The 57,671-nt window shown below is 54.4% G+C and carries 51 protein-coding genes (2 of these 51 only partly in view); 24 read left to right on the plus strand and 27 right to left on the minus strand.

From position 1 onward, the window contains the following. Window positions 1-801: the 5' portion of a hypothetical protein gene (locus ACW9KT_RS01585; RefSeq protein ID WP_457077617.1), read on the minus strand. It extends 153 nt beyond the left edge of the window; only the first 801 of its 954 coding nucleotides appear in the window; the start codon lies at window positions 799-801; the stop codon falls past the left edge of the window. Between the two features lie 184 nt (window positions 802-985). Between ACW9KT_RS01585 and ACW9KT_RS01590 the strand changes: the two genes are divergently transcribed. Together ACW9KT_RS01590 and ACW9KT_RS01595 are read left to right on the plus strand one after the other, a co-directional pair. Further along, window positions 986-3,208 (plus strand): S9 family peptidase, encoded by a 2,223-nt coding sequence (locus ACW9KT_RS01590; RefSeq protein ID WP_457077618.1) that lies wholly within the window; start codon window positions 986-988, stop codon window positions 3,206-3,208. Between the two features lie 138 nt (window positions 3,209-3,346). Further along, window positions 3,347-4,840: an energy transducer TonB gene (locus ACW9KT_RS01595; protein ID WP_457077619.1), complete on the plus strand. Its 1,494-nt coding sequence runs from the start codon at window positions 3,347-3,349 to the stop codon at window positions 4,838-4,840. A gap of 27 nt (window positions 4,841-4,867) precedes the next feature. Here the strand turns inward: ACW9KT_RS01595 and ACW9KT_RS01600 are convergent, their stop codons facing one another. Together ACW9KT_RS01600 and ACW9KT_RS01605 are read right to left on the minus strand one after the other, a co-directional pair. Further along, on the minus strand, window positions 4,868-5,827 hold the full coding sequence (locus ACW9KT_RS01600; RefSeq protein ID WP_457077620.1) for a glycosyltransferase family 2 protein: 960 nt from the start codon (window positions 5,825-5,827) through the stop codon (window positions 4,868-4,870). Window positions 5,828-5,884: 57 nt separating this feature from the next. After that, on the minus strand, window positions 5,885-8,188 hold the full coding sequence (locus ACW9KT_RS01605) for a hypothetical protein (RefSeq protein ID WP_457077621.1): 2,304 nt from the start codon (window positions 8,186-8,188) through the stop codon (window positions 5,885-5,887). A 93-nt stretch (window positions 8,189-8,281) separates the two neighbouring features. On the opposite strand from ACW9KT_RS01605, the gene ACW9KT_RS01610 reads away from it, so the two are divergent. The 5 genes from ACW9KT_RS01610 to ACW9KT_RS01630 all read left to right on the plus strand — a co-directional run bounded on the left by ACW9KT_RS01610 (window position 8,282) and on the right by ACW9KT_RS01630 (window position 13,224). Further along, entirely contained in the window at window positions 8,282-8,920 is a 639-nt protein-coding gene (locus ACW9KT_RS01610; RefSeq protein WP_457077622.1) for a hypothetical protein, read from the plus strand. 56 nt (window positions 8,921-8,976) lie between these two features. Next, window positions 8,977-9,510: a hypothetical protein gene (locus tag ACW9KT_RS01615; protein ID WP_457077623.1), complete on the plus strand. Its 534-nt coding sequence runs from the start codon at window positions 8,977-8,979 to the stop codon at window positions 9,508-9,510. 96 nt (window positions 9,511-9,606) lie between these two features. Continuing rightward, complete coding sequence (locus ACW9KT_RS01620; protein WP_457077624.1) at window positions 9,607-10,179, plus strand: hypothetical protein; 573 nt, start codon at window positions 9,607-9,609, stop codon at window positions 10,177-10,179. 5 nt (window positions 10,180-10,184) lie between these two features. Beyond that, complete coding sequence (locus ACW9KT_RS01625; RefSeq protein ID WP_457077625.1) at window positions 10,185-11,516, plus strand: hypothetical protein; 1,332 nt, start codon at window positions 10,185-10,187, stop codon at window positions 11,514-11,516. A 217-nt stretch (window positions 11,517-11,733) separates the two neighbouring features. Then, window positions 11,734-13,224, plus strand: a complete 1,491-nt coding sequence (locus tag ACW9KT_RS01630) for a hypothetical protein (protein ID WP_457077627.1) — start codon at window positions 11,734-11,736, stop codon at window positions 13,222-13,224. Here the strand turns inward: ACW9KT_RS01630 and ACW9KT_RS01635 are convergent. After that, the gene (locus ACW9KT_RS01635) at window positions 13,221-14,111 is read right to left on the minus strand and encodes a glycosyltransferase family 2 protein (RefSeq protein WP_457077628.1); all 891 of its coding nucleotides are present in this window, start codon (window positions 14,109-14,111) and stop codon (window positions 13,221-13,223) included. The genes ACW9KT_RS01630 and ACW9KT_RS01635 overlap by 4 nt on opposite strands. 9 nt (window positions 14,112-14,120) lie before the next feature. On the opposite strand from ACW9KT_RS01635, the gene ACW9KT_RS01640 reads away from it, so the two are divergent. From ACW9KT_RS01640 to ACW9KT_RS01670, 7 genes are all read left to right on the plus strand, one after another. After that, window positions 14,121-14,891, plus strand: a complete 771-nt coding sequence (locus ACW9KT_RS01640; protein WP_457077629.1) for an FkbM family methyltransferase — start codon at window positions 14,121-14,123, stop codon at window positions 14,889-14,891. An 87-nt stretch (window positions 14,892-14,978) separates the two neighbouring features. After that, entirely contained in the window at window positions 14,979-15,509 is a 531-nt protein-coding gene (locus tag ACW9KT_RS01645; RefSeq protein WP_457077630.1) for a 3-hydroxyanthranilate 3,4-dioxygenase, read from the plus strand. A gap of 48 nt (window positions 15,510-15,557) precedes the next feature. Beyond that, entirely contained in the window at window positions 15,558-16,850 is a 1,293-nt protein-coding gene (kynU, locus tag ACW9KT_RS01650; protein ID WP_457077631.1) for a kynureninase, read from the plus strand. Window positions 16,851-16,930: 80 nt separating this feature from the next. Further along, window positions 16,931-17,599: a hypothetical protein gene (locus ACW9KT_RS01655; protein WP_457077633.1), complete on the plus strand. Its 669-nt coding sequence runs from the start codon at window positions 16,931-16,933 to the stop codon at window positions 17,597-17,599. A 42-nt stretch (window positions 17,600-17,641) separates the two neighbouring features. Next, complete coding sequence (locus ACW9KT_RS01660; protein WP_457077634.1) at window positions 17,642-18,241, plus strand: alpha-ketoglutarate-dependent dioxygenase AlkB family protein; 600 nt, start codon at window positions 17,642-17,644, stop codon at window positions 18,239-18,241. Between the two features lie 133 nt (window positions 18,242-18,374). Continuing rightward, a complete protein-coding gene (locus ACW9KT_RS01665; protein WP_457077635.1) occupies window positions 18,375-19,781 on the plus strand; it encodes an FAD-dependent oxidoreductase in 1,407 nt (468 codons plus the stop codon). A 367-nt stretch (window positions 19,782-20,148) separates the two neighbouring features. Next, window positions 20,149-20,586, plus strand: coding sequence for a LytR/AlgR family response regulator transcription factor (locus tag ACW9KT_RS01670; protein WP_457077636.1), 438 nt, complete (start codon window positions 20,149-20,151; stop codon window positions 20,584-20,586). 98 nt (window positions 20,587-20,684) lie between these two features. On the opposite strand, the gene ACW9KT_RS01675 is transcribed toward ACW9KT_RS01670, so the two are convergent. From ACW9KT_RS01675 to rpoN, 4 genes are all read right to left on the minus strand, one after another. After that, window positions 20,685-24,176 (minus strand): PAS domain S-box protein, encoded by a 3,492-nt coding sequence (locus ACW9KT_RS01675; protein WP_457077637.1) that lies wholly within the window; start codon window positions 24,174-24,176, stop codon window positions 20,685-20,687. Between the two features lie 91 nt (window positions 24,177-24,267). Beyond that, entirely contained in the window at window positions 24,268-24,891 is a 624-nt protein-coding gene (locus ACW9KT_RS01680) for a hypothetical protein (protein WP_457077639.1), read from the minus strand. A 61-nt stretch (window positions 24,892-24,952) separates the two neighbouring features. Continuing rightward, the gene (locus ACW9KT_RS01685) at window positions 24,953-25,438 is read right to left on the minus strand and encodes a copper resistance protein NlpE (RefSeq protein ID WP_457077640.1); all 486 of its coding nucleotides are present in this window, start codon (window positions 25,436-25,438) and stop codon (window positions 24,953-24,955) included. A 46-nt stretch (window positions 25,439-25,484) separates the two neighbouring features. After that, window positions 25,485-27,050 (minus strand): RNA polymerase factor sigma-54, encoded by a 1,566-nt coding sequence (gene rpoN, locus ACW9KT_RS01690; protein WP_457077641.1) that lies wholly within the window; start codon window positions 27,048-27,050, stop codon window positions 25,485-25,487. A 193-nt stretch (window positions 27,051-27,243) separates the two neighbouring features. On the opposite strand from rpoN, the gene asnS reads away from it, so the two are divergent. Then, window positions 27,244-28,638 (plus strand): asparagine--tRNA ligase, encoded by a 1,395-nt coding sequence (gene asnS, locus ACW9KT_RS01695; protein ID WP_457077643.1) that lies wholly within the window; start codon window positions 27,244-27,246, stop codon window positions 28,636-28,638. A gap of 89 nt (window positions 28,639-28,727) precedes the next feature. Here asnS and ACW9KT_RS01700 read toward each other — a convergent pair whose 3' ends face one another. The 5 genes from ACW9KT_RS01700 to ACW9KT_RS01720 form a co-directional block, all read right to left on the minus strand. Next, a complete protein-coding gene (locus ACW9KT_RS01700; protein ID WP_457077644.1) occupies window positions 28,728-29,447 on the minus strand; it encodes a DUF92 domain-containing protein in 720 nt (239 codons plus the stop codon). A gap of 123 nt (window positions 29,448-29,570) precedes the next feature. Beyond that, entirely contained in the window at window positions 29,571-29,816 is a 246-nt protein-coding gene (locus tag ACW9KT_RS01705; RefSeq protein ID WP_457077646.1) for a hypothetical protein, read from the minus strand. Window positions 29,817-29,889: 73 nt separating this feature from the next. Then, entirely contained in the window at window positions 29,890-30,375 is a 486-nt protein-coding gene (locus ACW9KT_RS01710; protein WP_457077647.1) for a hypothetical protein, read from the minus strand. A gap of 58 nt (window positions 30,376-30,433) precedes the next feature. Next, window positions 30,434-31,606, minus strand: a complete 1,173-nt coding sequence (locus ACW9KT_RS01715; RefSeq protein ID WP_457077648.1) for an alginate O-acetyltransferase AlgX-related protein — start codon at window positions 31,604-31,606, stop codon at window positions 30,434-30,436. Window positions 31,607-31,610: 4 nt separating this feature from the next. Further along, complete coding sequence (locus ACW9KT_RS01720; RefSeq protein WP_457077649.1) at window positions 31,611-33,029, minus strand: MBOAT family O-acyltransferase; 1,419 nt, start codon at window positions 33,027-33,029, stop codon at window positions 31,611-31,613. A 318-nt stretch (window positions 33,030-33,347) separates the two neighbouring features. Here ACW9KT_RS01720 and uvrA point away from each other — a divergent pair, with 318 nt between their 5' ends. Beyond that, the gene (gene uvrA, locus ACW9KT_RS01725) at window positions 33,348-36,284 is read left to right on the plus strand and encodes an excinuclease ABC subunit UvrA (protein WP_457077650.1); all 2,937 of its coding nucleotides are present in this window, start codon (window positions 33,348-33,350) and stop codon (window positions 36,282-36,284) included. Window positions 36,285-36,382: 98 nt separating this feature from the next. Here the strand turns inward: uvrA and ACW9KT_RS01730 are convergent, their stop codons facing one another. Further along, window positions 36,383-36,916, minus strand: a complete 534-nt coding sequence (locus ACW9KT_RS01730; protein ID WP_457077652.1) for a hypothetical protein — start codon at window positions 36,914-36,916, stop codon at window positions 36,383-36,385. A 388-nt stretch (window positions 36,917-37,304) separates the two neighbouring features. Here ACW9KT_RS01730 and ACW9KT_RS01735 point away from each other — a divergent pair, with 388 nt between their 5' ends. From ACW9KT_RS01735 to ACW9KT_RS01750, 4 genes are read left to right on the plus strand one after another with little or no spacing between them, the layout of a single operon-like run. Then, complete coding sequence (locus ACW9KT_RS01735) at window positions 37,305-37,832, plus strand: RNA polymerase sigma factor (RefSeq protein ID WP_457077654.1); 528 nt, start codon at window positions 37,305-37,307, stop codon at window positions 37,830-37,832. Next, a complete protein-coding gene (locus tag ACW9KT_RS01740) occupies window positions 37,829-38,524 on the plus strand; it encodes a hypothetical protein (protein ID WP_457077655.1) in 696 nt (231 codons plus the stop codon). The genes ACW9KT_RS01735 and ACW9KT_RS01740 overlap by 4 nt, the downstream gene beginning before the upstream one ends. Then, window positions 38,521-39,456: a hypothetical protein gene (locus ACW9KT_RS01745; RefSeq protein WP_457077657.1), complete on the plus strand. Its 936-nt coding sequence runs from the start codon at window positions 38,521-38,523 to the stop codon at window positions 39,454-39,456. The genes ACW9KT_RS01740 and ACW9KT_RS01745 overlap by 4 nt, the downstream gene beginning before the upstream one ends. 27 nt (window positions 39,457-39,483) lie before the next feature. Beyond that, window positions 39,484-40,875 carry a hypothetical protein gene (locus ACW9KT_RS01750; protein WP_457077658.1) on the plus strand — a complete coding sequence of 464 codons (1,392 nt, stop codon included), beginning with the start codon at window positions 39,484-39,486 and terminating at the stop codon, window positions 40,873-40,875. 120 nt (window positions 40,876-40,995) lie between these two features. Here ACW9KT_RS01750 and ACW9KT_RS01755 read toward each other — a convergent pair whose 3' ends face one another. The 7 genes from ACW9KT_RS01755 to queA all read right to left on the minus strand — a co-directional run bounded on the left by ACW9KT_RS01755 (window position 40,996) and on the right by queA (window position 46,524). Then, window positions 40,996-41,712 carry a DUF4142 domain-containing protein gene (locus ACW9KT_RS01755; protein ID WP_457077659.1) on the minus strand — a complete coding sequence of 239 codons (717 nt, stop codon included), beginning with the start codon at window positions 41,710-41,712 and terminating at the stop codon, window positions 40,996-40,998. A gap of 145 nt (window positions 41,713-41,857) precedes the next feature. Then, window positions 41,858-42,106, minus strand: coding sequence for a hypothetical protein (locus ACW9KT_RS01760; protein WP_457077660.1), 249 nt, complete (start codon window positions 42,104-42,106; stop codon window positions 41,858-41,860). 29 nt (window positions 42,107-42,135) lie between these two features. Beyond that, window positions 42,136-42,717 carry a DUF4142 domain-containing protein gene (locus ACW9KT_RS01765; protein ID WP_457077661.1) on the minus strand — a complete coding sequence of 194 codons (582 nt, stop codon included), beginning with the start codon at window positions 42,715-42,717 and terminating at the stop codon, window positions 42,136-42,138. Between the two features lie 224 nt (window positions 42,718-42,941). Then, a complete protein-coding gene (locus tag ACW9KT_RS01770) occupies window positions 42,942-43,601 on the minus strand; it encodes a hypothetical protein (protein WP_457077662.1) in 660 nt (219 codons plus the stop codon). A 225-nt stretch (window positions 43,602-43,826) separates the two neighbouring features. Next, complete coding sequence (locus ACW9KT_RS01775) at window positions 43,827-44,606, minus strand: enoyl-CoA hydratase-related protein (protein WP_457077663.1); 780 nt, start codon at window positions 44,604-44,606, stop codon at window positions 43,827-43,829. A 49-nt stretch (window positions 44,607-44,655) separates the two neighbouring features. Continuing rightward, window positions 44,656-45,336 carry a 2-C-methyl-D-erythritol 4-phosphate cytidylyltransferase gene (locus ACW9KT_RS01780; RefSeq protein WP_457077665.1) on the minus strand — a complete coding sequence of 227 codons (681 nt, stop codon included), beginning with the start codon at window positions 45,334-45,336 and terminating at the stop codon, window positions 44,656-44,658. 138 nt (window positions 45,337-45,474) lie between these two features. Next, window positions 45,475-46,524, minus strand: a complete 1,050-nt coding sequence (gene queA, locus ACW9KT_RS01785; RefSeq protein ID WP_457077666.1) for a tRNA preQ1(34) S-adenosylmethionine ribosyltransferase-isomerase QueA — start codon at window positions 46,522-46,524, stop codon at window positions 45,475-45,477. Window positions 46,525-46,775: 251 nt separating this feature from the next. Between queA and ACW9KT_RS01790 the strand changes: the two genes are divergently transcribed. The 3 genes from ACW9KT_RS01790 to ACW9KT_RS01800 all read left to right on the plus strand — a co-directional run bounded on the left by ACW9KT_RS01790 (window position 46,776) and on the right by ACW9KT_RS01800 (window position 50,420). Beyond that, window positions 46,776-48,041, plus strand: a complete 1,266-nt coding sequence (locus tag ACW9KT_RS01790; RefSeq protein WP_457077668.1) for an ABC transporter permease — start codon at window positions 46,776-46,778, stop codon at window positions 48,039-48,041. A 204-nt stretch (window positions 48,042-48,245) separates the two neighbouring features. Beyond that, window positions 48,246-49,109 (plus strand): LOG family protein, encoded by an 864-nt coding sequence (locus tag ACW9KT_RS01795; protein WP_457077670.1) that lies wholly within the window; start codon window positions 48,246-48,248, stop codon window positions 49,107-49,109. 135 nt (window positions 49,110-49,244) lie between these two features. Then, window positions 49,245-50,420 (plus strand): lycopene cyclase family protein, encoded by a 1,176-nt coding sequence (locus tag ACW9KT_RS01800; protein ID WP_457077671.1) that lies wholly within the window; start codon window positions 49,245-49,247, stop codon window positions 50,418-50,420. A 250-nt stretch (window positions 50,421-50,670) separates the two neighbouring features. Here the strand turns inward: ACW9KT_RS01800 and ACW9KT_RS01805 are convergent, their stop codons facing one another. The 4 genes from ACW9KT_RS01805 to ACW9KT_RS01820 form a co-directional block, all read right to left on the minus strand. Then, window positions 50,671-51,669 carry an acyltransferase family protein gene (locus tag ACW9KT_RS01805; protein ID WP_457077672.1) on the minus strand — a complete coding sequence of 333 codons (999 nt, stop codon included), beginning with the start codon at window positions 51,667-51,669 and terminating at the stop codon, window positions 50,671-50,673. 368 nt (window positions 51,670-52,037) lie between these two features. After that, window positions 52,038-52,760: an ABC transporter ATP-binding protein gene (locus ACW9KT_RS01810; RefSeq protein ID WP_457078562.1), complete on the minus strand. Its 723-nt coding sequence runs from the start codon at window positions 52,758-52,760 to the stop codon at window positions 52,038-52,040. A 105-nt stretch (window positions 52,761-52,865) separates the two neighbouring features. Then, a complete protein-coding gene (locus tag ACW9KT_RS01815; RefSeq protein WP_019948259.1) occupies window positions 52,866-53,087 on the minus strand; it encodes a DUF2795 domain-containing protein in 222 nt (73 codons plus the stop codon). Window positions 53,088-53,227: 140 nt separating this feature from the next. After that, a complete protein-coding gene (locus ACW9KT_RS01820) occupies window positions 53,228-54,532 on the minus strand; it encodes a DUF349 domain-containing protein (RefSeq protein WP_457077673.1) in 1,305 nt (434 codons plus the stop codon). A gap of 390 nt (window positions 54,533-54,922) precedes the next feature. Here ACW9KT_RS01820 and ettA point away from each other — a divergent pair, with 390 nt between their 5' ends. Beyond that, window positions 54,923-56,584: an energy-dependent translational throttle protein EttA gene (gene ettA, locus ACW9KT_RS01825; RefSeq protein ID WP_457077675.1), complete on the plus strand. Its 1,662-nt coding sequence runs from the start codon at window positions 54,923-54,925 to the stop codon at window positions 56,582-56,584. 204 nt (window positions 56,585-56,788) lie between these two features. Here the strand turns inward: ettA and ACW9KT_RS01830 are convergent, their stop codons facing one another. After that, the gene (locus ACW9KT_RS01830; protein ID WP_457077676.1) at window positions 56,789-57,271 is read right to left on the minus strand and encodes a hypothetical protein; all 483 of its coding nucleotides are present in this window, start codon (window positions 57,269-57,271) and stop codon (window positions 56,789-56,791) included. A gap of 11 nt (window positions 57,272-57,282) precedes the next feature. Further along, window positions 57,283-57,671, minus strand: partial view of a hypothetical protein gene (locus tag ACW9KT_RS01835; protein WP_457077677.1) — the 3' end only. The gene runs 718 nt beyond the window's last position; 389 of the gene's 1,107 nt are visible here — the last part of the coding sequence; its start codon lies beyond the right edge, outside the window; its stop codon occupies window positions 57,283-57,285.

A 57,671-nucleotide genomic window follows, 5' to 3' on the forward strand; every position in this document is an offset into this window, starting at 1 on the left:
GGGCGTGCTATTAAAGGCTGTGATCAAGGCCTGCTCGGTGGTAGCGCCCGTGAAGCTAGTTGGTGGAAGCGTCGTCAGCTTCAAAAGGGTATTGTTGCGGGTGGGCCAGGCTTGTACGCCCAGTATCTTATTAATGGTGAATAGGTTGTCATTGGGAATAGCCAGAATGGGCGTGTTGCCAGCTCCCGGTAGGTAGAGCAAATCAATGCGGCTCTGAACAATAGGATTGGTGCGGGTGGCCGTATTCGGAAATAGCAAGCCGGCATCTAAGTCCATAAAACTAAGCGTGCGGGCGTTGAGTGGCGCCTGAAGACGCGCAATGTATTCGTGATAGGGCGCCAGTACGGAGTCGGCTTTGCGGGTAGTGAGCTGAAAGCGCCGGCTGGCGGTGCGGCCCTCCGCGTCGGTCACCTCGAAGCGCCAGGTTTCACGGCCCGAGGTAGTGCGGGCTCCGAATGTGAATTGATAAGCAAACTTATTCGTCGTAATCAGCGAGTCTAGATACACCAAACTATCGCGGGGCGCTTTGCTGGCATCGTAGGGGCTCGGGTAGATGAATGGCAGGGACAGAGGCTCATACTTTACCGTGATAACTAAACGCTGAAGCAAAGGGGCGTCCGTCGAGCCGCGGTTGTCGGCGAAGATGCGGGTAGCCAGCGTGTCGCCGGGTGCCGGTACGAGCAGGTTGCTGCTAACGAAGCGGGAGGTACCGATAAAGTCGATCCGCGGGCCGGAGCCAGGGTCGGGAGTGCAGGCGGCTAGTAACGCTACCAGCAGCATAAGGAACAAAGACAGGCGCATAGACAGCAAAGGTCGGGGATGGAAAGCGAATGGTAACGCCCTTGTAGCAAGGGCTAGTACGCAACTGTTGCCTGCTGCCCGCGCCTTTGATCCAAATTGCCCCCCAGGGTCCAAATTATACCACGACTTTGATTTATTGAATACCTTTAACGCACATAACTCCGCCGTCTTTTTATTTCACTCTATGAAGTTTCGCTCTTTCGGGCTGGCCTTGTTGCTCACCACGGCTAGTCCTGCCTTAGTACCCCAAATTGCTCCCCAGGCTGTTGCTCAGCAAAAAAAAGCCATTACCCTCGAAGATATTTGGTCGAAGCCCACCTTCCGGGCCAGCTCAGTGCCTGGCTTCAATTGGATGCGCGACGGCCGCTATTATTCGGCCCTCAATGAAGGCAACCTCGTTCAGTCGGACGTAACCACCGGCCAACCCGTAAATACATTAGTTTCTGCCCAAGAATTGCGCCTAGCCGGCAGCAACGAGCCACTGCCTGTAGACGGCTACAGTTTTAATGCCGACGAGCAGAAAATCCTGTTCTCAACTGCCGAAGAGCCCATTTATCGCCGTAGCTCTAAGGCAAACTATTTTGTGTTCGACCGCGCGACCAAGAAACTAGCCCCGCTCAGCGCTGGCGGCAAGCAGAGTTACGCCACCTTCTCGCCCGACGGCAAGCGCGTGGCTTTTGCCCGCGACAATAACCTGTTTGTGGTGGATTTGGCCACGATGCAGGAAAAAGCCGTGACTACCGACGGCGTGGTCAATAAAATCATCAACGGCTCGGCCGACTGGGTGTACGAGGAAGAGTTTTCCTTCGCCCAAGGCTTTTTCTGGTCGCCGGATAGCCGCCAACTGGCTTTTTACACCTTCGATGAAAGTCAGGTGCCCGAGTACAACATGCAGGAGTGGGGCGAGCTTTATCCCAAAGACTACCGCTACAAATACCCGAAGGCTGGCGAGAAAAACTCGGTAGTAAGCGTGTCGGTGCATGATGTAGCTGCTGGCCGCACCACCAAGATGGACGTGGGTCCCGAAGCCGATCAATACATTCCGCGCCTGCTGTGGACCAAGACGCCCAACCTGCTCAGCATTCAGCGCATGAACCGCCTGCAAAATAAGCTGGAGCTGCTGCACGCCAACGCCGCCACCGGTAAAACCCAGGTAGTACTCACTGATACCGACCCCGCTTATGTGGACGTAGCCGACGACCTACGCTATTTGAACGACGGCAAGCAATTTATTTTCAGCAGCGAGAAGGACGGCTACCGCCACCTTTATCTATATGACATGAAGGGCAAACTGGTGCGTCAGCTCACGAAAGGTAATTGGGAAGTAATGGCAGTCGAGGGCCTCGACGAAAAGAACGGGCAGGTGTATTTCACCAGCACCGAGGCCTCGCCCTTGCAGCGCCACCTCTACCGCGTGAGCTTAAAGGGCAAAGGCAAAAGCCGCCTGGGCGAAGCCGGCGCCGGCGCCGACATCGTGAACCTGAGCCCGGATACGCGCTACTACCTCAACTATCACTCCGCCGCCGGCGAGCCTACTACCGTGAGCCTACGTAACGGCCAGGATGGCAAGCTAGTGAAAGTACTAGAGGACAACGCCAAACTACGCCAAACCCTAAGCCAGTACAACTTGGGCAAGCTGGAGTTTTTCAACTTCAAGACCACTGAAGGCACCACACTCAATGGCTGGATGATTAAGCCCGCCGACTTCGACCCCAGCAAAAAATACCCCGTGCTCATGCACGTGTACGGCGGCCCCGGCTCCCAAACAGTGCTCGACAACTCGGGTGGGGGCGTGGCTTTCACCAACTATCTCTGGCACCAAATGCTGGCCCAGAACGGCTACATCGTGGTATCAGTTGATGGCCGTGGTACAGGTGCCCGGGGGGCAAAATTCAAGAAAAGTACCTACGCTAACCTGGGCAAGCTCGAAACTATCGACCAAGGCGAGGGCGCCAAATACCTCGGTACGCTGCCCTACGTGGATAAAGGCCGCATCGGTATCTGGGGCTGGAGCTTTGGCGGCTACATGGCAGCCCTTGCCATGACCAAGGAAGCTGATCTGTTTAAGGCAGGTATTTCCGTAGCGCCTGTCACCAACTGGCGCTATTACGACACCGTGTACACCGAGCGTTTCCTGAAAACACCCCAGGAAAACCCCGGCGGCTACGACGACAACTCGCCCGTGCAGTTTGCTGAGCAGCTGAAAGGCAAGTACTTACTCGTGCATGGCACCGGCGACGACAATGTCCACTTCCAGAACTCCGTGGCCTGGACCGACGCGCTAGTGAAAGCCGATAAAGACTACCAAACGCTGTATTACCCCAATCGCAACCACGGTATTTCGGGTGGCAACACGCGCCTGCACCTCTACCGTCAGATGACGGACTTTGTGCTGAAAAACCTCTAGCCAATTGGCTGGGGGCTTTTTTGATTGTTTATCCTGCTTAGCCGACTGCCGCCTCTGTCCTTAATTCAGAGTAGGGGGCGAGAGTTAAGTTTCTGCTCTTCGGTTTCTTTTGTGTTCGCTCATAAGCTGATCTTCCCAATGGCCCGATTAAAATCACTGCTTTGCCTTACCGGATTGTTGCTGACGGTGGCTGGCTGTCAGCGCGATAAACCAGCCGTAACCGAAGCTGCCGAACCCGAGCTGGAGCAGGAAGACTATGTGGTTGATACTATTCCTGCCGCTACGCCGCCCGTGGCCGGGGCGCGCACCTGGCATCAGCTAGCCCGGCGGACTAATCCTAACGCTCCGCTGCTGGCTCGGCGGAGCATGCGAGGTCCAACTAAATTGCCCCCCGGCGTGCCTCCGCCGCCCGAAGCCGAGCTGCATGATCTGACGCTTAAGGCCAGCGAGTATTTCCGCATCGACCCCACCCAGGCCAGCGAAGTGCACGGCCGGGAAGGCACTATTGTGCGCATTCCGGCGGGCTCCTTAGTAACAGAAACGCAGGCGCCCGCCCGGGGCCCGGTGTGGGTGGAGCTAAAGGAATGTTACTCTACCGCCGACCTGCTACTTTCTAATCTGTCCACAGTTTCTAGTGAGAATGAAGTGCTCGAAACCGCTGGCATCGTGCTGGTGCAGGCGTCCGCCCAAGGTCAGCGCCTGCGCGTAGCCGACGGGCAATCCATTCAGATTGACATGCCCACCGAGCATCGCCAAAAGAAAATGCGCCTTTCCGTGGGCCAAGGCGACCGGCGCAATCGGCTACGCTGGGTAGCTATCAGCCCCTCCGAGACTGCACCCGCGTCGGAGCAAATCTATACCGAGCCTGAGCGCATGCCCACCTATGGCAAAGGCCCCGCCGACATTAACGCGCTGATTCGCTACCCAAAACAAGCCATTGTCAACCAAACGCAGGGTTTGGTCTTCGCGTCTTTTGTGGTTGATGAGGCTGGCCGAGTGCTTTCGCCCAAGATTGTGCGGGGCATCGGCAACGGCTGCGACGAGGAGCTGTTGCGGGTGCTGCGCCAAACGTCGGGCCGTTGGAAACCAGGTGTGCAGGCTGGCAAAGCCGTAAAAGTGAAAATGGTCCTGCCCGTGCGCTTTGCCTTCCACGCGGGGCTAGCCTCAGCCCTCGATAGCGCCAGCAACACCTCGGAAGCCTCCGCCGACACCGCAAGAGAACTCACCGACGCCGAAATGCCCCCCACCACGCCCGCGTTCGAAACAGAAGCCACCGACCGCTATTTGTTTACCAGCACCCAACTCGGCTGGCTTAATTGCGAGCGGGTCTGGCACGCCGCCAACTCGTCGGCCGACCTGACCGCTACTACAGACGCCGACCCCAATACAAGTGTTTACCTGTTATTTCGGGAAGCAAAGGCACTGGTTGCTGGTCAGGCGGAAGAGAATGGCTACACGTTTCGGGGCGTGCCCGCCAATAAGCGCGCTGTCCTAATTGGAATTCGCTACCACAATGGGACGCCTTATCTGGCGCTGCGCGAAACCACTACCGGCCATCACGCCACCGAGCCCTTGACCTTCCGCGAAACATCTTTGGAAGAGTTGGAGCGGGTGTTGGAGAAGTTGAAGTAAGTAGGCTTTGTGAAGGCTTAACTCCCCTCAGGTAGCACGGGGCTCCGCAGGTGCTTCTTGGGTGCTCGGAATGTTCGTGTCAGAAATAATATAGAGCGGCCGTTGGCGCACGTTGGCGCTCAGGCGGGCAATGTACTCGCCGATAATGCCCACGGCTATGAGCTGAATACCGCCAATAAATAGGATGCTCACCATCAAAGAAGCCCAGCCGGGCTCATAGTCACCGGTCACGAAACGGGCGTACAGGGTGTAGACAATCACCAAAAAAGCGATGCCAGACACCACAAAGCCCCCTATGGTGGCGGCCTTCAATGGAGCGTCGGAGAAGCCTGTGATGCCATCCAGCGCCAGCCGGATCATCTTGCGGTAGGTGTAACCCGAGGTTCCGCCAGTGCGCTCTGCCCGGTCGTACTCCAGGCAAGTCTGGCGGTAGCCAATCCAGGAAATTTGTCCCCTGATAAACTTGTTTTGCTCCGGCATCTGCCGAAGCGCGGTTACTACCTTGCGCGAGATAATGCGGAAGTCGCCGGTATCAACCGGAATAGAGATGCGAGTAATGCGGGCCAGTAATCGGTAGAATAGCTTGGCCGTGAGCTTTTTAGTGCCGCTTTCGCCCTGGCGGGAGCGGCGCTTAGCGTATACTACCTCAAAACCTTCCTGCAATTTTTGGTAGAGCTGTGGAATCAGCTCCGGCGGATCCTGCAAGTCAGCATCAATGATAGCTACGGCCGCGCCCGCCGCTAAGTCCAGGCCGGCCGTGACGGCAATCTGGTGGCCAAAGTTGCGGCTGAAATCAATGTAGCGAACGTGGGCGTCGCGGGTGGCCAACTCGTGAATGAGTGCCAACGACTGATCGTGAGAGCCATCATTCACGAAAATAAGCTCATATGCTAACGCCGCGGGCGCTAGCGCGGCCCGTAGGCGCTCGTAAAGCACCCGTATGTTGGACTCCTCATTATAAACAGGAATAATAACGGAGAGGTCCATAGGTTACATAAGCGGAAAAACAGACGCAAGCAAAGATACAGCGGCAGGCTGCCTTCGCTAGCGCTCCAGCGAATAGCCGTTCATAATCAACCGTTTCTGCTGATCATACCAATAAACGTCGGTATCTAGAGGCCTAATCATTAATTCATCTACCAATAGCTCGCTGTTGTCGTAGAGCACCTCCAACCGGTCCGTGGTGGGCTGCACGCGAATGGGTACCACGATGCGCAACCAGTCGCCATCTACTTCGGTGCTGTGCCGCGCATCAGCTACCTGGTGGTCTACCAGCGCACCGTTGGCGTATTGCTTTACCTGCATGTTGCCGTAGCCCTCCGGCATTTTACCATTCAGCCACACGCTCACCTCGTAGCGCCCAGTGTCGGCGGGGGCGGGTACGGGGCCGTCGTACAGGATAGAGAACTTCTGCGCTGGCTCGTAGAAAGCCCCAGCTCCGAGGCGGCCCCGGCGATCAGGACTATCAGCAAAGGGCTGAAGCAATACGCCTTTGCCAGTAGTAGCACGCAGGCCGCCGGGGCGCATGGGCAGTGTAGGCAATAGGGCCGCAGCCTTCTGCCGCTCCTGCGCCCGAGTGGTAGCCGCCAGCGCCGCTAGCGGCAACTCGTATAGCTTCACGTCGCCCGTCGTGATAAGCGGGCGCGCCAGACTTACCAGGCGCTGCTCGGCCGGCGTGAGGGCATCAGGCGTTACCAGTAGCAGAATGGGTTTGCGGGAAGGGAACTTGTCTAGTAAGGGCTTATCCAGCAAGGGGCTGCTGAGCAGTTGGGCGTGTTCCAACACCTGCCCCACCGACGGCCGCGACACGTAGCTGGAAAGCTGAGGCAAGCCGGTGGCAATAGAAAGGCGGTGGGTCTGGGCAATGGAAGCTTCCGAACCGGGCAGCGCAATCTTGTCGCTGCCGTTGTTAAAATAAGGCAAGGGCAGGATAGCTTGAAAGTCACTGGGCTGGCGGCCTGTCCAACTCAGGTGCTGTACCAGCAGGTTGTTTTCCCGATCCATAAAGGCTCGAGCGCCGGCTCCCTGTGCTACTTCCCGGGCTTTGGCGCTGGTATTAATCCAGGCTTCGGAGGCCCATAGCACCAGCAGCATTGGCAACCATGGCAATGCCGTCAGCGCTACGCGCCGCTGCTGCTGGTAGCGCCAGAGGCGGAACAGATAATAGGCGGCGTAGGTGGCAAAAACGTAGTAGAAGGGCCAGGCAAATCGTCCTAAGGCTCTGAGCTGCTTAATAGGCCCTAGATACTTCACCAGGCCCGAGAACAACGGAAAAATAAACGGTACGCCAAACGAGAACAGCAGCAGCAGGCCCGCTGCCCACATTCCCGTGTAAAGCGGGGCCGGCATACCGCGCCGCAGGCGCAGCTTGTGCCCGCGACGGCGCCAGACATGCTGCCCCACCCGCAGCACCGAAGCTAGGGCTACGCCAGTGGCCACCAGGCCCACGTAGGACATGGCTTCAAAGCTAATGTCGCCAGCTGGGAGCAGAGCCGCCCACACCTCCCGTAGCGGAGATAAGGCCGGCGTGAATACCCCGCTGGGCGTGGCCATATACACCAGAAAGCCGTACGGGTTGGGCGGCCGGTCGGTGATGGGATCGGTAAGCCAGAGCCAGCCCCGAAAAAGCAGTAAGGGCAAGAGCGCCGTGACGGTCATGCGCCAGAGCATAGCCACGGGACGGGGACGCTGGAAATATAGCACCAGCACGTGGCCCAGCAGAAAAAAGCAGCCGCAGGCTAGAAAGTATACCATCACCAAACCCATCAGCATGCTGCTTACTGCAAACAGCAAGTACCAACGCAGCTGGCGGGGGGCTTCCTGCATGCGCAGAATAAAGTACCAGAGCAACGGCACGAAGCAAGGATAGCTCAAGGACATGTGCCCACCCAAACGCTGGATCTGGGGCGACAAAAAACCGATGAGTAACGCCAGCAGGCCCGCGTACCAGACCGGCATGCGTAGGCGCCGCATGATGGCATACATCACCAGCGGCGTGGCCCACACCGCCAGCAAAGCCAACAGATTGGTTACGGCTACCGTGCGCTCGGCGGCAGGAATGCCGAGGCGCTGCAACAGGTTTAGCCCTATGGCAATAAGTGGCTGAAGATTAGGATAGGTAAAGTTCTCCCCGTAGGGGTAATTCATTCCGCTAAAGTGGACTCCGGCGTCGTAGAAGGCATAATAGGCCGAAGCGTAATAGCTCTGTAGGCCGTCACCGGCAGGCAAGAAGAAGTAGTCGTTGGGGTTGGCAAATACAAAGGAGAACAGCGCGCCAAGCAATACAGCAGAAAGTACGCCGACTCCAGCCATGCCCAGCCAATGCGCGTTTCGACGAGAAAATATCATGCGGAAAAAGGGTGCGGCGCCGGTAGCAGCCGGCCATTGGCCAGCCGGTAAAAGAAATAGGTAAGAGGGTATGGGGGGTAAAACTACGGCATTGTGCCCATAGACGCGGCATTAGTTCGGGTGCGGCCGGCTATCTTTGCCCTCGTCCGTACCCGTCGTAATACCCATTTTATGCGCCATTTGGCCTGTGTGGTTGCTTTTTTTTCCGTGTTGACATCCTGCTCGCGCGATACCCGTCGTGAGGTACCCGTGTCTGCCCCGGTCGTCGGTCGTGTGCTGACCGCTACCAGCTTTGAGGAGATGGATGGCTGGGTGACTCCGACGCCGTCATTGACTACCGAAAAAGCGCGCACCGGCCAGTATGCCCTCAAGGTGGATCAGAACACGGAGTTTAGCCTGACTTATACCAACCCTCTTACTCACTTATCACCCAGGCGATTTGACCAGGTGCGGCTTACGGCCTGGGGTTACCTGACCGAGCCCGGCCCTGCGGCCCTAGTTTTTCAGATCACACGCCCTGATCAGACTACCGCTTTTTATGAAAAATTAGATATTAGCCAGGTAGGTGCTTGGGCTCAGATAAGTAAAGTGCTGACTTTGCCCCCCGTGCTCGATCCGGCCGATCAAGTGAAGGTCTATCTCTGGCGCGCCACTGCTACGGCCCCGGCATACCTAGATGATTTGACGATAAGCGTGGAGCCCGACCAAAAAGCCCCCCAGCCTGCGCAATAACCAGAGCCGCGGCGCCATCATGTCCGCTCTTACTTAGCTTACAACGAGAAATTCAAATGCGCATTACCTTACTTTTATTACTGGCGGGCAGTCTGCTGCTAGGAGCCTGCAACAACTCCGATGTTGCCGATGACGATCAGGTGATGATAAACACCGGTTTTGATGAGCTCATCGGGTGGGTAGATAACGGGGTAGGCTCCCTGACAAAGGAAGATGCTTACAATGGGCGCTACTCCTGGTCGGTGGGAGCCGGGCGCGAGTACAGCCTGACGTTCGTATATCCGCTGGGCGAGCTTACTACCTCTAAGCCGCGTAAGCTCCGGATACAAGCATGGGTGAAGACCGACCAAGTAACGACGCTAGCGCGCATGGTAATCGAGGTGGGAAATCCCAATAGCACCGAACGGACCTTTTGGAAGCCGCTGCCAGTGTTTGCTGTTAATGAGGCAAATAGATGGGTGAAGTCGGAGACCGAGGTCGAGCTGCCCGCTGACATCACCTCCAACCAGACCTTGCACGTGTATCTGTGGGCCAATAATGCGGCTACACCCGTGTATCTAGATAACCTGCGCATTTCCAAAATTGAGTAAGGTGGCGCGACTGCTTCACCATTGTTAGTGTTTTTATATGCCCTTTCTTGGCTGTGCCGCGACCCATGCCGCCCTGCACTTATTAAGAATTATAGAATGAGTAACACGGCTGCGCCTTCTCGCTCCGGCAAAGTAAGCACCCTCTGCGCGCTGACTTGCTGCTTTGCTCGTTGGGTAAGTCTGCTTTTGCTGGTGCTCAGTGGCTGCCAGTCTAATTCGGGTACAAAAGTATTGCAGGTTGACTTTGAGCAGGAGCAGGCTGGCATGCTGCTGGGGCCGGAAAGCGTAACGGATACAGTAGCCCACTCTGGCACGCGCGCGGGGCAAATGTTAGCCACCACCGACTATGGCGCTACCATTACCAAAACTTGGGCAGACCTAGGTAGCCCACGGCAGATGAGAATTGGGGGCTGGCTGTGGCTGCCTCATAGCCGTGTGCATGCTGCCTTGGTAGTGCATGTAGAGAGCCGCGATGGAAAAACGCTCTATTACCGCATTCAGCACCTGCACGAAGTAGTGAAGCGTTACAAAAGCTGGCAGCTGGTTCACCAAACGCATTTTTTGCCCTCAAACATGCAGCCCACTGACCAGATAAAAATCTATGTGTGGCAATGGGACTATCACCATCGGTTTTATTTTGATGATCTATTCGTGGAAAAACTGCGCTAATGCCTGTGTCTAACCTAACCACTGCGCCAGCGGCAACTCACGCGCAACAGCCCCTCGTCCAGAATCGGGTCATGGGCATCGGCCTAGTAATCGCGCTGCACATAGGGCTGGTTGTGGCAGCCTACACCACGCTGTACACGTTCGGGGCTATTCCGCAGGCACCCAATAGCTTAAATACTATGCGCTGGGATGCGGGTCTGTTCTACCGCCTAGCTCAAACCGGCTATGACGATGCGGCTAGCGGTATCAATGCCTTTTTTCCTTTTCTTCCCCTGGTGTGGAAGCTAACCGGTCTTAGTGCCCTGAAAATCAGTCTGCTGAACGCGTTGTGTGGCTACGTGGGCACGGGCCTTTTAGCGTATACGTTTGGCTTATCAGCCCGGCAGCTTCTAGTGGTCTTGTCTGGTCCCATGCTTTTCTTTACAATGGTACCCTACGCAGAAGCTTTCTTTTTTCTTTGGGGGGCTTTTTTACTGACGGGGCTGCACCGACGCAAACATTGGATAGTGCTCATCGGACTGTTAGGCGCGTGCCTTACGCGCTCGGCGGCTACCTTATTTATTCCCGCTTACCTGTTCGCTGAGTTGCTGTGGTGGAACGCCCAGCCCTGGTATCAAAGTCTGTTACGCGTCGTGAGCGGGGTGGCAACTATTCTGAGTGCCGTGGGAGTGGTGATGTTTATGCAGTATAAAAGCCACGGTGATGCCTGGGCATTCTATAAAGTGCATGAGCTTTGGCAGCACACCCTTAAGCTACCTGATTATCCGCTGCACAGCTCCGCAGGCATTAATGTTCTGTGGCTAGATGCCTTCGCACTTATCGTGGCTTTGTGTAGCCTCGTCGTCTGTATGCTGCTGGGAATAAAATGGTTGCAGTGGATTTTTGGGTCACCAGATAAGGCTTTAATGTTTCCTCCGCGGGCCGTGCTATTTTCATTGGGCTACAGCGTAGGTGCGGGTTTTTTTATTGTGTTTTACCAGGCTAGCGACTTGGTCGGGCTCGCCCGCTACATTCTAGCTTCCCCATTTTTTGTGGTGCTGCTTTGGTATATCTGGAACCTGACCGGTCGGCAACAGAGCCAAATGGTAAAGCTTGTACTAGGGGTAGCTTTTGGGGTAATCGGCTGGCTGGGAGGTGTTTGGCAGTTCAATAGCTTCTACGCAGGCCAGGCGGCGGCTTACTTCGCCCTGTTTCTCGTGTACATCGGCGCCTATCTAATTATTAGTACCTCCATGGTGCCGCGATTTCGGGAAGTGATGGCAGGTTTATATATAATTAACTTGTTGATGCTTATTTACTTACATCAACTATTTATTCAAGGGATCTGGATTAATTAAGATGCAGAAACTACAAGCGTAAGGTAACTGGAGGCGGTTGGGCAAAGAAGCCACTAGCTTTGACCAGCGCCGGTGGTCCCAGATAGATTTAGACATTATCGCCGTTGCGGGTTGCTTACACAGATTGCAGTCGTAGCGGCGCTTTCTCATTACTAAAATACTCCGGGCATTAAGTAAGCCCGCTCCTTGCTGGCCCAACAGCTACAACTGGTTACGCATGAATAACTCCACACTTCGTCCGCCCGCCACTTCTGCTTCACTCCTGAAGCACGAGTACGGCCACGCGGTATTTTTCCTCATTGCCTTTTTGATGTTTTCGGTGCATGTATTTACATCGCGCTATTCTCAGCAGTATTATGATTCTGCTGTCTATTGGTCACTCGCTAGCAGCTTTGACGCGAATGGCGCGCAGGGGTTTTCTCTTTACAATTTCCAAAACCAGCTAAGAGGTTATCTATTGCCTTTGCTCTACTATCCAGCCGTTCTGTTTACACGCCATGGGTTTGCTACCGATGCGATGGTGGCGCCTAAGTTAATTGGTGCGTTGCAAGCAGGACTTCTATTTGGCGCAATTATTCCATTGTTGTGGCAGCGGATAACCGGGCTCGCGATACCACCCCTACGGCGCGTGGTGTTTATTCTGATATGTTTTGTGTTATGGCGCGACCATTTCAACTTCGTGTTAACTGATTTTCCTGGGCTTTTGGCATTAACTGTAGGGCTACTACTAGCTTATGGTCCCCGACCTATATGGTATGCGCTTGGCGTTGGCATGTTCAGTGCTGCTGCTCTATACATTCGCCCTGTTTACATCATTACGGCTCCTTTTCTGTTCTTTCTGCTATGGCAACAAAGCAGCTTAACTGCTGGCCGCATAGTATCGCTCAGCGTGAGCGCACGCCTGGGCTTATTTGTCCTTGGGTGGGTACTGATAGGCTTACCGCAACTATTAATCAACCAGCATAATTTTCAATCGAATAGCTTTTTAGTGCATAGCGAAACCGGTGAGTATCAGGTGATGGGTAATAAGAACCTGTACCTATGGCACCTGAACGCAGGCATTTTGATGCAGCGCTACGAAACGAATGTTGGGACGGACTACGCTGAGCCTCAAGTGGTGTTTGGTGACCGGGCAGGGCATGCAATACATCTTCGTTATGGTGGTGGGGTCCAGGCGTCTTTCCTTAACTATATACGCTACGGGGGGTTTGTTCTGGATTCGTATCCGGCGTATCTCAGGTTTGTGGCGAAGCAGCCTCTAGACATGCTGGCTCTATATGCGCGGCATCTGTTTAATGGACTGGATGTGCTTTATGCTAGTCCATACGTGGCTAAGGTGCACGCTTCCACCGCTCTGCTTTCCTTTATCAATTACTCAGCGCTGTTCGTGGCGCTGCTCACTATTGCGCGATACTGGCACCGCTTGCGGCTCGGCGCCGCGCTGGTGATAGCCGCGTTGGTAGTAACCAGCTTTGTAGCCGTGCCCACGGTGGTAGAGTGCCGGTTTTTCGTGGGGCTACACGTGGTGCTATTAGCCATTGCCTGCTTCGGTAGCACCATTCGCCTCTCTGCGCTGCGCTCCCTCCCAACGGTGCGGCTGGTGGCCGCGTACGGAGCGTTTCTGCTTTTGTGCTTTACGTTTTCGGCCAATACTCAAGCTGCCTTGGAGATGGAACCTAAGACTATTCACCCGAATCAGCAGCCTTAGCGCCGGCTGCTTACTCCGTAGCGGATAATACACCAGAGTGCCCATACCCCGTCGCGCCAACTGATTTTTTTGCCCTCAGCGTACGTGCGCCCGTAGTAGCTAATGCCGACCTCGTAGATGCGCACGCCGGGCAAGCGAGCTATTTTGGCGGTTACTTCCGGCTCAAAGCCAAAGCGCTTTTCCCGCAGCACGAGGCCTTGCAGCAGGTCGCGGCGAAACAGCTTGTAGCAGGTTTCCATGTCCGTTAAGTTCAGATCGGTGAACATATTGGACAAGAAGGTGAGTAGCCCATTGCCGATGCTGTGCCAAAAGAACAGCACTCGGTGCGGTTTGCCCCCCATGAAGCGTGAACCAAACACGACATCGGCCGCCCCGCGCAGAATGGGCTTAATCAGGCTATTATACTCTGCTGGGTCATACTCCAGGTCAGCATCCTGGATAATGACATAATCGCCGGTGGCCTCGCGGATGCCGGTGTGTAGCGCCGCCCCTTTGCCTTGATTTACGGTGTGCTGAAATATACGTAGCCTCATAGCCGGGTGCTCGACGGCGTATGCTGTAATAACTTCGGCGGAATTATCAGTCGAGCAGTCGTTGACCAGAATAATTTCCTTGCTTATCCCGTTTAGCAGCTCTACTGCCCGAAGCGAATCCAGGATCTGGTGAAGCGTACGGGCCTCGTTATAGACTGGAATAACGATGGAGAGGGTGTCAAACTTTACCAAAACAGAGTAGGATAGCGCAGGTGGCGGCGCAAAAGTAGAAGTTGATAAGTTATGCAGCGACCATGGGTTCTGGGCCAGTATCGTGTCGCGCGGCCGGAGTTCATTACTTTTGTTGGCGCTAACGGCCACGATTATCATTTCTAGCTCACGAGCCCACCGCAAAAACCCTGTATGAAGGAGCTTGCCAAAAAAATATTGAAAAGCTTACCTATTGCCTTCACTAAGAATCAGCAATACGACCGCGACACGGAGCGGGTGCTACGGGCCGTGTGCCACCCGAAAGCCAATTGCGTGGACGTAGGCTGCCACAAAGGCGAAGTGCTGGAGCTGATGCTCAAATATGCCCCCCAGGGCCAGCATTATGGCTTTGAGCCCATTCCTGACTTATACGAGCGGCTGACCACGCATTTTGCGGCTTACTCTAATTGCCAATTCTACCAGCTGGGCTTGAGTAATGCGACGGGCGAAACCTCCTTCAACTATGTGCTTACCAATCCGGCATACAGCGGCTTTGTGAAGCGCAAGTACGATAAGGCCGATGAAGTAGACACACTAATTACCGTCCAGACAAAGCCGCTCGACCAGATTTTGCCCCCCGGCACGCGCATCGACCTGATAAAGATTGACGTGGAAGGCGCTGAGTTGGAAGTACTGCAAGGAGCCGTGCAAACCATCCGGCAGGGCCGCCCCGTCATCATTTTTGAGCACGGCCTAGGCGCCTCCGACTGCTACGGCACCCGGCCCGAACAGGTGTATGAGCTGCTCGCGGAGCAAGGCGGCTTACAGGTCTCAACCATGGCGCGGTGGCTGGCCGGCGAGCCAGGCTTTACTGCCGCCGAGTTTGTGGAGCAGTTCGAGAAGTCGCTCAACTATTACTTTATGGCTTACCCAGCGGAGAAAGTGCGGCGTAATGGCCAACTGGCCGCGAAAGACGAAAAATAAAAGGCGAGCGGCGGCTGCCGAGTTATTTGCGTACAACCGGCCGGCCTCTTCTCACATTCGTTTGTTCTTTTTAAGTCGCAAAACGCTATGCCCCTTGCCCGCCCCTTTAATTTTCAACAGTGGATTGATGAGCACCGCCATTTGCTGAAGCCGCCCGTCGGCAACCAGCAGGTATTCACTGATAATAAAGACTTTATTGTGATGGTAGTGGGCGGCCCCAATGCCCGCAAAGACTATCACTACGATGAAGGCGAGGAGCTTTTTTTGCAAATCGAAGGCGACATTGTGCTTAAGGTAATTGAAGACGGCAAGCCAGTGGATATTCCAGTCCGAGCAGGCGAGATGTTTTTGCTGCCGGGAGGCGTGCCCCACTCCCCACGGCGGCCAGCGGGCTCAGTAGGCTTGGTGCTGGAGCGCTACCGCACGGCTGGCGAGCTAGATGGCTTCCTGTGGTTTTGCGAAAACTGCGGTACCAAGCTGCATGAGGAGTACGCCGAAATAACGGACATCGTGCAACAATTGCCCCCCATCATGAACCGCTTCTGGCAATCAGATGACTTGCGCACGTGTAAGAGCTGCGGCACAGTGATGGAAAAGCCCGCGCCGGTCACTACCTAAGGCTACTTGCGGGTTGGGTCAGCAAACCCATTGTGGCTATCTTTGCTGATGATGACCACTTTCCAAACCACCCCCGAGTTCGCCGCCACCCTCGACGCCCAGGATCCGCTACGTCGCTTCCGCGAGCAGTTTCATATTCCGCCCGCCCCGCATGGTGGTGATAGTATCTACTTCTGCGGTAATTCGTTGGGTTTGCAGCCGCGTACGGTGCGCGCAGCCATCGAGCAGGAGCTGGAATCGTGGGAGCGACAGGCTGTAGAAGGTCACTTCAATGGCTCATCGCCCTGGATGCCTTACCACGAAACTCTGGCCGACGCCACGGCACGCCTGGTAGGAGCTAAGCCAGTGGAGGTCATTGTGATGAACAACCTAACCACCAACCTGCACCTGCTGCTTATTTCTTTTTATCGTCCTACGGCATCTCGCTACAAGGTGCTGATGGAAGGCGGGGCATTCCCTTCAGATCAGTACGCGGTAGAGTCACAGGTGAAGCTGCACGGCTACGCCCCCGATGATGCTATTGTGGAGCTGGTTCCGCGGGATGGTGAGCGCACTTTGCGCACCGAAGATATTGAGGCCAAGATTCAAGAAATAGGCGATGAGTTGGCCTTGGTGCTTCTGGGGGGCATTAATTACTACACTGGGCAGGCTTTCGATATGGAAGCCATTACCAAAGCCGGCCACGCCGTAGGTGCCACAGTCGGCTTCGATTTGGCCCACGCCGCTGGCAACTTGGTGATGCACCTGCACGACTGGGACGTGGACTTTGCCTGCTGGTGCTCCTACAAATACCTTAACTCGGGCCCCGGTGGGGTAAGCGGCGCTTTCGTGCACGAGCGCTTTGCCGACCGGCCCGATCTGCCGCGCCTAGCGGGCTGGTGGGGCCACGATGCCTCCGAGCGTTTTCAAATGAAAAAAGGCTTCAAGCCTATGCACGGCGCGGCGGGCTGGCAATTAGCCAACGGCCAGATTATCGCGCTGGCTATGCACCGGGCGGCCCTGGCGCTGGTAGAAGAAGCGGGCGGCATAACCGAGCTACGCCAAAAAAGTGAGCAACTCACGGCTTATCTGGAGTTTGTACTGAAGTCGCTGAATTTGCCCCCCAGCATCCTCGAAATCATTACACCGTCGGAGCCCCAGGCCCGCGGTTGTCAACTTTCCTTGCTTGTGCACCAAGATGGCCGCGGCCTGTTCGACCACCTGTCGGCGGCCGGTGTGGTGGCCGACTGGCGCGAGCCTAACGTGATTCGGCTGGCGCCAGTGCCACTCTACAATACATTTGGGGAAGTGCAGCGCGTAGGTGAAATCATGGCCGAATGGGCTAATCAGTTGCAGAAGTAGCTGTTCGTTTTGGGGTAAACTAGCGTAAAAGGACTTGCGGTTGTTTTTTCTTTCCAACCCCACCATCCTTTGCTACTGCAATGACTGAAGATTACGCGGCCAAAATGGCCCGCAAAACCCTCGCTGAACTGCACCAATACGTGAGCGGTCGGGCCCAATACCGCGAAGACGCGGTGTTGGCCGCCCTCGACGAACTAACCCGGCGCGGCCAATCTCATCCGGAGGAAGCGCTCCTGCGCCCCGAGCTGGAAACAGAAGTACGCCAGCAAACAGCCCGCGCCGAAAAAGCCCGACAGCAAGAAACCGAAGCTACTACGAATACCGAGGCGGCCGAAGCAGAAGCTCTAGGTCCGGCTTTGTACTCGCCCAGCACAGTCACGCTCTTCTCAGTCGTGTTTTCTATGCTAGCTGGTGGCGCGCTGATGGCCCTCAATTTTAAAGCACTCCGGCAAACCGGCGCTACCGTGCGGCTGGTATTGTTCGTGATTGCTTACCTAATAGTTGGGGGGCTTATTTTGCAGTGGCTGGTCCAGCGTTACGGCCTGAATCCATGGTTTGGCGCTTTCTTCGATCTACCGGCCATTGTTGTGTATATCTTCTGGTTTTGGCCGCGCTACGTGGGTGCCAAGCCATATCAAAGCCGGAGCTGGCTACTGCCTTTCGCTATCTGCGCCGCTATCAAGATTGGCTTGTCACTGTGGGCAATACGCTTTTTACCGCAGCTGCTGAAGGCTATTCCGGGGCAGTAGGCAGGGCGTAATGTAACACTATACCATTAGCCTTTTGCTACCATGCCGCTCACGCTATTGCCGCTGCCCGATGCTGAAGTGCTGCTCGATCCGCACTTTTTGCCCCCCAGCGCGGCGGCAGATCTCTTTAAGGAGTTGCTAGCTACAATTCCCTGGCGGCAGGAGCCCATTAAGCTGTTTGGCAAAGAAGTGATGCAGCCCCGCCTTACAGCCTGGCACGGCGACCCCAACGCCCACTACCGCTACTCCGGCCTTAGCCTGGAGCCGCTGCCCTGGACGCCGGCTTTGCAGCATTTGCGCCAGCAAGTGAGCAACGCCACCGGCGCCGAGTTCAACAGCGTACTACTCAACCTCTACCGTACGGGTCAGGACAGCATGGGCTGGCACGCCGACAATGAGCCGGAACTGGGCCCAGAGCCAATTATTGCTTCCGTAAGCTTGGGCGCTACCCGCCGGTTTCGGCTGCGGCCGGGCGTCGGCACCTTCCCACACGCGCCCGTCGGGCTAGATTTGCCCCCCGGCAGCCTGTTACTGATGCGTGGCCCAACTCAACAGCGCTGGCAGCACGCGCTGCCCAAGACGAGCCGCCCCGTAGAAGCACGTATGAATCTAACGTTTCGTCGGATCGTTCAGGCCTCATGATATGGTTGCTTCTAGGCGAGAGGCATCAGTGAGTGGGTTTGAGTACTTTAACTCGGCTGTCGGGCCAAATAGGCCGTAAAAGACTACTTTTGCCGCCCGCCTGTTTACTTGTCGGTCTTTTGTCTCTTAGCTTATGGGTACGCCTTCTTCCGCCGCCAAGGCTTCCGCCACCGACGCCTCGCCGTGCACTATTATGGGGGCAGGCCTAGTTGGGTCGTTGCTGGCGTTGTATCTGGCCCAGCGTGGCCACACCGTCGACGTGTACGAGCGCCGCTCTGACCCGCGCCAACACGCGGCGCTCGAAGGGCGGTCTATCAACTTGGCGCTCTCCGACCGGGGCTGGCGGGCCTTGGAAGGCGTGGGCATTATCGAGCAGGTGCGGCAGGTAGCCATTCCAATGTATCGGCGCGTGATGCACGACCAGCAGGGCCGGCTCACGCATCAGCCTTATGGCCGCGACAACCAAGCCATCTACTCCGTATCTAGGGGTGGGCTGAATCGTACTTTGCTGGATCTGACCGAGGCCGACCCGCGTATTCGCATGCATTTCAATGAGCATTGCCAGCACGTAGACCTGCGCGCCCGGCGTCTGGAAATGCAGAATATTATAACTGATCAGGAGCAGACCATTTTTTTCAGCCGCTTGTTCGGAGCCGATGGGGCGTACTCAGTCGTGCGCGGCGCCATGCAGAAAACCGACCGCTACGAGTTTTCGCAGAGCTACCTAGAATATGGCTACAAAGAGCTAACTATTGAGGCGGGCCCCAATGGGGAGTGGCAGATAGAGAAAAATGCCCTCCACATCTGGCCGCGGGGCCAGTATATGATGATTGCCCTGCCCAACCTAGATGGCTCCTTCAACTGTACACTCTTCTTCCCCTACGATGGCCCCGAGTCGTTCGCGGCTCTGCAAACAGCCCCCCAGGTAGAAGCCTTTTTCCAGGAAGTGTTCCCTGACGCGGTGCCACTGATGCCCCACCTGAGTGGGGACTTTTTCCAAAACCCAACAGGCTCCCTGCTCACCGTGCGCTGTTTTCCCTGGACTTATAAAGATCAAGTTGCCCTTATCGGCGACGCCTCCCACGCCATTGTGCCCTTCTACGGGCAGGGAATGAACGCCGGCTTCGAGGATTGCAGTGTCCTGAACGCTTTGCTCGACCAATACGGCGATGATTGGCAAATGGTATTCAATGAGTTTCAGCGTCAGCGCAAACCCAACGCCGATGCTATGGCCGACCTGGCCATTTACAACTTTGAGGAAATGCGCGACAAGGTAGCCGACCCGCGCTTTCTGCTACAGAAGAAGATCGAAAGCAAGATTTCAGCTCAGTATCCCGACCAATGGCTGCCGCTGTATGCGCAAGTCACGTTTTCGGACACGCCTTACGCCGATGCCTGGGCTAATGGGCAGCGACAGGAAAGTATTATGCAGCGCCTGATGCCCCACATTCAAACCGAAGCTGATTACGATCAGCCCGCTGTACAAGAAATGGTGCGTCAGGAAATGGAAAAGATCGACGCTTTATCAAGCTTGGCCTAGCATCGCGCTGTTAAGCTCTGGAAAAAGCTCCCTAGCTACCCTTAAATAGCATAAGGCAGGACGAGCGTTACCTCCCAAAGTTTATACGCTTTTCTTTCTATTGTTATAAAGAATAGGCAGTTATAACTGTCCTATACAGCGGGTTTCTTATGCTTAATACGAGCAGTCTCTATTCCTGTAAAATCAGATTGCAACACCGCATATTTATATTGCTATATTAAGCGCAAATTAATTTGTATTATTTGCTTCAAAAGACCTTTGCAATCAACAAACTGGCCGCTAATTTGGTGAGTTAGTGGCCTGGTTTTTTAAAGTAGTCTTCATTCACTAGGGCAGACTCTTTTCCATCTGCTCTATTTGTTTTGTTATGTTGGTTGAAACTTCTACGCCTCCCCGTATTCTAACCTGCGCCATCATCGACGATGATGAGATCAACCGTCTGACACTGGAGCATTGCATTAGCTTGAGTACGTCACTGCACTTGGTGGCCTCGCTACCCGGAGGTATAGAAGGATTAAATTATTTCAGCCTAGGCCGCCGCGTCGATGTGCTTTTCCTCGACGTGGAAATGCCTGACCTCAACGGCATTGAAATGCTGCGGCTGCTGCCCGAGCCACCAGAAGTAATATTCACCACTGCCTACGAGAGTTTCGGAATGGAAGCCTACGAACTGCGCGTGGCTGACTACTTGGTCAAGCCGTTTGCTTACAACCGCTTTCAGCAGGCCGTGCAGCGCGTGATGACGCGTTTGCAAACCGCCGCTCCCGTCGAGCTAGTTGCTCCGGCTGCGTTGTCTGTCGGCTAATCTTAACACAAGCGGGGGGCTTTTTACCCCTCTAAGCACTGCCAGCCGCTCAGCACTCAGTCCAAGTTGGGCCAAGTGCTGAGCGGCTGGTTTTTAGCTCAATAATATTGCGTTTGTCGCCACTGCTGAAGCTCTATTAGCAGGCGTAGGAGCAGCTGGCCAAGTTGCTGGGCTGCCATAGCGCGTTCCACCAGCGGGGTTACTCTATCCTCTATTATCCGAACACTGCTGGTCAGTTCATGGGCGTGCAGCACTTTGAGCGAGGGCTTGATTTTATGCACCAACGCGCCAACCTGCGCCCAATCGTCGGCGGCCGTAGCAGCGGCGAGCTGCGTTACCACATGTGGGGTATGCTCTAAAAACGAATCGACAATGCTGCGCACAAACCCCTTTTGCCCGTAGGCCATCTGGTAAAGCTCGCTCAGGTCAAAAAGGGAGCGGGGAGTGCTATTGCCTAGCTGAAGTAGAGCAGTCATTTTGCGGAGCAGCTCGGCTTCATCAAAAGGCTTGGTCAGGCAGTCATCCATGCCAGCGGCCAGGTATTTATTGCTTTCATTCTGAAATGCATTAGCCGTCAAAGCAATAATTGGAATGCGGGCTTTCCTCAGATCGGAGTGTTGGCGGATAGTGGCTGTGACTTCCAGCCCGCTCATGCCCGGCATCTGAATATCCATCAAAACCAAGTGGTAACTATTCTGCTCGAACAATTGCAGGGCCGAAGGCCCATCAGCAGCGGCATCTACTACTACCTCATAGTTGGCTAGGATGAGCTGGACCAACTGTCGGTTCACATCATGATCTTCCACCAGCAATACCCGCAGGCCCCGAACAGCCGCGGCCATATCGGGGTCGGGGACAGAAGTGGTTTGGTTCGTTGCTGTGCTGCCTTGGGGGGCTTTTTCAAAGGACAGCGTAAACCCAAACGTGCTGCCTTGGCCCGGCACGCTGCACATCGATAAATGCCCCCCAAGCTGCTCTACCAGACTACAACTGATTGTCAGACCCAGGCCCGTGCCGCCGTAGCGGCGGGTGGTATCTGCAGAGGCCTGCGAGAAACTGGCGAATATTGCTTCCTGCTTCTCAGGCGGTACTCCCAGGCCGGTATCCATTACCTGAAAGCTAACGGTTAGGTTTGTTGCTGTCTCCTCACGCACTTGGCAGGCTAGCGTAATGCTCCCTCGATCCGTAAACTTGAGGCTGTTGCTCAGTAGGTTGAGTAGCACTTGATTGAGCCGGTACGGGTCGCTAAGAACGAGCTGTCCGTTGTGGGGAAGAGTCTCCACTCTGAAGTCGATTCCTTTCTCAACCGCGCGGAAGGCGATGGTTTGGGCGGCCGTCTGAATAGTATGGCATAAGTCGAAGCAAGTGCGCTCCATCTCCAGGTGGCCCGAACTGATTTTAGCTACGTCAAGCACGTCGTTCAGCACACCCATTAGGTGCTGCCCCGAGTTGCGAATGATATCCAGGTACTCGCGCTGCTGCGGCGTAAGATTCGTGCGGGCCAGCAAGCCAGCCATGCCCAGCACCCCGTTCATCGGCGTCCGAATCTCGTGGCTCATGTTGGCCAGAAAATTCTCCCGAAGCCGCGCGGCTACTTCGGCCTCCCGCTTGGCCCGCCGCAACTCGTGCTCAGCCAGAATGCGTTCGGTGATATCCTGAGCATAGGCAATAACGTAGGGCTGCTCGCCCGCTTCTGCCACTAAGCAGTTGTGATACAGTAAGTAGCGTGAGTGAGAGCTGCCCACGGGCTTTACATTGATAATGCCCGATACCTCGCGTTGCTGACTGAAGGCCGCTAAGTAGGAGGCCACATCAATTCGTTTCTCGGCTACAATGCCCTGCTCTAGTGTGCTACCTACAACATTCTTCAACGAGGTGCCCATAAGCGTTGCCAGCGCCGGATTGGCGGAGAGGATAACGCCCGACAGGTCGTGGGTACAAATGAGGGCCTGCGTGTACTGCATCAGGTCGCGGTACTGCTTGGCGTTGCGCTCTAGCCGGTGGCGAATGCGCCTGATTTCGGTGATGTCGGTGCTTACGGTGAGCACCTGCACCGCGCCGTCGGGGCGAACTAGGGGGCGTTTTACTACTTGGTATTGCCGCACTTCGCCGTTTGCCAAGGTAAACGGCATTTCGGTTGTCTGCTCGCGGTGACTTTCTAACACTCGCTTATTGAGCGAGAAAAGCAGCCGCATCTCGGGCGCTTCGGGCGCTTCGCTATCCAGGTCTATGTGCTGGTGGTTGCTGCGCTGAATGATGTTCTCGAAAGCATTATTAGCAAACATTACGTTGCCATCTTCATCATTTACATAAAGAAGATTGGGCACCGTATTCATTATCTGATTGATAAACTCCTGTTGATCAGCTAACTTCTCTTCCGCCTGGTGGCGGGCGGTGATGTCAAGGCCCGAGCTAACCATCATGCGCAAGGAGCCATCAGCGGCAAAAACGGGCCGGAAGCTGCGGAGCATGTAGCGTACTCCAGAAGGATCAGCAATTGTTTCTTCCCAGCTCACTTCCTGCCGCTCCCGCACAGACTGCGCGAAATAAGCGTTTTGCTGTTCCACCATAGTCATCGAGCGCTGGCGGTACAGGCAGGCTTCGATACTGTCTTTGCCTAGCAGCCAAGCGCGGGTAACCGGATCGGGAGCTACGGCTGGGTTAACAAATAGATACCGCAGATCAGCGTCGAGGGCGGCTACCCCAACGGGCAATTGGTTGAGGATGGTTTCGTAGAACTCGCGTTGCTGGGTAAGCTGCTGCTCGGCATCGCGGCGGGCCGTGATGTTCGTTAGGTATAAGCTGGCGTACTGCTCCCCGGGTACGGGCACCACAATAAGCAGATAATGCTGCTGAGCTACCGTTATCTCGCGCTGGTGGTGGGTGCCCGTGCGCAATGCAATCATTACCAGGGCCACTAGCTGGGTGCGAAGCTCATTCGGACCATCTTGCTTGTAAGCTTGCGACAGTGGGAATGCGGCTGTGTTGGCGTAGAGCAGCTCACCACCGGGCGTGAGACGCAAGATAGGATTGGGGCTTTGCTGCGCCAGCAGCGAAACGGTGTTGGCGCGTGCCGTACGCCGATAGCGCACCGTCACATCGCGGTAGCACACCAAGCGGCCGGCCATAGTATCATCGAGCACGATATAGTCGCGTTCGAGCACCCGGCCGTCGGCTAGAGAGACTTCCTCACTAAGCCGCGTGCGGCCCGCGGCCCGGGTTTCGATGGCGTGGGCTAGGTAAGCGGCAGGATCAGCATAGTTGTGCTTGCTGCGAGCTGCTATTTCCAACCCTGAGGCGCCATAAAAGCTCTTTGGATCTTCAGAAAAACCAAAAAGCTCGCAATAACGCCGATTAAGCAGCACCACCCGCCCCTCGTGGTCGACCAACATAATGCCCATCCGTAGATTTTGAGCCAACGCAGTAAGCCGGGTTTGCTGCTGCTGAGCGGCTAGCTGAGCCCTGGAAAGCTCGAGGCGGAGCGCGGCCACCTGTTGTTCGGCCTGCATCCGGCGGGTTCGTTCTTCGTGCAGCTGAACAAGTAACGCTTCGGCGGATTCGGGGGCGACTGAAACAGGTGAGCTAGGCATGGCGCGGCAAATACGACGGATGGGTGGATGGTAAAGATACACCAGCTAGCGTAGCGGTCAAGGGCACAAGGGAAGCCACGAGAAGGAAATATTACAATCCGCCCCCCACAGTCAGTGCCAGTACCAAACCAACTCCTAACCCCAGTCCAGCCCAGGCCTGAGCCGGCGTGTGGGCATCTAAAGCCAAACGGGCGCTTACTACGGCCCCGGCTACCAGCGTAGCCACGAGCAACCACCACAGCCCCAGCCAACCCGTCGTATCCAGAAGATGCAATACCAGGAACAAGCCAAACGCTCCGCCCACACCCACGCCATGGGCACTGATTTTCCAGCGCATGGAAATCAGCAGTGTTAGAAGCACCGCCAGCGTCATACCCAGCATCATATGAGTTAGCAGCGCATCAAAATATGTACGACGCAGCAGCAAACTAGCGCCAGCAAAGCTGATGGTAGCGAGCAAGAGGGGCAAGGGGCGCTGTGCTCGCTCGCGCAGCAGCAACGAATCAAGGCGGCCAAACCAGTAGAGTGCCCCAGTGCCCAACACGGGCAACAAAAAGGTGAACAGAAAAACCACCGCTAGTACTACCCAACGGTCGGGCCGCGTGGGGTACAGTACCACACCCGGCAGCTGGTAGCACACCACGTAAAACAGGTAGGATGGCAACAGCAGCGGATGAAAGGCCACCGACAGGGCCGATGCCAACGACTTATTCAATGATCAAACAAACTAATTAGGGCCCTAAGCTACGTCGGCGGTAGCTGTGATTTCAAAAGCATTAGAAGCTGCCTACCTGAGCCAACAGGTAGCGGCCCGCCAAATCACCGGTAATTTCCTGCCCGTCAAGGTCGAGTTGCTGTAGGCCGCGTGCGTGCAAACGGTAGTCGGTGGGACTGGTTTGCGTAGTGCGGGTAAGGCGCACTAAGTTGGCCGATACCTGCGCCCACCGCCCGGAGGTTAGTTGATCGTTGTTGCCCCCTTTAGGCTGATCGAGGTAGGTGCGGTGCTCCAGGTAGGTGCTATCCGGGTAGAGATAAAGTATAGTTTCGATGCCCGCACAGTCAGCGCAGGGCAATAGTCCCTGATAAATGCCCCCCAGAACGCCCGGAGGCCCAACTGAGGCCACCGAAGTACCCGGCGAAGCTGAACGCCCCAGCGTGCCGTTTTCTTGCATAGACGACGTAGGCGAGCTCAGGTCTGGGCCGGTTGGCCGGTCGCAGGCAGTGACTAATAGAAGCAGACATGCAAACAGGCACTGACGCATAGGCGGAGTGGTTTTACGCGTGAAAATGCCCCCAGCCGCCGGCGCCCTACAGTTCCTTGCGAAGCCGGGCTACCGGAATGTTAAGCTGCTCCCGGTACTTGGCCACCGTACGGCGGGCGATGTTATAGCCACGAGCATTGAGCATTTTCTCCAGCTTATCGTCCGACAGCGGCTTGCCTTTGCTCTCGCCGTCAATGATTTCCTTTAGAATGTGCTTCACTTCCCGCGAGCTGGCATCCTCCCCCGAGTCGGTAGCAATACCTTCGGAGAAGAAGTACTTCAACGGGTAAATACCGAACTCGGTTTGCACCGACTTGCTATTCGCCACCCGGCTCACCGTGGATATATCCATGCTGATTTCCTGGGCTATGTCCTTCAGAATCATGGGGCGTAGCTTGCTTTCGTCGCCTTCCAAAAAGAACTCGCGCTGGTAGCGCACAATAGCATCCATGGTGCGCAGCAAGGTTTGCTGCCGCTGCCGGATGGCATCAATAAACCAGCGGGCCGCGTCGAGCTTTTGCTTCACAAACGTAACGGCCTCCTTCATCTTCCGATCTTTTTTCGAGGCCTTATCATAAGCCTGAAACATCTCGGTGTAGGCCGGCGCCACGCGCAGATCGGGCGCGTTGCGCGAGTTCAGTGTGAGGTTGAACTGCCCGTTTTCGTTGCTGAGAATAAAGTCGGGAATGATGTACTGCACCTTGCCCAGGCCTGTGGGGCCGCTGCCGCCCGGCTTAGGATTCAGCTTCAAAATCAGAGCAATAGCATCTTTGAGCTCGTCGTCTTCCAGATCCAGCTTCTGCTGAATGCGCGGGTAGTGCTTCTTAGTAAACTCGTCGTAGCACTCACTCAGAATGCGTTCGGCAGCTTCCACGGTATCATCTACCGGGCGGCGCTCCAATTGTAGCAGCAGGCACTCGCGCAAGTCGCGAGCCCCGATGCCGGCCGGATCGAAAGCTTGAATAACGTGCAGAACGTACTCAATCTCGGCCGGGGTGGCTTCGATATTTTGGGCAAAAGCCAGGTCGTTGGCAATAGCCGACAAGTCGCGCCGGATGTAACCGTCGCCATCAATAGAGCCGAGCAACTGACGACCAATGGCCAGCTGCTTATCACTGAGGGCCGCAAAGCCCAGCTGATCAAATAGGGAATCAATCAGCGTGGAGCCGGTGTCGGCCAGGGGCATTTCGCGGTCGTCCTCGGCCTCGCCGGGGCCGTCGCCCTGCATTTTGTAGCCCGCAATCTCGTCGTCGTTGAGGTAGTCGCTCAGGTCGAGGTCCTGATTGTCTGATGATTCACCGATGTCGTCTTTGGGCAGCTCTATCTCAGGCTGCTCCTCTGAGCGGTCGTCAAAATCTTCGTCGAGGGTATTGTCGTCGTTATCAAATTCAGAATCCGGATCGTCAAAATCGTCGTCGCTGTCGTCGGAATCATCATCGTGTTCCTGCTCGTCTTCATTTTCGTCGCCTTCCTCCAAAGCTGGGTTAAGTTCCAGTTCTTCTTTGATGCGCGTCTCTAATTCCGCAGTTGGAATCTGCAGTAGCTTAATGAATTGGATCTGTTGGGGAGACAGCTTCTGCGAGAGAAGCTGCTTCATATCAAGTCGTTGCATACAAAGAAAACGCAATAAGCCCAGACGGCGGGAAGTGGGGGCACTACTTCAAATGTAGCGTATTCTCTACTTCAGTTAAACTAAAAAAGTTGGGACCCCTGGAAAGGCATATAATAGCCTCCCAAAGTACTACGCTACCGAAAACTTCTACCTTTGCCCACCGCAGATTATAAATTAAAGCAATCAGAGTCCGATGTCCGTCAGAAGGTCGAGTGTACAGCAGCTGCTCCAAAGTCAAGAGCTAGAGCGCGAGGTAGTAGTAAAAGGCTGGGTGCGCACCCGCCGTGGCAACAGATACGTGCAGTTTATTGCCCTCAACGACGGGTCTACCATCCATAACATTCAGGTAGTAGCCGATGCCGAAAAGTTTCCGGAGGAAACCTTGAAAGACGTGGCCACTGGCGCTTGCCTGTCGGTGCGCGGCCAATTGGTTGCTTCCCAAGGCAAAGGCCAAGCGGTAGAAATACAGGCCATTGATATAGAAGTGCTTGGCACGGCCGATCCTGAAGAATACCCACTGCAAAAGAAAGGTCATTCGCTGGAGTTTCTCCGCGAAATAGCTCACCTGCGGCCCCGCACCAACACCTTCGGAGCGGTGCTGCGCGTGCGCCACGCTCTGGCGTTTGCCGTGCATCAGTACTTCAACGACCAAGGCTTTTACTATGTGCATACGCCCGTCATTACCGGCTCCGACGCTGAGGGTGCCGGTCAGATGTTTCGGGTAACAACTTTGCCCCCCGAGCACCCGCCCCGCACCGCCGACGGCTCCGTAGATTATAAAGAAGACTTCTTCGGTAAGCAAACCAACCTGACTGTTTCGGGTCAGCTGGAGGCCGAAGTAGCCGCCATGGCGCTGGGTAAGGTGTACACGTTTGGGCCTACTTTCCGGGCCGAAAACTCCAACACGGCCCGCCACCTGGCCGAATTCTGGATGATTGAGCCCGAGGTTGCCTTCAACGATTTGCAGGACAACATGGACCTGGCCGAGGACTTTCTCAAAAGTCTGGTGCGCTACGCCCTGGAAAAGTGCGCCGATGACTTGCAGTTTCTCAACGAGCAGTACGACAAAGAACTGCTCACACGCCTTCGCTTTGTGGTAGATAACGACTTCCAGCGCCTTACCTACACCGAGGCGGTGGAGATTCTCAAAGGAGCCAAGCAGAAGTTTGAGTTTCCCGTGGATTGGGGCACCGATTTGCAGAGTGAGCACGAGCGCTACTTAGTAGAAAAGCACTTCAAAAAGCCCGTTATCCTGACCGATTACCCTAAGGATATCAAGGCTTTCTACATGAAGCTCAACGACGACGACCGCACCGTTCGGGCCATGGATGTGCTGTTTCCCGGCATCGGCGAAATCATTGGCGGCTCCCAGCGGGAGGAAAGCCTGGAGAAGCTGCGCACCCGCATGGAGCAAATGCACGTGGAAGAGCACGAGCTGTGGTGGTATCTGGAGCTGCGCAAGTTCGGAACTGCCCCCCACGCCGGCTTTGGCCTGGGCTTCGAGCGCCTGGTGCTTTTTGTGACGGGTATGGCCAATATCCGGGATGTGATTCCCTTTCCGCGCTTCCCGAAAAACGCGGAGTTTTAGAGCGTAAATTTTTATCCAATAACGAAACGGCAGCTCTTGATAGGGCTGCCGTTTTGCGTATCTGCCCCCCAGAGTAGTAAAGTGCTAACTCAGCGCCACCAATAGCAGAGCGCGGCTGCGCCGGCGCCAACCAACGTGCCCAGCATATTCACCGCGTCGTTGGAGAGGCGGCCGCGGCGCTCTAGGGTGGCGCCCAGCACCGAATCGGTGAGGTTGCCGGCTGTGCCCGCCAGCAGCAGCCAGCCAAAATCACGCAGCTGGTTCATGCCCAGGCAGTAAATGCCCGCCACCACGGCACTACCAACTAGACCGCACAAGGTGCCCTCTAGGCTCACTACACCATCGCGCCCCCGAGTGTCGGGCCGGAAGGTGAGAATATGATAGAAGCGGCGGCCGTACACGTTGCCCAACTCTGAGGAGAGCGTGTCGGCTGTGGCAGCGGATAGGCTGCCTGCTAGCAGTAGCTGGTAAAAGGATGCGTGAGCTGGATCGAGCCAACCGCCTAAAGCCGCGGCGCCTGCCACGCCCGCGTTGGCTAATACTTGGGAGGCCGTGCGGCGCCCCTGCCGAGCTTCAGCTAAGCCCAGGCGTTGTTTAAAGGCCCGTTGCCAAGCAGAGGCAGCCGACGCCAGCAGGAAAAAGCCCCCCATCAGCGCAACGCCCGTCCAGCCGGCACCCAGAAATAGCAACAGCCCCAGTAAGCCTCCGGTAACCGCCCCCAGGGGCATCAGTTTGCCGGTGCGCACGCTGTAAACCATACCCAACCCCAGCACCAGCACCAATGCACACCAAGACCAGATGGGAGTCATTTAATTAATCGAAGTCAAACAACAACAGAAGGTGAGGGAAGCAGCTAAGCTGCCTCCAACGAGCATTTCAGCAAAGGCTGCTAAGACCCCGAATGCTAAGCGTAGTAAAGCACTAATCTACGCTTAACAGTAATTCCGCAACTCCTTATCATCCACGGCTACTAGCGCGTCTAGCCGCAGCTCGAAGCCATCCTGTAGGCGTAGGTACTCGACTTTATCCTTAATAAATAGATTGGTGATGATGCCGTGGTAGGTGCTGGGCGGCGTGTCGGGTTCGAGGCGGTAGGTGAGGGTGCAGGGTTGGCCGGTGGTGGCGCGGGCCTCTAGCTCGTCGTAGAAGAAGCAGCTGATAGGTTGATAGGCTTTCATAAGTTATATAACGTAAAACGCGTCCTTTGGTCATGACCAAAGGACGCGTTTTACGGTGAGCTATGGCAGCGGCTTAGTGCTTGCCTTTGCCTTTACCATTGCCTCCGCCGTGGCCTTTGCCAGGGTGTCCGCCACTGGGGTGCTGTACCACAATGACGTTGCCAACCGGCGAGGTAGCACGCATCTTTTTGGCCTGGCCGGGGGGCATTCCGTGCGGATGGCCTGCCTTCGGGTATTTCACTTTATGCTCCCGGATCTGGACCCAGGGCTGAGCACCCACATAGTTGATGACTACCGGGTGAAAATTGCTAGGGTTATAGTTGGAAACAGTCGTTACCCGCTTCCACTTGCCCTCCCGCTGTACCACGTAATGTTTGTCGCGCAGGTCGTAGTAGCCACCCACTTCGGGAATGTAGTAGTACTGAGTGCCGGCCGGCGCGGCTGGGCCCCAGGAGGGAGGATTGATGTTGATATTAACTTGGGCCTGTGCAGGCTCAGCAGCGCCGAGCAGCAGCAAGGCAAATGCACCAGTTAACATTAACTTCGGTAGTGAGGGCATGTAGAGAGGATGTAGGGTGAAGGAATTATCCTACTCTCGGCAAGAACGGCGCCAAACGCTACGGGGTGCTTAGGGCCTGAAGGGCGTCTGCGGTGAAACCCTGGTCAAACTGGACCAAGTTGTGCTCGGTAAACAAAATCATCACCACATCGTGTTTGGCTAGCTCGGCGCGCCGATCGAGAAGGGCAACCTGCGGCTCACCCTGAATTTTGCCCCCCAGCTTACGCCACACTACTTCCTGATTGTAGTACCAGAAATGCGAATCTTGGGAGAATAAGGAATCGAGATAGGGGTAAAACTCAATGAAGCTATACACAAAACTGTCGCCGACTACCAGCAGGCGGGGCTGGCTCTGCTGAGGCTTGGGAGCTTGGAAAACAATGTTGGGGTAAGCCAGCGGCCCGGCATTAGGCGTCCAGACGAGGTTCAGCGCTTTGGCAATATCGTTATCAGTGTAGCGCGGCGTAGAAGACACTTCCAGCCCGGCCGATTGAAAATCGGGGAGGTCGAAGCGGCCGCGCTGCTCAATGTAGCGAAAAAGCGTGTCGGCCGCGCGGGTGACGCCGTAGCCGCTCCAGTGAATACCGGTGCGGGTGAAAAGGGGGTAGGAGGCCGTGTCTTTCCACTGCCGAAATAAGGCGCTGAAATCCAGCAGATTTACGCCACTGGCGCGCATCTGTCGGGCATAGGCTTCATAGTTGGACGGACGCACCCACTGATTGCGGTACTTGGGGGGCAGGTACTCAGGAAAAAACGAGGCTTTATTGGGAGCAATAACAAAGAGCAGCAGCTTGCCGCGCCGGGCCAGCGTATCCTGCAGGGTCCGCAACTGGCCAACGTTAGCTTGTACCACGTTTTCGCCCACAAAATCCTGGCCCAGGTAAGCTTGAATAGGTGATTCTTCGAACAGCATTCCGTCCTTACCTAGCAGCACGTTTTGCACTTTGGCTTCGCCAAATAAGGAGTAGGCGACCTGATTGCGGGGGCGAATAAACCAGTGACGGAAGCCAAGATGATCGGCTAGGTAGCGCTCCAGGGCGGGCTGGTAGGTGTTGTCGCGCAGACTAAGCCAAGTAAGCGCCGGCTTGGATGCCAGTTCGGCGTAGCCGCCCAAGCCACCCGCTCGGAAGATCTTAACGTTGAGCAGAGTTTGGATGGGGGGCAAAAACAGCAGCGCCAACGCCCCAAATAGAGCCAGCCGTTTCAGCAGGGTCGGGCGGGGAGTAGGCACGCGGCTAGAAACGGAAGTAAATGAACGGATTGAACGTACTGCCAATGAGGTAACTGACGCTGAGCACAAACAGCAGACCCGTAAGCAAGCCAAGACCTGCGGCCTGGCGCACTCTGTAGGGCTGCACGGTAAGCAGGCCTATCTGCCAACGCTCGATGGCAGGAAACACAGCGGCAAAGGAAAAAATAGTAGCCAGTACTAAGGTTAGCCCTAGCTCCCGATTTATAACGGGCCATTGCTGCCAGCTGCCACTTATCATTTGCTCCAAATAAGCCATGGCGGCCCCCAGGCTCTCAGCCCGAAACAGCACCCAGCCCACCACAACGACCACAAACGTAGGCACCACGCTCAGCGCGCCTAGCCGCCGAGATACGCGCAGCCACCCCAGACGATCAACAATCAGAAAGAAGCCATGAAAAGCCCCCCAGACGATAAAATTCCAGGCTGCACCGTGCCAAAAGCCCGAGAGTAAAAACACGACCCACAGATTGAGGTAAAGGCGGGTTGGCTTGACTCGATTGCCCCCCAGCGGGATGTACAGGTAGTCGCGCATCCAGCGGCCCAGCGTGATGTGCCAGCGCTGCCAGAACTCGGTGATGCTGCGGGAGGTGTACGGATTGTTGAAGTTCTCAGGAAACTGAAACCCAATCATGTGGCCGATACCAATGGCCATATCGGAGTAGCCCGAAAAGTCGAAGTAGATCTGAAAAGTGTAGGCTACCGCGCCCAGCCAGGCCAGCGGCGCTGATAACTCGGTTGGGTCCAGGTCGAAAATGCGGTCAGCTTCTAGACCTAAGGTGTTTGCAATGAGTACTTTCTTGGCTAGGCCCACTACAAAGCGAAACAAGCCGGCCAGCTTATGATCAACGGTGTCGAAGGCGCTACGGTCCTGGAGTTGGTCGGCAATTTCGTGGAAGCGCACAATAGGCCCAGCAATCATCTTGGGAAACAGCATGATATAAAGCATGAAGTCCCAGAAGCTGCGCAGCGGCCGATTGACACCCCGGTACACATCGATGGAATAGGTAAGTTTTTCGAAGGTGAAAAAAGAGATGCCAATGGGCAGCACTACTTTTTCCCACGTGAGCGGTGGGCCGCCCCAAGCCATCTGCACCGCTTCGAAGTTTTCGAGAAAGAAGTTGGTGTACTTGAAATAGAACAGCATTCCCACGTTGAGAATGATGCTTAAAATCAAATAGATGCGTTTCTGCCAACCTGCGGCCTCATCCATCAGGCGAATGAGAAAGAAGTTAATTACCACCGAGCCCAGAAATAACACCAGGAAATTTAGTCCACCCCAAGCATAAAACAGTAAGCTAGCGGTCAGCGCAACAAGGTTCTTGAACCGGGCCGGGGCCAGGTAATAGCAGAGCAGAAAAGCAGGGAAGAAGTGGAATAGAAACAGCGTGCTGCTGAAAACCATAACGAGCGAGCCAAAATCAGGCAGCAAGGTAAGAATTTGCCCCCCAGCCGTTTGTTAGCGCAGCTTTTTTCCTAGTTGGCATCCAAATAGGCGGTCATGCAGAGCGGAGCGAAGCATCTCGCGTGTTTACTGTGATTAGTAATCCAGCATCAGCACGCGAGATGCTTCGCTCTGCTCTGCATGACGTTTCCGAAAGGTAAATTTTAGTTCCCTCTTAACCCCGTTATATTCTACTAAACCCTCTGGCAAATAAGCTATTCTGGATAGCGAAAGGGAGGAGTTTTGCCTACCTTTGCGGACTTATTCGATTCGCGCTGCATGGCTAAGAAAACATCTGCTTCCGTTACCCCCGTCGCTCCCGAAATTGCCCCCCAGCTTGCTACCACAGTAGCGGCAACCAACGGCCGCGCGGCCGATGTAGAGGCACCTTTCATTGAAGTATACGGAGCGCGGGAGCACAACCTGAAAAACGTTTCGGTTCAGATTCCCCGGGGCAAGCTGGTGGTATTCACCGGCATTTCAGGCTCGGGCAAATCGTCGCTCGCTTTTGACACGATCTATGCTGAAGGACAACGCCGCTACATGGAGACGTTTTCGGCGTATGCCCGCTCGTTTATGGGCGGCTTGGAGCGACCCGACGTGGATAAGATTGAGGGCTTGTCGCCGGTAATCAGCATCGAGCAGAAGACGACTTCCCGCAACCCGCGCTCGACAGTCGGCACCATCACTGAGATTTACGACTTTTTGCGCTTGCTCTACGCCCGCACGGCGGAGGCGTTCAGCTATGCCACCGGCGCCAAGATGATCCGGCAGAGCGACGAGCAGATTATCAACTACATCCTTAAGCACTTCAACGATAAAAAGCTGGTAGTGCTGGCCCCCGTAGTAAAAGGCCGTAAAGGCCACTACCGGGAGCTGTTTCAGCAGATTGCCAAGCTGGGCTTTGCCAAAGTGCGCGTGGATGGGGAACTGCTCGACCTGACGCCCAAGATGCAGGTGGACCGCTACAAGATCCACGACATCGAAATCGTCATTGATCGGCTGGTGGTCAAAACAGAGGATCGATTTCGGTTGTCGGGCTCGGTGCAAAATGCCCTGACGCACGGCAAAGGCACCATGCTCGTGCTGGACCCCGACACCAAGAAAACGCAGTTTTTCTCGCGTTTTCTCATGGACCCCGCCACAGGCATTGCTTATGACGATCCGGCGCCCAACACCTTCTCCTTTAACTCGCCCTACGGCGCCTGCCCTACCTGCAACGGCTTGGGCGAAGTGCAGGAAATCACCGAAGACAGCGTATTGCCAGATAAGAAGCTGAGCATTAGCCGCGGCGGAATTGCCCCCCTGGGCGAGTATCGCGACATCTGGATTTTCCAGCAGCTTCAGCTCATCCTCAAAAAGCAGAAGTTCAGCCTCTCCACGCCCATTGACAAGCTGCCGGAGGAGCTAGTAAATCGGCTGCTCTACGGTATGCCTGAGGACGAAGACGCGGACCCCAAAAAGGCCAACTACACGGAGCCATTCGAAGGTATTATCCCCTTCCTGCGCCGCCAGATGGAATCCGACTCGGAGAACATCCGCGCCTGGATTCAAGAGTACACCCAAGCCAGCGAGTGCCCAGAGTGCCGCGGCTACCGCCTGAAAAAGGAGTCGCTGCACTTTCTGATTGACGGTAAGAATATTGGCGAGCTGTCGGTGATGGATATTGCCCAGCTTAGCGAGTGGTTTGTAGGACTGGAAGAGCGCCTGAGTGAGCGACAGAACGTCATTGGGCGGGAACTGCTTAAAGAGTTGCGCAAGCGCATTGGTTTCTTGCTCGAGGTTGGTTTGGAGTACCTGAGCTTGCACCGCTCGGTGCGCACCTTATCGGGGGGCGAATCGCAGCGTATTCGCCTAGCCACTCAGATTGGTACCCAACTCGTAGGTGTACTGTATATCATGGACGAGCCTAGCATTGGCTTGCACCAGCGGGATAATGAGCGCCTAATCAAAGCCTTGCAGCACCTGCGCGACATCGGCAACTCGGTGATTGTGGTGGAGCATGACAAGGATATGATCATGAATGCTGACCACGTGCTGGACATTGGGCCGGGCGCGGGCATTCATGGGGGGCATATTGTGGCCGAAGGCTCGCCTACTGAAATTTTCAAATCCGGCAGCCTAACCTCGCAGTACCTGAGCGGCGAGCGACACATTGAGCTACGCAAGAAGAAGCGCAAAGGCGAAGGCAACGTGCTGACCCTCAAGGGCGCCACAGGTCACAACCTCAAGAACGTGACCGTGAAGTTTCCACTCGGTAAACTGGTAGCCGTAACGGGTGTATCGGGCTCGGGCAAGTCTTCGCTCATTCACGACACACTGTATCCTATTCTAAATCAACACTTCTTCAACTCTAAGAAAGACCCGCTGCCTTATGCCGGCATCGAAGGCTTGGACCTTATTGACAAAGTGATTGAGGTAGATCAGTCGCCTATTGGGCGCACGCCGCGCTCGAATCCGGCCACTTATACGGGTGTGTTCACCGAGATTCGGAGCCTGTTCGCTTCGTTGCCGGAGGCTAAAATTCGGGGCTACGGTCCGGGTCGCTTTTCCTTCAACGTGAAGGGCGGGCGCTGCGAAACCTGCGAGGGGGCCGGCCTGCGCACCATCGAAATGAATTTCCTGCCCGACGTGCACGTACCCTGCGAAACCTGCAAAGGCCGCCGTTACAACCGCGAGACGCTAGAAGTGCGCTTCAAAGGCAAGAGCATCACTGACGTACTCGATATGACGGTGGAAAAAGCGGTAGAATATTTTGAAAACCAACCCCGGATTATTCGCAAGATTCAGGTACTGAACGAAGTAGGTTTAGGCTACCTAACCTTGGGTCAGCAAGCTACTACACTCTCTGGGGGAGAAGCTCAGCGGGTAAAGTTGGCTACGGAGCTTGGTAAAAAAGACACCGGTAAAACTTTCTACATCCTCGACGAGCCTACCACTGGTCTGCACTTTGAGGATATCCGCCACCTGTCTGATGTGCTGCAAAAGTTGGTGGACAAAGGCAACACCGTTCTCATCATCGAGCACAACCTCGACCTGATTAAAGTAGCCGACCACGTTATCGACCTTGGCCCAGAAGGCGGCGGCGGGGGCGGTACCATCGTGGCCCAAGGCACGCCGGAGCAAGTGGCTAAGGCTGGCAAAGGCTACACTGGGAGGTTTCTGGCCGAAGAGCTGAAAGTGAGCAAGTACGCCGAGGAAAAGACCGCCCTGTAACGGTATCGGGTAGGTTTTCAAGTAAGCTAGCCATTGAACAAAAAAGCCCCTCATGCACTGCGTGGGGGGCTTTTTGTGCGGTACACAGGGCTCATAACTTAATGCGACACCTCAGATTGAGTTGTGACAAAAAGCGGAGTATTCTGTCCAGCAATAGTAGCGTACGTGGTCGTTCCCACCGGCTTCCCGTCAATTAACAACTCACAAAGTACCTGATACCCTATACCAGAGTCAGCAGGTGAGGCCTGCTCCTCCCAAATGGTGATCGTAATCTTCGGTCTGATTACCTCAGCATAGGTGAAAATAGGAGGCAACTGTACTTCTTTGAGCGCAGAAGTTACCTCCTGCTCATGATGCTGGGCGCTGGCCTCCATGAGCTTGTAGGAGGAGGTTCCCTGGGGCACAACCCGTTCGTAGTCTACCGTGATATTGGGGGAGATAGTCGGCAGTTGTAAAGTGTCACCTAAAGCTTCAAGATGGTAGCGCACCGCGACGGTATGCGCTTTGAGTGGGGCTGCTACCACCCGCACGGGCTCGATTGGCTGGGGGGCATTTTCTTCCTGGTCGCAACTAGTAGCCAGTAGGGCAAGGGCGGCGAATGAGAGCATTCGCAGAGTGGATAAAGGCAGCATAAGAGTAGTAGGAAAAGTGGAAGAGGGTTAGACCTAAATGCAGAGCTCTGATTCTAGCTGTAAGCGTGCTTCTCGGGAAATGGCGTTACCGATGACTTTAGGAGGTAGCGGCTGCTGGGCGGGCAAATGGGCTTAGCTTCTAAACCGCTTCCGAACTGTTGGCTGGTATGCTAGAGTGGATGCAACCTCAGGAATGGTTGGTCGAGCTCAGATAATTTTTTTCGACCCTGTTACTTCTTCCTTCTCGCCCGAAATCCCTCGCTTATTAGGAAGAGATGATGGGGCCCGTGGCTTGGCAGGAAAAAATATTATTCCCCTCGACCAACCTTCTGGATTCAGCTGTACACTTTAAGCTGAAATTCACCCTAGCCACTGCATCTCCTTGTATTTGCCCCCCGAAGAACAGCGCTTACTGACTGCGTGCTTGATCCAGGATCGGCAGGCGCAGTATCAGCTGTACCAGCGCTACAAAACGGCTATGTTCTCCACGGCACTGCGCATGCTGGGGCACAACCGGGAGCTAGCGCAAGATGCTTTGCAGGAGGCTTTTGTGGAAGTATTTCAGCATCTGTCCGACTTTCGGCAGCAGTCCACCCTAGGAGCCTGGATTAAAACCATCGTCGTGCGGCGGGCCTTACTCACCCTGCGGCGTGAGCACCGCATGGAGGTCTACGACCAGGACCGCCACCCCGAGCCCCTAGTGGCTTGGCACGACAGCTTGACCGGCGAGGCCCTGGACAAAGCCATCAGTGAACTGCCTGCGGGCTATCGGGCCGTGTTCTGCTTGATAGAAGTGGAAGGCTACGCTCACCGCGAAGTAGCCGAATTGCTCGACATCACGGAGGGCACCAGCAAGTCGCAACTCTACCACGCCAAGCGCTTGCTCCAACGCAAACTACAGTACCTCTACACATGAATCAGACCCCCGAAACACCTGAGGCCGGTGGTCCTAACCTCCAACGGGCCCTCAGCAACTTACCAACGCACGAGCCCGACCCAGCTACCTGGTCACGAATCGAAGCCCAACTCGCGGCCGATGAAGAGCTTACCCGCGTGGTGCCTACGCTTTCCGCGCACGAACCCGACGAGATTCTGTGGGATGCCATTGCCGCTCGCCTTGATGAGGCTGCTCCGGCTGCCGTGCCCCTTGTGCCAGCAGAATCAACGAAAGTGCGGCCCCTTTGGCCAACTCGTACGCTCCGCCATGTGATGGCTATTGCCGCTAGCCTATTGATTCTGTTGGGCGTGTGGTGGCAGCAGCGGACCGTTGAGCCTGTAATAGCTTCTGCTGTTCGTGAGACGCTGGCTGTGAGTGAGGAGGAAGTAGTCACGCCGATGCCCACATCCGTTGCCGTTTCAGCGGACCCACTGGAGCAGGAAGGCCGGTCATTTATTGATGCTCACTGCTCGTCGTTACCCACCGTTTGTCAGTCGGGCGAATTCAAATCCTTACGCACCCAGCTAACGGAGCTGGAGGAAGAAGAAAAGCAGCTGCGCCAAGATGCTCGCCGCTTCGGAGAGTCGCCGGAGCTGCTGCGCCAACAAGCCCAGCTCATCACTATGAAAGCTACCATCACGCGCGAGCTGGTTCAACTCCTTATCTCATGATGTTTCTCTTCAATTTACCTCGAATACGGCTGCGCGGTTGGCTGCTGGCTGCGCTGTTGGCGCTCCTGCTTCCAACGGCCCAAGCTCAGCAGAAAGTGAAAGTCGTAACGCGCACTCTGGAGCAAAGCTGGGACTGCCCGCCAGGCACGACGGTCACCATTCAGGCCGAAAAAGCTACTGTGCGCGTGCAAGGCTGGAATAAGCCCACCGTTCAGGTAGTACTACGTCTGAGTGCCCGCCACCCGGAGCAGGGAGTAGCCGAGCAGGATTTGCCCGTGGCGCGGTATCGGCTACAGCAAACGGGCAATGCTATTTATCTGGTCAATTTTTTTACCCTGCCAACGGGTGCCCCCGCCGTGCGCAGCGACTTGCGGGCCGAGTACACCGTGCTGATGCCGGCCGGCAACCCCGTTCAGATAGTGAACACTTATGGCCAAACAGAGCTGGTCGACCTCACGGGCCAGCAGGAGTTAGAGCAAAGCTTCGGCAAAATTATGCTGCGCAACCTGCGTGGCAATCTTACGGCCACCGCTCGCTACACCGACCTGACGGCTACCAACCTGCTAGCCAACTTCACGTGCGAGGCCAATAAATCGGCTATTCAACTTGTCGGGCTGGGCGGGGAGTGTAGCGTGCGCAATTACTACGGCAGCGTCCGGGTTCAGCCCACGGCAGCCTTACACAAGCTCACGGTAGTCGCCGACCGCACGGAGGTCGTGATTAGTGCCCCCCAACCCGACTTGTTCTCCTACCAACTAAGCGTGCAACAAGGCGCCCTGACCGTTCCGTCCGGCTACGCATCGGCCAAAAAAGGCAGCTCTAGCCGTGGCTCACTGACGGTATCGACAGATGCGCCGCGCCGCATTGTGCGCGTGACGACCTCCTATGCTCCTCTGACTTTGCAAACGGAACCCCTGGCTCCCCAATTCTAACTCAGCTTATCTTACACGTCTACCGCTATGTTCTGCTTTCACTCCTTCCGCAGCTATCGGCACCTGCTTTGGGTAGGCCTACTAGCCATCACCTGCGTCCGGGCTTCGGCCCAAACTACTCCTGATAGTACGCGCTTGAGCTACAGCGAGGAGGAACTGACGGCGCCCATTGCGACTGACCCGCTGCGAGTACAGGCCGAGGACCGCAGCTTATGGAAGCTAGGGCTGAACAACTTTACGGTGAGCAACAGCCTGATTGGCCAACGTCAATACTACACCCGCTATGGCATACACTTGGCCTACGAGCGCCGGCTCAAGAGTCCTGCTTGGACGCTACTGGCTGAGGTGAGCCCCGCCCTGACGCACTACCGCGCCGAGCCCGGCGCGGACCTCGTGCGGGGGTTGGCAATACGCACCCAAGTAGCTGGTCGCTACTATTATAACATTGAGCGGCGCCTACGCTTGGGGAAGAACACTACGAACTTCTCGGCCAACTACGTATCGGTGGCGTTGGGTGCGGGTACCGGTTTAAATCGGCCCGCCCGGGATACACCGTTTTACTTTCTCACTAACAATCAGCGCCGGGTAGCCGCAGACGCCGCGATAGTGTACGGGTTGCAGCGCCGGTTGGGAAGGTATGGATTTATCGACGCAAACATTGGCGTAAGCAGCTATCTGTCAACGCCTGCTCCAAGGTTTGCCATTAGCAACAGCCTTCGCATTGGCTTGGCTATTGGCTCTCAATCGGCGGTAAATTATTCACGCCGAGTCATTCCCGTTGATACCGACGAGGCGCTGCAACCAAAGGCATATGCGGGATTTCAGCTGGGAGCCTACCTGTACCGGGTGCGCTATTCGGACGATAACCCGTACCGGGGGGCAATTCCTCCCCCTAAAGCGGGAGTTGGGACTTACAGCCAGGAAATACTGATGCCTTATGCCTATGTGGGTTACTACGTGTGGCCGCGCCTAGCCGTGCAGGTAGGCATGCAGCGGCAGCGGGAAGAATTCCGCGGTAATGCCACCGACTTTCCCGGGCTTTCCAGAGATAGTATTACCAACAAAAATGACCTTGCCTTGCCCGTTATGCTACGCTATTCGCTCACGCGCTCTTTCCTGAAGCGCTGGCAGTTCGACGTGGTGGGTGGACTAGTGCCTCATTGGTCGTCGGTGCGCTTTCAGGAGCAAGAGTTTATCAACGAGGAGCTTACTACTGAGTATGACTTTCGGCGCAGCGCCTTTGGCATGCATGCCTCCGCGGGTTTACAAGCGAGCTACGGGTTTGGGCGCCGCCGCCGGCTCCAAGCCACTACCGAGTGGGTACTTACCAAAGACCTACGCTCCAAATTTCAGAGCGGCGACCCTCTGCAGTGGGGCTTTAGCTTTATTGGTTTGCGCTACCGCTTTGGCTATCAGTAAGTAACTGTAATCAATAAATGAGGCTTGGCAGAAGCGTAATTTGAATGTGTACACCAGCAAAAAAGCCCCCCAGAAATACTCTAGGGGGCTTTTTTAATAATGAAGAGAAGCTTTTGCTGCTTACATTTTCATGTTAGCGTGCTGCTTCGATGTATCCAAGTGCTTCTGAATCACAGGGGTAGTCTTCGTGATGAAGCCTTGCAAGTCAGCGTCCTGAGTCATGGTTTTGTGGGCCTGCATGGTGTTGAGCGTCTTCTGGTGGTCGGTTACCATTTGCTGCAAGAAGCGCTGCTCCAGCTGCGGGCCCGAGAGCGTCCGCATCTGAGCGGCAATGGCTTTGTGCTCAGCATCCATGTCGGTAGGCAGCGTTACTTTCTTCTTAGTAGCAATAGCCTTCAGCTCTGCCGTCGACTTCGTATGGTCCGTGATCATCATATTCGCGTGGTCTTTAGCCATGCCAGTCACGCCTTTCTCAAGCACCAAACGACTGAGTTGAATCTCGTTCTGGTCGCTGTGCGCAGCCGACTTCATGAACTCTGGGTCGTCTTTGTGCGGCATTGTGGCCGTGGGCTGGTGGGCTGAGTCGTCGCCATTAGCATTCATGCCAGGGTCGGTGCCAGCATTAGCGGCTGAGCTTTCTGCCGACGTATCGGAGGGCATGTTGGTAGTAGCGCCAGCCTCGCCGTCAGTAGCCGAGTTCATGTAGTTGTCGCCGGCGTTGCCGCCAGCTTCTTCTGAGTCGGTGGGGTTGTTGGTGGTTGCGGTTTTTTCGTTGCTGCAAGCGCCGGTTGCCAGTAGCATACCTGCAAAAAGCAGACTCATGATAGAACGTTTCATAGCGGTAGGAAAAGGGGGTGGAATGGTTGAGCTTGTAATGAGAGAAAAGAGGTCTGCCGCCAACCATCAACTTAACAAGTCAGCGATTGGCGGCAGGAATAGCCTGAGCAGACACTCAGAGCTGGTAGTGTACGGTTCTGATTACTTAAGGGTTCGTAGTCGTCGAATCCATGGCGGCCGAATTGGAGTCGGGCGTCACTGTTGGGCCGGCGTTGTTGTCAATGACGGTAGCATCGGCTTGCACGCCACCTTGCTCAGCGGCCTTCTCTTGGTCAACTACGGCCTCGCCGGCAGTGCCATCGGTGCGGGTTTCAGTGCCCCCGCAGCTCGTCAGCGACAGAGCGGCGAAGAGGGTAAGTGCGGGAAAAATGCGGTGTTTTGGGAAATGAAGCATACAAGTGAAAAATCAGGTATAAAAATGAACTAGGGTAATTTCTCTATTTCGTCTTCCACGGTGTCTACATCTTTCAAATGCTGTTCAAGCGTGGGTAAAAACTTAGCGGCGAAGCCCCGGATGTCGCCATCGTAGGCTTCTTTACTCATATCTTCAAAGGCATCGATGTCGTTTTTGTGCGACTCTTTGACCGCCGCCACAAATTGCTTATCAAACTGAATACCCGCCACAGCGCTTAGCTCCGCGTACTTGCTCTGCTGGTCCTTGCCTAAAGCATTGGGCAGCACAAGATTCTTTTGCTGGGCCAGATTCCGCAAGGCTGTGTTTACCTGGCCGTGTTGCTGTACAAGGCGCTGGGCGAAGTTGCGCACTACAGGCGTTGCAGCCTTTTGCTGGGCTAGCTTGCTCATCTCCAATTCCAACATTCCGCTCACGGCGGCATCCACCATAAATTCCGCGTCGCGCTCTTGGCGCTCAGTCACGGCTGCTTCCTTGATGCGCTTTTCGTTCTGAAACTTGGCATCTGCCACGGGGTCTTTTTGCCCCGCACCCGGCGAGCAAGCACTCAGCGCAATACAGCATCCAAAAAGCAGAAAACGGGCAGAAGCCATAAGGCACAAACAGTTAAGAATATTGAAATACGCTTCTGTCTATACGGGAGCCTCGGCAGGTAGTTATCAAAGTCCAGCTACGGCCTGCTGTTCAGTGGGCATCAGTACATTAAAAGCTGGGGGGCATTTTCAGCGCGGAAAATGCCCCCCAGCCTCTTTGGTCCTAATCGTACCGGCTTTGTGACAAGTACTGTGAAGCAGCCTAGCTTGATAGAATTGCGCCTTTACCGCTTGCTTCGGTATCCAAACCCAAACAGCGTATGCACAGCGATATTGGGCACTACGGCCGTGCCGCCACCTGCCAGCGGCATACGAGCCCACGCCGCAGTCAGCTTGGCTTCGGGCCGAAAAAACCAATGTTCCGCCACGCCAAGAGGCGGGCCTGCGGCCACTTGCAAACACAAGCCAGAAATATGGTAGCCACCTCCCAGCAAGCTCCGCACGGGGTTGATAGCTTGCTCTCTGATGCGACCCTCGGGGTGGCCAATCACCAGCCCTATTCCAACGCGAAAGGTGTTAGACATTTCAACCCAAGGCAGTGAACGGTTCACCAGCACCATATTATAGCCATGCGATACCTCGAAGTGCTGAATCTCGGGCGGCGGGTTTTGCAGATACAGCTTGTGGTGCACCAGCTCTGCGCTCCACTGCTTATAGCCTAGCCGATAGGAATAATAGGGCGAGCCATGCCATGGGCGAGTGCGGTAGCGAGCCCTAAAGCGGATAGTCTCTTCACCGGGCTGCTCTATCCGTAGGGTCGACGGCAGGCTCCAGGCGGTACCGCCAAAAAACTCCGCAGTCAGACCCTGGGCCCGCGTCTTCAAGCTGCTGGCTAGCAGCAGCGCACCCAGCATTGCCAGTATCTTCTTATGCTTTGCCTCCATCACCAATGGCTTGTTATACCTGCGAAAAACTAGGCCTATTCAAGAATGGTAATCCTAAAAACCACCGTGACTTTTACGGCTTGGTTGCGGCGTGCGGCTGCGCTGTAGACTGCGAATTTTTACTGGAAAATGATTAAGTCGTCCTTCAGCTACAGCAACCTATTCGCAAACAAAGACGCCACTCCGTTTCCAGAATGGCGTCTTTACAAAGAATGCGGCGATTAGTTAAGCTCCGCGAAATTGAGGCTTGCGCTTTTCGAGAAAGGCCTGTACACCTTCTTTATAGTCATCCGATTCACCGGCAATCTGTTGGCAGTAGGCTTCATAATCCAGCATCTCGTCCAGCGTCGAGGCGCTGGCTTTATTGAGCATCTGCTTGATCAGGCCAATTGATTTGGTAGGTGCCGCCGCATAGCGGGCAGCCAGCGCATAGGTAGCTTCGTCCAACTGGTCTGGCGCTACTACCTGGTTTACCAGCCCCAGGCGCAGCGCTTCGTCCGCCGACACCTTAGACCCCAAGGTGCACAGCTCAAAAGCCTTCAGCGTGCCCACAGTACGCGGCAAAAAGTAAGACGAACCCGAATCGGGCACTAGGCCAATATTAATAAATACTTCAATCAACGAAGCGTCGGTGGAGGCAATTAGCGCGTCGCAGGCTAAAGCCAGGGAGCAGCCAGCGCCCGCTGCTACGCCATTCAACCGGCCAATAATCGGCTTAGGCAAGCTGCGCATAGCCCGAATAATAGGGTTGTAACGCTTGTGCAATGAATCATAAAAGGAGCGTTTCTCTTCACCCTGTGCCGCCTTCAGATCCTGACCAGAGCAGAACGCCCGGCCCGCACCGGTGAGTACTACGGCGCGCACGGCCGCGTCGCGGGCCACCTGCTTCAGCGCATCCTGTAGCTCGTAGCTCTGTGGGTCGTTGAAAGCGTTGAATACGTCGGGCCGATTCAGGGTAATGGTCGCGACGCCGTCGCGCACGTCGTAGAGCAGGCAAGTGTACATGAGGTGGGAAGGAGTTAGAAAAAATAGAAATAATGGCTGCGTCTCGCGCTTATATGCTGCGCAGAATAGCTTCGGCCAGCATCAAATCTTCGGGAGTCGTGATTTTAAGGTTGCGGTAGTCGCCGGGCACTAGGTGAATAGGGTGGAGGTCTTCCACTACGCTGGCGTCATCGGTAAAGGTGGGCAGCTCGGGTAACTTATATGCCTTGCGCAGTAAGTTTAGCTCGAAGCACTGGGGCGTCTGTACTAAGCGCAAACGCGACCGATCCATGGCATAGGAGCCTTCTTTGGAAAGCCCGCGTACCGAATCTTTGGGAGCTACGGCGGCTATGGCGGCGCCATGCTCGGCGGCGGCCACAAAGGTGCTCTCAATAACTGCCGCCGATACCAGCGGCCGTACCCCATCATGCACCGCCACGATACCTTCCGTAAATGCTGACAGATGATTTAGTCCATTGCGCACCGAAGCCCAGCGCGTAGGCCCACCTCCAACTACCGTATGCGGAATCGAGACTTGATGCCGGGCGCAGAGGTGATGCCAGGTATCAAACTGATCGGGGGGCAAAACCAGCACGTACTGCTGAATATTGAGGCTGGTTTCGGCAAAACGCCGAAGTGTATGCAACAGCACTGGCTCGCCGAGTAGCTCCAGAAACTGCTTAGGCTGTCCTGCGCCCATACGTGTGCCACTGCCGCCGGCTACGAGTATAGCAAATCTAGTATCAGGCATGATAGGAAATGGTGAAGGGTAAGGGGCGACTACGAAGCAGTATCTGCAACAAAAAAAGCCCGGCCACCAAAGGTAGCCGGGCTATCTGAAAGGCTCACCAAAACAAGGTTTCACCTTTCACTTTTCATATTTCTAAACTTACAGAATCAGCATAGCGTCGCCGTAGCTGAAGAAGCGATACTTCTCCTTGATGGCTACTTTATAAGCTTCCGCCAATAGGTCGTAGCCGGCGAAGGCAGCCGTCATCATCATCAGCGTGCTCTCCGGGGTATGGAAGTTGGTGAGCAGGGTATTCGCGATTTTGAAATCGTACGGAGGGAAGATAAAACGGTCGGTCCAGCCCTGGTTAGCCTTCAGGCGGTTGTGCGCGGATACCGACGACTCCAACGCCCGCATGGTAGTAGTTCCTACCGAGCACACGCGCTTTTTAGCGTCCAGAGCCTTATTTACAATTATAGCTGCCTCGGCCGGAACAATGAAGTTCTCCGAGTCCATCTTGTGCTTGGTCAGGTCTTCTACGTCCACGGGACGGAAAGTGCCCAGACCCACGTGCAGCGTTACGGCCGCAGTTTCTACGCCTTTAATTTCCAGGCGCTTCAATACTTCGCGGGTGAAGTGCAAGCCAGCGGAAGGAGCTGCTACGGCTCCAATGTGCTTGGCATAAATAGTCTGGTAGCGCTCTTTGTCGGCCGGCTCCGCATCGCGGGTGATTGCCTCGCGGGGTAGGGGCGTTTCGCCCAAATCGTGGAGGGCTTTGTAGAACTCCTCATCGGGGCCATCAAACAGAAACTTGATGGTGCGGCCGCGCGAAGTAGTGTTGTCAATTACCTCAGCTACCATGTCGCTCTCGCCGAAGTAGAGCTTATTGCCCACCCGGATCTTACGGGCCGGATCAACCAGCACGTCCCACAGGTGGCTTTCCTTGTTCAGCTCGCGCAGCAAAAATACTTCAATCTTAGCTCCCGTCTTTTCCTTGTTGCCATAAAGCCGGGCCGGAAACACTTTCGTGTCGTTCATCACGAATACGTCACCGTCGTTGAAGTACTCGATGATGTCTTTGAAAATTCGGTGTTCGATTTTGCCAGTATCGCGGTGTAATACCATCAGGCGCGACTCGTCGCGGTTTTTGGCCGGGTGCTGCGCTAGCAGGTTCTCGGGCAGGTCAAACTTAAACTCGGACAGTTTCATGGGCGGATATGGGCAATAGAGGGGGAAGCTAACGAAAATTTGAGGGGGCAAAAGTACGTAGAATGGGCGGATTAATCGTTATTTTTCGCCCGGAATCGGTGTGAGGCTACTTCAATACCAAACAAGCTAAATTGTTAAATGGCTGTTGATTAAATACTGATGGCTGGGTGCCAGCACTCGTCAGCAGCAGAAATAACAAATCACTGCCCATAGTCATCCCCTTTTTCTGCCGCCTTCTAACTTTTTGCTCCATGCTCGCCCTGCGTCTGACCCTGGAAAGCTTCCGCTTCGCGTGGCAAGCCCTCAAATCCAACTTGTTGCGCACGACTTTGTCGCTGCTGGGCGTTACGGTGGGCATTTTTGCTATTATCGCCGTGTTCACCGTCGTCGATTCGCTGGAGTCCAACATCCGGCAGAGCATGGACTTTTTGGGCGAGAAAGTGATTTATGTAGGCAAATGGCCTTGGAAGTTTGATCCGGCCCAGCCATGGTGGAAGTATTTCAACCGCCCGGTGCCCACCCAGCGCGAGTTTCGGGCTATTCAGCGCAACCTCAGCCCCGAAAGCAACCGAGGCATGGCCCTAGTGGCCAATGCTGGCGGCAATACCCTTAAAGCCGGCACAAACAGCGTGAGCGACTGCAACTTGCAAGGCGTGAGCTACGATTTTCAGCAAGTATCGAAAGTGGTTATCGGAGAAGGTCGCTATTTCACCCCCCAGGAGATAGACATGTCTCGGAACGTAGCCATTATTGGAGCCGACATTGCCGAAAACCTATTCAGCGGCGGCTCGGCACTAGGTCGTGAGTTTACGGCTCGTGGGCGCAAGTTCACGGTTATTGGTGTGATGAAGAAAGAAGGTAAAAAGCTCATTGATACACCTAGCAACGATGCCAACTGCATGATTCCCTTCGGCATGTTCAGTCAGGTTTTTGCCATCAACAACGGCTCGGGAATGGGGGGCGTTACGCCCAGCATTATCGTGAAGGGCCGCGAAGACGACCAAAACCTAGCTGACTTGGAGTCAGAGCTGCAGGGAGTGCTGCGCAATATCCGTGGACTCAAGCCCCGCGAGGAGGATAATTTTGCCCTGAATCGTCCCGAAATGTTCGGCGAGCTTATCTCCAAGCTGTTTTCTGTGATTGGCGTGGCGGGGGCCGTTATTGGCAGCTTTGCTATGCTGGTAGGCGGCTTCGGCATTGCTAACATCATGTTTGTGTCGGTGAAAGAACGCACCAATATTATCGGGATTCAGAAGTCGCTGGGGGCCAAAAACTACTTTATTCTATTTCAATTCCTGTTCGAAGCCATTTTCCTGTGCCTAATTGGCGGGGCGGCGGGCATCTTTCTGGTTTTTCTTATTACACTTATTCCGCAGGAGTCCTTGCCTTTATTTCTCTCCGCCGGCAACGTGACGCTGGGGCTCACCGTATCGGTGGTCATTGGCATTTTGGCCGGTATTATTCCGGCTGTGCTGGCTGCTAACCTCGACCCAGTTATTGCTATTCGCTCGAAGTAAGCAGCACAGTAACACGGAGTAATTAAGCTCCTTCCCTTGCGCAACAGCGCCAAACCCTTATCTTGCGCGCCCCGCTTTTGGTCGGGGGCAGCGGTCTGCTTTTGCCCCCCAGACATTTCCTCAATTCTCTTTTTTTATAAATACGCCTGCGGCGCCATCTGGCGCTTCCCAATTCCCACCCAGCGGGCTCACAAGTACAGTACTATGACTAAGCTTAAAAAAACCAGTCGGACGAAAAGCCAAGACGAAAATCTGAATGCCGGCAGCGGCCAAACCATTAGCCAGCCGAACGTAAACGATAATAAGGTAACCTCCATCAGTGAGATTCGGGAGCAGACCAGCGGACAGCGCACCCTACAGCTCGACGATGAACAGCGTATTCGCCGCGCGTTTGTAGACAAAGACTGGAACGAGATTAAGATTGCTGACTCATGGCAGATCTTTAAGGTGATGGCCGAGTTTGTGGAGGGCTTCGAGAAGATGAGCAAGATTGGACCTTGCGTGTCCATTTTCGGCTCAGCCCGCACCAAGCCCGACAACCCTTACTACCAGATGGCCGAAGAAATTGCGGCCAAGCTCGTGCGTCACGGCTACGGCGTAATTACGGGTGGTGGCCCAGGTATCATGGAGGCGGGTAATAAAGGTGCCCGCTCTGAAGGCGGCCGCTCAGTGGGGCTCAATATTGAGCTACCCTTTGAGCAGTTCAATAACATCTACATCGACCCCGACAAAATCATCAACTTCGACTACTTCTTTGTACGCAAGGTGATGTTTGTGAAGTACGCGCAGGGCTTTATTGGTATGCCCGGCGGCTTCGGTACTCTGGATGAGCTCTTCGAAGCAATCACGCTAATTCAAACCAAGAAAATTGGGCGTTTCCCGATTGTATTGGTGGGCACGTCGTATTGGAAGGGCATGTTTGAGTGGATTGAAAATGTAATGCTGCACGAAGAGCACAACATTTCGCCCGAAGACATGAATTTGGTGCAACTCGTAGATGATGCCGCTTCGGCCGTGAAGATTATCGACGATTTTTACTCCAAGTATCTGCTTTCACCAAACTTCTAGGCACCAGTACAACTGGAAGCCTACGAGAGCTGGCCAGCGCCTTGCTAGTAAACGCAGTAAGGCGCCAAAACAAGCTCAGAGATTAAGCCGTTATTTGAACCGGCGGCGGAAATACTTCCGTCGCCGGTTTTTTGTGTGTCCTTGCAAGCTGATTTCGACTACATAATAGCGGGTGGTGGGGCCGCCGGGCTTAGCCTGGCGTATGCGCTAACGCAGGAGCCACGCCTGCGCGATAAGCGCGTACTGCTGCTAGAGCCGGCCGCCAAAGATCAAAACGACCGCACCTGGTCGTTCTGGGCTGATGCGCCCTCACCATTTGATAGTATAGTGGCCCACGAGTGGCAGCAACTGGCGTTCCGTAGTCCAGACTTCGAGCAGGTTTTTCCGCTCAAGCGCCACCGCTACAAAATGATTCGCGGGCTGGACTTCTACCAATTTGTGCATGCCGCTTTGGCTGCTAACCCGCAGTGCACTTTGGTGCGGGCTACGGTAGATAAAATCGAAAATTTGCCCCCCAGCAGTGTTGTAGCGCATACTACGGAAGGAAAGTTTACGGCTCAGTATGCCTTCGATAGCCGTCCGCCCCACATTGATAAAAACCCCAGCCAACACCGCTACTTGCTGCAGCATTTTGTAGGCTGGGAGGTGGAAACTGATCAGGATATATTCGATCCGGCGACGGTGGAGTTTATGGACTTTCGGGGGCCGCAGCACCAAGAGCCACGTTTTATGTACGTGCTGCCCTTTAGTCCGCGCCGGGCGCTGGTAGAGTATACCCTGTTTTCGGGCGCGCTGCTGCCCAAAGCTGCGTACGAAGCTGCCATGCACGACTATCTGACTATTACGCTTGGGGTGAAGCAGTATCGGGTGGAGGCGGAAGAAGTAGGCGCTATTCCCATGACCGATCATCCGCTGCCCGCCCGGCAGGGGGCAAATATTATCAATTTGGGTACTCGCGCGGGCCGCGCCAAACCAAGCACTGGCTACGCCTTTAAGCGTATTCAGGCGCACACCCAGCGTTTGGTAGAAGCATTAGCGGTCACCGGTGCCCCACCCGCCGACCTTACCGGTGACCAATGGCAGTTCCGCCTGTTCGATACCTTACTGCTCGATATCATGCAGCGCCAAGGCGAAACCACCCGCGACATATTTGCCGAAATGTTTCAGCACAACCCCGTGGAGCGCATCTTCGACTTTCTGGATGAGCGCACCTCGTGGGTTGAGAACTTTCAAGTCATGAACTCAGTCACGCCGTGGCCCTTTCTGCGCTCTATTGGCCAGGTGCTGCGTGGCCGGCCAGGACAACGTTAATCTATTATAAAATAGAACGAAAATTTTTATTCAAAAGATATTTGAAATTTTAACAAGGTTAAAATTTCAAGTTAATAGAAAGTGAAAGATTTTATATTGTTTTCTCTTTCAAACTTTGCGTTGCTTGATAAGTAAAATAAAATTACACTCTCACTTTTTTTATTGGATATAATCCTCCGATTTGTAAATAATTTTATAAATATGAAGATTATTTCTTGGTAATATATTGCTGTTTTAGGTAATAATTTCATTATATATTTATAACAGTGTATAATTTGCTTATAGCTTTTTGGTAGTAGATTGAAATTATATAAGTTGCTATTAACGCTATAGAAGTCAGTGCAGCTATAGGCATGTTTTTAAGATATAATAATGAGAGCATTAAAACGAACACGTGCAAAAGATACAGTGAGAAAGATATAGATCCTGTGAAAATGAAGAATTTTTTTACTTTGTCGATATTTAGCATGTAAAGCCAAACTGCTATGGATGAATAGCCTATTAAAGCTGGAACGTCATTTATCATCTTTCCTATGAAATTTCCTTTCATAGCCAATGTGCCATAAATTATACAATTTAAAATGCCTATTAATAAAACATAAATAGGATTTTTATTAAAATTTATTTTATAATTATTTTTATGAAGTTTGGCAGCGATAACCATTCCTAGCGCGAATTCCCATAAATATTGCAAGAAAAAGCTTTGCCAGGTTCTCTCTCCTTCTTTACCTAAATAAACAACTATGGCTATCCAAATTAGACTTAGGATGGAGCATACTAATATGAATTTTTTTGTATTTAATTTTTCATACATAAACACTAATAGGTAGAAAACAATATAGAACTGTAGTATCATAGAAACAAACCACAATTGATATCCATATGAAGACATGATATCGTTATCAAACATTTTGAATAAAAAAATATGGCCAGCAATTGTATAAAAAGAATTTTCATAGACCGGAATAAAAACTGAGATTAAGGCTATTATAAGTACAGCTGTGATGTAAGGTATATATACTTTAACGCCTCTTCTTTTAAGATAATCAAAATATGGTAGGGGGTTATTTAAATGTGATAAATACATTCCTATAGCTGATAACAATATAAATAAATGAACGCCTGCTCCTCCAAAAATTATAAAATTATCGAATGGATAAGGGAGGTCAAACTCTTGTAAAAAGTGGAATATTATTATAGTGAAAATTGAGTAACCTTTTAAGAATTCTATAATTTCAAGTCTTTTCATAACCAAAGCATTTTTTATTCATTGAACAAACGAACGTAATCGTTTTAATTATTTGCCAACGACAAATATGTGGTCAATTTTAAAACTGCGCTAGAAAGTGCGGAAGATATCATATCAAGAGCGGTTTATGTTTTGAAATTGAAAGTAAGAAATAAAAGCGGACAATCAAATTTTGTGTTCTGCTTAGTCTAAAGCTAATTTGTAACTACAATATTTTCTAGGAATAGGCTGCAGTTTTTATGTAGTTTCAATGTAGGCTATTTTTGTTATTAAGAAAACTTAGCTTCTTTACCTAGATAATAGGTAACAAGTTGATTTTAAATCAAGACAGATTTAATAAGTGAAACGAATTATTGTGAAATGATCTATCAAACAAGCTCATTCCACAAGCCCTCCTCACTTTCCAAGTACGCTTTTGCCTCCCTCACGTTCTCAGGAGTTAGCACCTCTAGCTGAGGCTGAGGAAGCGATAGATTGAGTAAAAATCCTGTCAAGGGGGGCAAATTATCAAGGTCGTGGGTGATGCAAAGCACGGTTTTGCCGGCCTCCAGCACCCAGCTCTGAAGCAAATCGAACACGCGGCGGCGGTAGTAGACGTCCAATTGCTGCGTAGGCTCGTCGAGCAGGTAGAGCTGAGCGTCTTGTAACGCCAACTGAGCCAGCCATACTAGTTGCTGCTCGCCGCCGGAAAGCAAAGTAAAGTCGCGGTGGGCGAGGTGGGCGGCGCCCACGTGGGCTAAGGCCGCATCGGCTAGAGCGTAGTCGGTCGGGCCGTAGGCGCTGAGAAAGCGCTGGTGGCGGAAGCGCCCCATCACGACTAGTTCGCGCACTTCAATAGGAAAGCTGACAGTGTTGCGCTGGGGTAAGTGCGCGAGCAAGCCAGAGGCTGCTGCCTGCCGCTCAGCTCGTAAGTCGTGGCCGAATATGCTCACGCTGCCTTGGTAAGGTATGCGCCCCGTTAGGGCCCGGAAAAGGGTGCTCTTGCCGCATCCATTGTGACCTATAATGGCGACAAAAGCAGGCACTGGCACCGACAAAAAAAGGTTGCGGAGTAGAACGCGCTGTTCGTACCCCGCAACCAGATTCTGTATTGTTAAAGGAGCTGAGAGTAGAGCGCTGGCGGTTAGAGTAGACTGATTATCGGGTGTACCACGTATCAAATCCATCCTAGCTTTCGGGCGCTAACTCCTTACTTCTTAATACTCGTCTTCATTAAACATGAAGTCTTCTTTAGTCGGATAATCCGGCCATACTTCTTCAATGTTTTCGTAGGGCTGGCCGTCGTCTTCCAGTGCCTGCAGGTTCTCCACCACTTCCATCGGGGCACCCGAGCGGATGGAGTAATCAATCAGTTCATCCTTGGTGGCGGGCCAGGGGGCATCTTCCAGATAGGAAGCAAGTTCCAGAGTCCAATACATAGTGGTGTGCGACAAAAAAAGTGGGCAAAAAGAAGTTGTAAATAGCCAGTGAGCAAAAACCCGGCCGGCCGAAAACGCCTGCCAAAGCGGCGCAACAGCGTTTGCTTCCCGACAACGTAAAAACCCGGCTAAGGTTCAGGCTAAGCAGGTAAGCGCTGACGTAACAACTCGATAAGGTCGGTTTTTGTGCGGATTTTTCTTTCAAATCCCCTGATTTTTCCCTCCAGCATATTGCGGAACGTTTCGTTGCCCGGCGAGTCGCTGAGCTTACCTAGGTTTTCCTGAAGCACTTCCTGCTCCTGTTTGTCATACTTGATGAAGTCGCGCAGAGCTTGTACGCGGGCATTGATGCGGTCTTCGGCCGAGCCCGACTCCTGTCCGTTGGGCTGACGCTTGCGGATAAAGTGTTCCAGGGCGCTCATCTCAAATACTTTGTCGCAGGCCATGATAAACTGCTCCCATACCCGGTCAGATTCCTCGCCGCGTACGGGTCCTACCTTTTTCCAGGCCGCCTGTAGCTCCTTGGCCCGTGCTACCGCCGCCGACATGGGCTGACTGAGCAAGGCCTCGGCTTCAGCCACCAGCGCACGCTTGCGGCTTAGGTTGTCGTCCATGTAGCCGTCCTTGGCGTCTACACGCTTGGTGCTGATGTGCTCCTTGAGTCGGTCGAAGAAGTGGTTGTGGGCGGCCCTAAAGCGCGTCCATAGCTCATTGGCTTGCTTGCGCGGCAATGAGCCGCCTACTTCTTTCCATTCCTGCTGCAGCTGCTTAAGCTGGCGAGTGGTTTCCTCAAAGTCGTCGGAGTTTTGTAGAGATTCCGACTTGCGGATCAGGTCACGGTACTTGTCAACCACGCGGTTCGACATGGCCTTTTTGTCGGCCAGAAACTCTTTTTTACGAACAAAAAACTGGTCTACTGCTTCACGGAAGCGGTTTTCCAATTCTTCGGTGAGGTGTTTCTCTACGGGGCCAGTTTTGATCCAAGCTTGGCGCAGCTCCTGTAGCTTCTCGCCGGCTGTCTGCCAGTCAATGCTGTCGCGGAGGGCCTCGGCTTCCTGAATCAGGCTGATCTTGGTGTTTAAGTTTTTCTCCCGGTTGCGGGCTACTGTTACTTTGATGCCTTCCTCGGCTTCGGTGAGGCGGTGGTGCAGAGTCTCAAAATCGCCCAACGCATCGTAAGAAGCCATTTGCTCCTTCAGATGCAGGGCTTTCATTAGGAAAGAGCCTTTGTTTTCGGATTCCTCAATCTTGGTTAATAAATCTTCCACTTTAGCTCGAAAGCTCTCAAAACGCTGAGCAAAATACTGAAGTGAAGCGTCCTCGGATTCTTTAACCTGCCCAACTTGACGGGCCGGCAGGTCCATAAACGAGCGTAGCCACACTTGGTCGCCCTCGACGTAGCCGTAGCGCCGGGCTTCGGCTAGCAGGTGATCTTGTGGTTCCATATTAATAGATAATAATAACGCGAAAGCGGCTAGGTGGTGGGGTCGGAAGAGTAAAGAAACGGCATTAATTGACTACAAGTTTACGGGATGGCGAGCACTTTCACTGTCTGGGAAACCCTGGAGTTAAACAGCGGAATCTTAGGGTAGGCTGCCTACCTTTGGCGGGTCCACCGTGTTAGCCAGGGTTATCTGAACCGAACGTAAGCCAACGCCGCAAGGTTAGAACTTATGTAGTCAGATAACTGGGTTAAAACCAATGCAAAGCATTTTGCGCTCCTTCGGATCGATGCAAAAAGCTCCCTGGCTTGGGTAATGTGCTGTCGCACTTCAAGTACCCAAGTTCATTGGGTTGTTGTTTAAAAATTCTTAAATAAGTCTCCACAAATTCCCATGAGCGAAACGATTATCTTCTCAATGGCTGGCGTGAGCAAAGTGTATCCGCCCCAGAAACAAGTTCTCAAAAACATCTACCTCTCGTTTTTCTACGGGGCCAAAATCGGCGTGCTCGGTCTGAACGGTTCGGGTAAGTCGTCGCTGCTGAAAGTAATTGCTGGCGTTGATAAGCAGATTCAGGGCGAAGTGGTGTGGTCGCCGGGCTACTCGGTGGGCTACCTGGAGCAGGAGCCCCAGCTTGACCCGACCAAAACGGTGATGGAAGTAGTGCAGGAAGGCGCCGCCGAAACGGTGGCCTTGCTCAAGGAGTTCGACGAAATCAATGAAGCTTTCGGAGCCGAAGATGCCGACTTTGATAAGCTACTGGAGCGCCAAGGAGTAGTGCAGGAGCGCCTCGACCAGCTCGACGCCTGGAACCTGGACAGCAAACTAGAGCGCGCCATGGACGCCTTGCGCACTCCCGACGGCGACGCCATTATCGGCAACCTCTCGGGCGGTGAAAAACGTCGCGTGGCCCTCTGCCGCCTTCTGCTACAAGAGCCCGACGTGCTCCTACTCGACGAGCCCACCAACCACCTCGACGCCGAGAGCGTGCTGTGGCTAGAGCAGCACTTACAGCAGTACAAAGGCACCGTGATTGCCGTAACCCACGACCGCTACTTCCTCGACAACGTGGCCGGCTGGATTCTGGAGCTGGACCGCGGTGAAGGCATTCCGTGGAAGGGCAACTATTCGTCCTGGCTGGAGCAGAAGTCTAATCGCCTGGCTCAGGAAGAGAAAACTGAGAGCAAGCGTCAGAAAACCTTGCAGCGAGAGCTGGAATGGGTGCGCATGTCGCCTAAAGCCCGCCAGGCCAAGAGCAAGGCTCGCGTGGCCGGCTACGACAAGCTGGTCAGCGCCGACATTAAAGAAAAAGAGCAGAAGCTGGAGCTATTCATTCCCGATGGCCCCCGCCTGGGCGGACAGGTAATTGAAGCCCACAATCTGCGCAAAGCCTTCGGCGACAAGCTTTTATTTGAAGATCTAAGCTTCTCTCTTCCTCAAGGCGGCATTGTAGGAATCATCGGCCCGAACGGTGCCGGTAAGTCCACGTTGTTCCGTCTCATCACCAGTCAGTTGGAGCCCGACGCGGGTACTTTTGAGGTAGGCCCGACAGTACAGACGGCCTATGTCGATCAGCAGCACGAAACCTTGGAACCCAATAAGTCGGTGTTCGAGACGATTTCGGGCGGCACCGAAACTATGCTGCTGGCGGGTCGGCCGGTGAATGCTCGTGCCTACGTGAGCAACTTCAACTTCCGCGGCGGCGACCAGGAAAAGAAAGTCGGTAGCCTCTCCGGCGGGGAGCGCAACCGTGTTCACTTGGCCACTACACTGAAGCAGGGGGCAAATTTGCTCCTGCTCGACGAGCCCACCAACGACCTGGACGTAAATGCCATCCGGGCCCTGGAAGACGCACTGGAAAACTTTGCCGGTTGTGCCGTTATCATCAGCCACGACCGCTGGTTCCTCGACCGCTTGGCTACTCACATTCTGGCCTTCGAGGGTAACTCGGAAGTGGTCTGGTTTGAGGGTAACTTCTCGGATTATGAGGAAGCCAAGAAGAAGCGGCTGGGGGATGTGGAGCCCAAGCGTGTGCGGTACAAGAAGCTGGGGTAACTCAGCACTATTAAAAAAGCCAACAAGCCACTGGATGTCTTCCAGTGGCTTGTTGGCTTTTGAATTATGAAAGGGTAATTATATAAAAAAGTTCCTCAGAGCCGTGCAGCGGCGCCTGGGGGGCTTTTTTAGTACGGTCAAACAACTTATTGTGACGTCCTAACGCCGCTCTGTTTCGGGTGTCAGGACAACGGATACGGTGCCCTATTCTTCCTCCAAGCTATTAAGGTCAGCCACTATCTTATTCAGCTTTTTGGTCAGCTTACTGTCGCTTTTGCCTAGGTCGTCGTTCACGGCTTTTAATCCTTCCAGCGCCGTCTTGGTCTGGTCGAGGGCTTTTTTTACGTTATCAAGCCGCAAGTCCTTGGCGCTGCTACGGGCTTGGGCAGTCACGCCTTGTATCAGCTCAATCTGCTTTTGCAAATCGGCTTGGCGCTGCCCGATTCTGAGTAAAGCGTCTTCAATAACGGCAATGTTCATGTCGATGATGGCCGCCGTAGCGATATCATCCAGAGGGCCCGCGTCCACCGGCGACTTTTTAATATAAAGCTTCAATAGCTCGTTTACTTGCTGCCGGGTGCGCAGGTCGCCGCTTCGGATGGCTTCTTCGGCCGCTGCCAGCAACTGCCGGAGCGCGTCGGCCCAGTCCGATAACAAGTGCAGGTTGTTCCAGTCAATAATGGGCATAGTGGTAGGAATTACGTTTTGCTAAGGTCTTTCATCTTATCGATGAAGGCCGTCAGGTCCTCGGCAGCCTTCATAACCTCCTGAAAAGAAACGGAGCGGCTTTCACGCAGAACAGCCGTTTTCAGGGCGGCATGAGACCGCGCCCAAGTTTGGGTTAGGGTAGCGCTTTTGGCAAACACAGTACGATGCTGGCTGGCGCTGGTGGCTAGGGCCGCCAGTTGCTCCTGCACCTGATCGTAGCGCGGCTGCAACCGGTTGAGGTCGGCGGCCCGTTGCAGCCAGAAGGCTTCCCGGCCTTTGAGGAGTGCCAGCGTCTGGCGGAGTCGGTCGGGAGCCACAGAAGCCGTCACGGGAATGCCAATATCCATCTTCCTGATAGAGTTCAGTAATTCTCCCAGCC

Source organism: Hymenobacter sp. HD11105 (assembly GCF_054051685.1).

Coding starts and splice junctions, on each gene's coding strand:
- ACW9KT_RS01590 (WP_457077618.1), top strand. CDS start 986: ATGAAGTTTCGCTCTTTCGGGCTGGCCTTGTTGCTCACCACGGCTAGT.
- ACW9KT_RS01595 (WP_457077619.1), top strand. CDS start 3,347: ATGGCCCGATTAAAATCACTGCTTTGCCTTACCGGATTGTTGCTGACG.
- ACW9KT_RS01600 (WP_457077620.1), bottom strand. CDS start 5,827: ATGGACCTCTCCGTTATTATTCCTGTTTATAATGAGGAGTCCAACATA.
- ACW9KT_RS01605 (WP_457077621.1), bottom strand. CDS start 8,188: ATGATATTTTCTCGTCGAAACGCGCATTGGCTGGGCATGGCTGGAGTC.
- ACW9KT_RS01615 (WP_457077623.1), top strand. CDS start 8,977: ATGCGCATTACCTTACTTTTATTACTGGCGGGCAGTCTGCTGCTAGGA.
- ACW9KT_RS01620 (WP_457077624.1), top strand. CDS start 9,607: ATGAGTAACACGGCTGCGCCTTCTCGCTCCGGCAAAGTAAGCACCCTC.
- ACW9KT_RS01630 (WP_457077627.1), top strand. CDS start 11,734: ATGAATAACTCCACACTTCGTCCGCCCGCCACTTCTGCTTCACTCCTG.
- ACW9KT_RS01640 (WP_457077629.1), top strand. CDS start 14,121: ATGAAGGAGCTTGCCAAAAAAATATTGAAAAGCTTACCTATTGCCTTC.
- ACW9KT_RS01645 (WP_457077630.1), top strand. CDS start 14,979: ATGCCCCTTGCCCGCCCCTTTAATTTTCAACAGTGGATTGATGAGCAC.
- kynU (WP_457077631.1), top strand. CDS start 15,558: ATGATGACCACTTTCCAAACCACCCCCGAGTTCGCCGCCACCCTCGAC.
- ACW9KT_RS01655 (WP_457077633.1), top strand. CDS start 16,931: ATGACTGAAGATTACGCGGCCAAAATGGCCCGCAAAACCCTCGCTGAA.
- ACW9KT_RS01660 (WP_457077634.1), top strand. CDS start 17,642: ATGCCGCTCACGCTATTGCCGCTGCCCGATGCTGAAGTGCTGCTCGAT.
- ACW9KT_RS01665 (WP_457077635.1), top strand. CDS start 18,375: ATGGGTACGCCTTCTTCCGCCGCCAAGGCTTCCGCCACCGACGCCTCG.
- ACW9KT_RS01670 (WP_457077636.1), top strand. CDS start 20,149: ATGTTGGTTGAAACTTCTACGCCTCCCCGTATTCTAACCTGCGCCATC.
- ACW9KT_RS01675 (WP_457077637.1), bottom strand. CDS start 24,176: ATGCCTAGCTCACCTGTTTCAGTCGCCCCCGAATCCGCCGAAGCGTTA.
- ACW9KT_RS01685 (WP_457077640.1), bottom strand. CDS start 25,438: ATGCGTCAGTGCCTGTTTGCATGTCTGCTTCTATTAGTCACTGCCTGC.
- rpoN (WP_457077641.1), bottom strand. CDS start 27,050: ATGCAACGACTTGATATGAAGCAGCTTCTCTCGCAGAAGCTGTCTCCC.
- asnS (WP_457077643.1), top strand. CDS start 27,244: ATGTCCGTCAGAAGGTCGAGTGTACAGCAGCTGCTCCAAAGTCAAGAG.
- ACW9KT_RS01700 (WP_457077644.1), bottom strand. CDS start 29,447: ATGACTCCCATCTGGTCTTGGTGTGCATTGGTGCTGGTGCTGGGGTTG.
- ACW9KT_RS01705 (WP_457077646.1), bottom strand. CDS start 29,816: ATGAAAGCCTATCAACCTATCAGCTGCTTCTTCTACGACGAGCTAGAG.
- ACW9KT_RS01710 (WP_457077647.1), bottom strand. CDS start 30,375: ATGCCCTCACTACCGAAGTTAATGTTAACTGGTGCATTTGCCTTGCTG.
- ACW9KT_RS01720 (WP_457077649.1), bottom strand. CDS start 33,029: ATGGTTTTCAGCAGCACGCTGTTTCTATTCCACTTCTTCCCTGCTTTT.
- uvrA (WP_457077650.1), top strand. CDS start 33,348: ATGGCTAAGAAAACATCTGCTTCCGTTACCCCCGTCGCTCCCGAAATT.
- ACW9KT_RS01730 (WP_457077652.1), bottom strand. CDS start 36,916: ATGCTGCCTTTATCCACTCTGCGAATGCTCTCATTCGCCGCCCTTGCC.
- ACW9KT_RS01740 (WP_457077655.1), top strand. CDS start 37,829: ATGAATCAGACCCCCGAAACACCTGAGGCCGGTGGTCCTAACCTCCAA.
- ACW9KT_RS01745 (WP_457077657.1), top strand. CDS start 38,521: ATGATGTTTCTCTTCAATTTACCTCGAATACGGCTGCGCGGTTGGCTG.
- ACW9KT_RS01750 (WP_457077658.1), top strand. CDS start 39,484: ATGTTCTGCTTTCACTCCTTCCGCAGCTATCGGCACCTGCTTTGGGTA.
- ACW9KT_RS01755 (WP_457077659.1), bottom strand. CDS start 41,712: ATGAAACGTTCTATCATGAGTCTGCTTTTTGCAGGTATGCTACTGGCA.
- ACW9KT_RS01760 (WP_457077660.1), bottom strand. CDS start 42,106: ATGCTTCATTTCCCAAAACACCGCATTTTTCCCGCACTTACCCTCTTC.
- ACW9KT_RS01765 (WP_457077661.1), bottom strand. CDS start 42,717: ATGGCTTCTGCCCGTTTTCTGCTTTTTGGATGCTGTATTGCGCTGAGT.
- ACW9KT_RS01770 (WP_457077662.1), bottom strand. CDS start 43,601: ATGGAGGCAAAGCATAAGAAGATACTGGCAATGCTGGGTGCGCTGCTG.
- ACW9KT_RS01775 (WP_457077663.1), bottom strand. CDS start 44,606: ATGTACACTTGCCTGCTCTACGACGTGCGCGACGGCGTCGCGACCATT.
- ACW9KT_RS01780 (WP_457077665.1), bottom strand. CDS start 45,336: ATGCCTGATACTAGATTTGCTATACTCGTAGCCGGCGGCAGTGGCACA.
- queA (WP_457077666.1), bottom strand. CDS start 46,524: ATGAAACTGTCCGAGTTTAAGTTTGACCTGCCCGAGAACCTGCTAGCG.
- ACW9KT_RS01790 (WP_457077668.1), top strand. CDS start 46,776: ATGCTCGCCCTGCGTCTGACCCTGGAAAGCTTCCGCTTCGCGTGGCAA.
- ACW9KT_RS01795 (WP_457077670.1), top strand. CDS start 48,246: ATGACTAAGCTTAAAAAAACCAGTCGGACGAAAAGCCAAGACGAAAAT.
- ACW9KT_RS01805 (WP_457077672.1), bottom strand. CDS start 51,669: ATGAAAAGACTTGAAATTATAGAATTCTTAAAAGGTTACTCAATTTTC.
- ACW9KT_RS01815 (WP_019948259.1), bottom strand. CDS start 53,087: ATGTATTGGACTCTGGAACTTGCTTCCTATCTGGAAGATGCCCCCTGG.
- ACW9KT_RS01820 (WP_457077673.1), bottom strand. CDS start 54,532: ATGGAACCACAAGATCACCTGCTAGCCGAAGCCCGGCGCTACGGCTAC.
- ettA (WP_457077675.1), top strand. CDS start 54,923: ATGAGCGAAACGATTATCTTCTCAATGGCTGGCGTGAGCAAAGTGTAT.
- ACW9KT_RS01830 (WP_457077676.1), bottom strand. CDS start 57,271: ATGCCCATTATTGACTGGAACAACCTGCACTTGTTATCGGACTGGGCC.